Annotated in this window: 38 protein-coding genes (1 of these 38 running past the window's edge); 25 read left to right on the top strand and 13 right to left on the bottom strand. The window is 68.5% G+C overall.

Annotation, left to right across the window (positions count from 1 at the left end; genetic code table 11):
* The 3 genes from ACGFZW_RS34245 to aceA form a co-directional block, all read right to left on the bottom strand.
* Nucleotides 1–382, bottom strand: partial view of a 3-hydroxybutyryl-CoA dehydrogenase gene (locus ACGFZW_RS34245; RefSeq protein WP_393897212.1) — the beginning only. Its footprint begins 488 nt before the window's first position; the window shows 382 of its 870 coding nt (coding positions 1–382); its start codon is at nucleotides 380–382; its stop codon lies beyond the left edge, outside the window.
* On the bottom strand, nucleotides 379–1,971 hold the full coding sequence (gene aceB, locus ACGFZW_RS34240; protein WP_393897211.1) for a malate synthase A: 1,593 nt from the start codon (nucleotides 1,969–1,971) through the stop codon (nucleotides 379–381). The genes ACGFZW_RS34245 and aceB overlap by 4 nt, the downstream gene beginning before the upstream one ends.
* Before the next feature lie 141 nt (nucleotides 1,972–2,112).
* Nucleotides 2,113–3,396 (bottom strand): isocitrate lyase, encoded by a 1,284-nt coding sequence (gene aceA / locus ACGFZW_RS34235; protein ID WP_393897210.1) that lies wholly within the window; start codon nucleotides 3,394–3,396, stop codon nucleotides 2,113–2,115.
* 421 nt (nucleotides 3,397–3,817) lie between these two features.
* Here aceA and ACGFZW_RS34230 point away from each other — a divergent pair, with 421 nt between their 5' ends.
* Complete coding sequence (locus ACGFZW_RS34230) at nucleotides 3,818–5,224, top strand: short-chain fatty acyl-CoA regulator family protein (protein ID WP_393897209.1); 1,407 nt, start codon at nucleotides 3,818–3,820, stop codon at nucleotides 5,222–5,224.
* 85 nt (nucleotides 5,225–5,309) lie between these two features.
* Here ACGFZW_RS34230 and ACGFZW_RS34225 read toward each other — a convergent pair whose 3' ends face one another.
* Nucleotides 5,310–5,939 carry an alpha-ketoglutarate-dependent dioxygenase AlkB gene (locus ACGFZW_RS34225; protein ID WP_393897208.1) on the bottom strand — a complete coding sequence of 210 codons (630 nt, stop codon included), beginning with the start codon at nucleotides 5,937–5,939 and terminating at the stop codon, nucleotides 5,310–5,312.
* Between the two features lie 191 nt (nucleotides 5,940–6,130).
* On the opposite strand from ACGFZW_RS34225, the gene ACGFZW_RS34220 reads away from it, so the two are divergent.
* From ACGFZW_RS34220 to katG, 5 genes are all read left to right on the top strand, one after another.
* Entirely contained in the window at nucleotides 6,131–7,477 is a 1,347-nt protein-coding gene (locus ACGFZW_RS34220; protein ID WP_393897207.1) for a cytochrome P450, read from the top strand.
* 484 nt (nucleotides 7,478–7,961) lie between these two features.
* On the top strand, nucleotides 7,962–8,441 hold the full coding sequence (locus ACGFZW_RS34215) for a DedA family protein (protein WP_393897206.1): 480 nt from the start codon (nucleotides 7,962–7,964) through the stop codon (nucleotides 8,439–8,441).
* Nucleotides 8,442–8,949: 508 nt separating this feature from the next.
* Nucleotides 8,950–9,141 carry a putative ATP-grasp-modified RiPP gene (tgmA, locus tag ACGFZW_RS34210; protein WP_393897205.1) on the top strand — a complete coding sequence of 64 codons (192 nt, stop codon included), beginning with the start codon at nucleotides 8,950–8,952 and terminating at the stop codon, nucleotides 9,139–9,141.
* 6 nt (nucleotides 9,142–9,147) lie between these two features.
* A complete protein-coding gene (gene tgmB / locus ACGFZW_RS34205) occupies nucleotides 9,148–10,080 on the top strand; it encodes an ATP-grasp ribosomal peptide maturase (RefSeq protein WP_393897204.1) in 933 nt (310 codons plus the stop codon).
* A gap of 543 nt (nucleotides 10,081–10,623) precedes the next feature.
* On the top strand, nucleotides 10,624–12,813 hold the full coding sequence (gene katG / locus ACGFZW_RS34200) for a catalase/peroxidase HPI (RefSeq protein ID WP_393897203.1): 2,190 nt from the start codon (nucleotides 10,624–10,626) through the stop codon (nucleotides 12,811–12,813).
* Nucleotides 12,814–12,942: 129 nt separating this feature from the next.
* On the opposite strand, the gene ACGFZW_RS34195 is transcribed toward katG, so the two are convergent.
* Together ACGFZW_RS34195 and ACGFZW_RS34190 are read right to left on the bottom strand one after the other, a co-directional pair.
* Nucleotides 12,943–13,698 carry an IclR family transcriptional regulator gene (locus ACGFZW_RS34195; protein ID WP_393897202.1) on the bottom strand — a complete coding sequence of 252 codons (756 nt, stop codon included), beginning with the start codon at nucleotides 13,696–13,698 and terminating at the stop codon, nucleotides 12,943–12,945.
* Nucleotides 13,699–13,832: 134 nt separating this feature from the next.
* Nucleotides 13,833–14,729: an alpha/beta hydrolase gene (locus tag ACGFZW_RS34190; protein ID WP_393897201.1), complete on the bottom strand. Its 897-nt coding sequence runs from the start codon at nucleotides 14,727–14,729 to the stop codon at nucleotides 13,833–13,835.
* A 365-nt stretch (nucleotides 14,730–15,094) separates the two neighbouring features.
* Here ACGFZW_RS34190 and ACGFZW_RS34185 point away from each other — a divergent pair, with 365 nt between their 5' ends.
* The 12 genes from ACGFZW_RS34185 (at nucleotide 15,095) to ACGFZW_RS34130 (ending at nucleotide 39,268) form a co-directional block, all read left to right on the top strand.
* Nucleotides 15,095–16,633 carry an integrin alpha gene (locus tag ACGFZW_RS34185; RefSeq protein WP_393897200.1) on the top strand — a complete coding sequence of 513 codons (1,539 nt, stop codon included), beginning with the start codon at nucleotides 15,095–15,097 and terminating at the stop codon, nucleotides 16,631–16,633.
* A gap of 32 nt (nucleotides 16,634–16,665) precedes the next feature.
* Complete coding sequence (locus ACGFZW_RS34180; protein ID WP_393897199.1) at nucleotides 16,666–20,379, top strand: LamG-like jellyroll fold domain-containing protein; 3,714 nt, start codon at nucleotides 16,666–16,668, stop codon at nucleotides 20,377–20,379.
* A gap of 99 nt (nucleotides 20,380–20,478) precedes the next feature.
* The gene (locus tag ACGFZW_RS34175) at nucleotides 20,479–27,369 is read left to right on the top strand and encodes a polymorphic toxin-type HINT domain-containing protein (protein WP_393897198.1); all 6,891 of its coding nucleotides are present in this window, start codon (nucleotides 20,479–20,481) and stop codon (nucleotides 27,367–27,369) included.
* Nucleotides 27,344–27,883: a DUF4265 domain-containing protein gene (locus ACGFZW_RS34170; RefSeq protein WP_393897197.1), complete on the top strand. Its 540-nt coding sequence runs from the start codon at nucleotides 27,344–27,346 to the stop codon at nucleotides 27,881–27,883. The genes ACGFZW_RS34175 and ACGFZW_RS34170 overlap by 26 nt, the downstream gene beginning before the upstream one ends.
* A 1,095-nt stretch (nucleotides 27,884–28,978) precedes the next feature.
* Nucleotides 28,979–29,788 carry a chitinase gene (locus ACGFZW_RS34165; RefSeq protein ID WP_393897196.1) on the top strand — a complete coding sequence of 270 codons (810 nt, stop codon included), beginning with the start codon at nucleotides 28,979–28,981 and terminating at the stop codon, nucleotides 29,786–29,788.
* A gap of 531 nt (nucleotides 29,789–30,319) precedes the next feature.
* On the top strand, nucleotides 30,320–31,036 hold the full coding sequence (locus tag ACGFZW_RS34160) for a GntR family transcriptional regulator (RefSeq protein ID WP_393897195.1): 717 nt from the start codon (nucleotides 30,320–30,322) through the stop codon (nucleotides 31,034–31,036).
* A 228-nt stretch (nucleotides 31,037–31,264) separates the two neighbouring features.
* On the top strand, nucleotides 31,265–32,548 hold the full coding sequence (locus ACGFZW_RS34155; protein ID WP_393897194.1) for an amidohydrolase family protein: 1,284 nt from the start codon (nucleotides 31,265–31,267) through the stop codon (nucleotides 32,546–32,548).
* A 66-nt stretch (nucleotides 32,549–32,614) separates the two neighbouring features.
* A complete protein-coding gene (locus ACGFZW_RS34150) occupies nucleotides 32,615–33,976 on the top strand; it encodes an amidohydrolase family protein (RefSeq protein WP_393897193.1) in 1,362 nt (453 codons plus the stop codon).
* Between the two features lie 421 nt (nucleotides 33,977–34,397).
* Nucleotides 34,398–35,978, top strand: a complete 1,581-nt coding sequence (locus tag ACGFZW_RS34145) for an MFS transporter (protein WP_393897192.1) — start codon at nucleotides 34,398–34,400, stop codon at nucleotides 35,976–35,978.
* A 219-nt stretch (nucleotides 35,979–36,197) separates the two neighbouring features.
* The gene (locus tag ACGFZW_RS34140; RefSeq protein WP_393897191.1) at nucleotides 36,198–37,841 is read left to right on the top strand and encodes a purine-cytosine permease family protein; all 1,644 of its coding nucleotides are present in this window, start codon (nucleotides 36,198–36,200) and stop codon (nucleotides 37,839–37,841) included.
* A 94-nt stretch (nucleotides 37,842–37,935) separates the two neighbouring features.
* On the top strand, nucleotides 37,936–38,466 hold the full coding sequence (locus ACGFZW_RS34135; RefSeq protein WP_393897190.1) for a VOC family protein: 531 nt from the start codon (nucleotides 37,936–37,938) through the stop codon (nucleotides 38,464–38,466).
* Nucleotides 38,459–39,268 carry a MerR family transcriptional regulator gene (locus tag ACGFZW_RS34130; RefSeq protein WP_393897189.1) on the top strand — a complete coding sequence of 270 codons (810 nt, stop codon included), beginning with the start codon at nucleotides 38,459–38,461 and terminating at the stop codon, nucleotides 39,266–39,268. Before ACGFZW_RS34135 ends, ACGFZW_RS34130 begins: the two co-directional genes overlap by 8 nt.
* Nucleotides 39,269–39,359: 91 nt before the next feature.
* Here ACGFZW_RS34130 and ACGFZW_RS34125 read toward each other — a convergent pair whose 3' ends face one another.
* Both ACGFZW_RS34125 and ACGFZW_RS34120 read right to left on the bottom strand, forming a co-directional pair.
* Nucleotides 39,360–40,844: an MFS transporter gene (locus ACGFZW_RS34125; protein WP_393897188.1), complete on the bottom strand. Its 1,485-nt coding sequence runs from the start codon at nucleotides 40,842–40,844 to the stop codon at nucleotides 39,360–39,362.
* Between the two features lie 437 nt (nucleotides 40,845–41,281).
* A complete protein-coding gene (locus ACGFZW_RS34120) occupies nucleotides 41,282–42,457 on the bottom strand; it encodes an agmatine deiminase family protein (protein WP_393897187.1) in 1,176 nt (391 codons plus the stop codon).
* A gap of 226 nt (nucleotides 42,458–42,683) precedes the next feature.
* Here ACGFZW_RS34120 and ACGFZW_RS34115 point away from each other — a divergent pair, with 226 nt between their 5' ends.
* The gene (locus ACGFZW_RS34115) at nucleotides 42,684–43,265 is read left to right on the top strand and encodes a TetR/AcrR family transcriptional regulator (protein WP_393897186.1); all 582 of its coding nucleotides are present in this window, start codon (nucleotides 42,684–42,686) and stop codon (nucleotides 43,263–43,265) included.
* A gap of 221 nt (nucleotides 43,266–43,486) precedes the next feature.
* Here ACGFZW_RS34115 and ACGFZW_RS34110 read toward each other — a convergent pair whose 3' ends face one another.
* The 3 genes from ACGFZW_RS34110 to ACGFZW_RS34100 all read right to left on the bottom strand — a co-directional run bounded on the left by ACGFZW_RS34110 (nucleotide 43,487) and on the right by ACGFZW_RS34100 (nucleotide 46,860).
* On the bottom strand, nucleotides 43,487–44,380 hold the full coding sequence (locus ACGFZW_RS34110; protein WP_393897185.1) for a methyltransferase domain-containing protein: 894 nt from the start codon (nucleotides 44,378–44,380) through the stop codon (nucleotides 43,487–43,489).
* Nucleotides 44,381–44,717: 337 nt separating this feature from the next.
* Nucleotides 44,718–45,551 carry an SDR family oxidoreductase gene (locus ACGFZW_RS34105; protein WP_393897231.1) on the bottom strand — a complete coding sequence of 278 codons (834 nt, stop codon included), beginning with the start codon at nucleotides 45,549–45,551 and terminating at the stop codon, nucleotides 44,718–44,720.
* A gap of 256 nt (nucleotides 45,552–45,807) precedes the next feature.
* Nucleotides 45,808–46,860, bottom strand: coding sequence for an Lrp/AsnC family transcriptional regulator (locus tag ACGFZW_RS34100; RefSeq protein ID WP_393897184.1), 1,053 nt, complete (start codon nucleotides 46,858–46,860; stop codon nucleotides 45,808–45,810).
* Nucleotides 46,861–46,988: 128 nt separating this feature from the next.
* On the opposite strand from ACGFZW_RS34100, the gene ACGFZW_RS34095 reads away from it, so the two are divergent.
* The 5 genes from ACGFZW_RS34095 to ACGFZW_RS34075 all read left to right on the top strand — a co-directional run bounded on the left by ACGFZW_RS34095 (nucleotide 46,989) and on the right by ACGFZW_RS34075 (nucleotide 53,241).
* Complete coding sequence (locus ACGFZW_RS34095) at nucleotides 46,989–47,378, top strand: VOC family protein (protein ID WP_393897183.1); 390 nt, start codon at nucleotides 46,989–46,991, stop codon at nucleotides 47,376–47,378.
* A gap of 15 nt (nucleotides 47,379–47,393) precedes the next feature.
* Complete coding sequence (locus ACGFZW_RS34090) at nucleotides 47,394–47,855, top strand: hypothetical protein (protein ID WP_393897182.1); 462 nt, start codon at nucleotides 47,394–47,396, stop codon at nucleotides 47,853–47,855.
* Nucleotides 47,856–48,288: 433 nt separating this feature from the next.
* Complete coding sequence (locus ACGFZW_RS34085) at nucleotides 48,289–49,926, top strand: flavin-containing monooxygenase (RefSeq protein WP_393897181.1); 1,638 nt, start codon at nucleotides 48,289–48,291, stop codon at nucleotides 49,924–49,926.
* Nucleotides 49,927–50,396: 470 nt separating this feature from the next.
* A complete protein-coding gene (locus ACGFZW_RS34080) occupies nucleotides 50,397–51,056 on the top strand; it encodes a YceI family protein (protein WP_393897180.1) in 660 nt (219 codons plus the stop codon).
* 307 nt (nucleotides 51,057–51,363) lie between these two features.
* A complete protein-coding gene (locus ACGFZW_RS34075) occupies nucleotides 51,364–53,241 on the top strand; it encodes a BRCT domain-containing protein (protein WP_393897179.1) in 1,878 nt (625 codons plus the stop codon).
* Between the two features lie 417 nt (nucleotides 53,242–53,658).
* Here the strand turns inward: ACGFZW_RS34075 and ACGFZW_RS34070 are convergent, their stop codons facing one another.
* Nucleotides 53,659–54,723, bottom strand: a complete 1,065-nt coding sequence (locus ACGFZW_RS34070) for a PP2C family protein-serine/threonine phosphatase (RefSeq protein ID WP_393897178.1) — start codon at nucleotides 54,721–54,723, stop codon at nucleotides 53,659–53,661.
* Between the two features lie 409 nt (nucleotides 54,724–55,132).
* Nucleotides 55,133–56,338, bottom strand: coding sequence for a cytochrome P450 (locus ACGFZW_RS34065; RefSeq protein ID WP_393897177.1), 1,206 nt, complete (start codon nucleotides 56,336–56,338; stop codon nucleotides 55,133–55,135).
* A 199-nt stretch (nucleotides 56,339–56,537) separates the two neighbouring features.
* Here ACGFZW_RS34065 and ACGFZW_RS34060 point away from each other — a divergent pair, with 199 nt between their 5' ends.
* Complete coding sequence (locus ACGFZW_RS34060) at nucleotides 56,538–57,197, top strand: helix-turn-helix domain-containing protein (protein WP_393897176.1); 660 nt, start codon at nucleotides 56,538–56,540, stop codon at nucleotides 57,195–57,197.
* Nucleotides 57,198–57,671 lie beyond the last annotated feature (474 nt).

Below are 57,671 nucleotides of genomic sequence, written 5' to 3'. Positions count from 1 at the left end.
GCATGACCGGAATGGCGGAGGTGTTGGTGGCGAGGATCGCCTGCGGATCTTCGACGATCTTGTCGAGGGCGGTGAACACCTCGGTCTTGGCCTCGGCGTTCTCGACGACCGCCTCGACGACGAGCTGGCGGTCGGCGAGGTCGTCGAGGCTGCCGGTGAAGACCATCCGTGTCAGCGCGTCCTCCGCCGAGAGCCGGTCCAACTTTCCCCGCTGCACCGCGCGCTCCAGGGAGACGGCCACCCGCTCGCGGGCGGCACGGGCGGCTACCGCGTCCGCCTCGCAGACGACGGTGTCCAGCCCGGCGCGGGCACACACCTCGGCGATGCCGGCGCCCATCTGGCCGCCACCCACCACACCGACCCTGCGGATGTGCCCGCTCATGAGCGTGCCTCCGGCTGCCGGACGAGGTGCCGGGAGTAGGCATCCGGGGTGAAGAAGGGCGGCAATTCCTTTGCCATCGCCGTCCGTTCGAAGAGACCCCGGACCTCCTCGACCCGGGCCCAGGGGAACTCGGCCCCCAGGGCGGCGGTCTCCTCGTCGAGCACTCGCAGGACCGTCTCCCGGTCGATGACGCGATGCCGCAGCCATTGCCAGATCTGCACACGGGCGATCTCGGCGGTGGCCGCGTCCTCCATCAGGCCGTACAGCGCGACGGCGCCGCTGCCGCGCAACCAGGCGTCGAAGTAGCGCAGTGCGACCGCGATATTGGTCCGCACGCCCTCCCGGGTCGGTGGAGCGCTGATACGGCGCACGGACAGCAGGTTCGCCGCGGTCACCTCGACATCGTCGCGGGTGCGCTCGATCTGGTGCGGCCGTTCGCCCAGTACGTCGTCGAACGCCGCGCGGCAGACGGGGACGAGGCCGGGATGGGCGACCCAGGAACCGTCGAAGCCGTCCTCCGCCTCGCGTTCCTTGTCCAGCCGGACCTTGGCCAGTGCGGCCTCGTTGGCCTCCGCGTCCTTGGCAGGCACCTGCGCGGCCATGCCCCCGATCGCATGGGCGCCCCGTTTGTGACAGGTGCGCACCAGCAACTCGGTGTACGCCCGCATGAAGGGAGCGGTCATCGTGACCTTCGCCCGGTCGGGCAGCAGGAAGTCGGTGCGGTGCCCGAATGTCTTGATCAAGCTGAACAGGTAGTCCCACCGGCCCGCGTTGAGCCCGGAGCTGTGCTCGCGCAGCGCGTGGAGGATCTCCTCCATCTCGAAGGCAGCAGTGATCGTCTCGATGAGGACGGTGGCGCGCACGGTGCCGCGGGGGATACCCAGGAACTCCTGGGCGAAGACGAAGACGTCGTTCCACAGCCGCGCCTCGTAGTGGTTCTCCAGCTTCGGCAGGTAGAAGTACGGGCCCTTCCCGGCATCTATCTGCCGCTGCGCGCAGTGGAAGAAGTACAGCCCGAAATCGACGAGCGCGGCGGGCACCGGCCGGCCGTCCACCTCCAGGTGCTCTTCGAGGAGATGCCAGCCACGGGGACGGACAACGATCGTGGCGACCTGGTCGCCGAGGCGGTAGGTCTTGCCCTCGGGTGTGGTGAAGTCGATGCGGCGCTCGATCGCGTCGAGCAGGGTGAGCTGGCCTTCGACGAGGTTGTCCCAGGTGGGGGAGGTGGCGTCCTCGAAGTCCGCCATCCAGACCTCGGCTCCCGAGTTGAGGGCGTTGACGGCCATGCGGGGTTCGGGAGGGCCGGTGATCTCCACCCGCCGGTCACTCAGGCCGGGCGCCGGTGGTGCGACGCGCCAGGAGGGATCGGCGCGGACCGCGGCCGTGGCGATGGAGAAATCCAGGCCGTGCCCGGAGGCGAGGCGTGATGCCCGTCGCGACCGCTCCTTCAGGAGCCCGGTGCGACGCTCTCCGAAGGCGGCGGCGAGGTGGCCGACGAAGTCCAGAGCCTCCGGCGTGAGGACTTCCTCATGGCGGTGCCCTGCTTCCGCGAGGACCTGGACGCGGTGCGTCAGTGCGCTGGTGGACATGCGGGTCTCCTGACGAGGGGAGGAGCGGGGCCGGACGGAGACGGTCGTCCGGCCCCGCTTGATCATGAGCCGACGGGATACGCGGGCGCGGAGGCGCGGCCGGGGCCTGTCCGCAAAGCCCCGCCCGGCCACGGACACGGCCTAGTGGAACTGCTCTTCCTCGGTGGAGCCGGCCAGCGCGGTGGTGGAGGAGGCCGGGTTGAGGGCGGTGGAGACCTGGTCGAAGTAGCCGGTGCCCACCTCGCGCTGGTGCTTGACGGCGGTGAACCCTTGCGCCTGGGCGGCGAACTCCTTCTCCTGCAGGTCGACGTAGGCCGTCATACCGGACTCGGCGTAGCCGCGCGCGAGGTCGAACATCCCGTGGTTGAGGGAGTGGAAGCCGGCCAGGGTGATGAACTGGAACCGGTAGCCCATCGCCCCCAGTTCGCGCTGGAACTTGGCGATCTGGTCGTCGTCGAGCGCAGCCTTCCAGTTGAAGGACGGCGAGCAGTTGTAGGCCAGCATCTGGTCGGGGTGCTCGGCGTGGATCGCCTCGGCGAACTCGCGGGCCTGGGCCAGATCCGGCGTACCGGTCTCCACCCAGATCAGGTCGGCGTACGGGGCGTAGGCAAGACCGCGGGCGATGACCGGGGCCATGCCGTTCTGCACCCGGTAGAAGCCCTCCGCGGTGCGCTCTCCGGTGACGAACTCGGCGTCGCGCTCGTCGATGTCGCTGGTCAGCAGGTTCGCCGCGAGGGCGTCGGTGCGGGCGACGATGAGCGTGGGCACGTCGGCGATGTCCGCGGCGAGGCGGGCCGCGTTGAGGGTGCGGATGTGCTGCCCGGTCGGGACGAGGACCTTGCCGCCGAGGTGGCCGCACTTCTTCTCCGAGGCGAGCTGGTCCTCGTAGTGGATGCCGGCGGCACCGGCCGCGATCATCGCCTTGGTCAGCTCGAAGGCGTTGAGCGGGCCGCCGAAGCCGGCCTCGGCGTCGGCGACGATCGGCGCGAGCCAGTCGATGGTGTCGCTGCCGCCCTCTGCGGTGGCGATCTGGTCGGCCCGCAGCAGCGCGTTGTTGATCCGGCGCACGACCTGGGGGACGGAGTTGGCCGGGTAGAGGCTCTGGTCGGGGTAGGTGTGACCGGCCTGGTTGGCGTCGGCGGCGACCTGCCAGCCGGACAGGTAGATGGCCTGCAGACCGGCCTTCACCTGCTGCACCGCCTGGCCGCCGGTCAGCGCGCCCAGCGCGTGGATGTAATCGCGCTCGTGCAGCTGCCGCCACAGCCGCTCGGCGCCGCGCCGGGCCAGCGTGTGCTCCTCACGGACACTGCCCGACAGCCGGACCACATCCTCCGCGCTGTAGGCGCGCTCGATCCCCTTCCAACGCGGATCGGAGGCCCACCGCTGCTCGAGCTGCTCGGCCGCTGTCGTCTTCGCCTCTGCCATGACCTTCACCGTCTCCATGAGTCGCGTGGTCTGCCAATGCCTCCCTCAGCCGTGCACCGGATCCGAGGGAGAGTGGCACTGTGTGTCGTTTCTGGGTGCGGCCCGCCGGCCCCTTCGAGGACGTCGCTGAGCAATGCTGCCTGGCTGCCGGACAGAAGCTGCCGGGATCTCCGACGTCAGGGCATGAATCGCGCCCGGATTTCTGCCTCGGCTACCAGGATTCGGCGGGCCGCACTGGAACTCTGACACTGGCACCGAGTGCCATCAATCGTGGACGCATGCCAAGTTCTGCGAATCTTCTCCCATCGATTTGCCAAGGTTGCGAAGGGCCGCGGGGGACGAGATCCGCGTACGCTGAAGGCCACGTCGACGGCTGCTCGCACAGCCCGCGAGACAGCTGGCCCGACCGGAGAGGAACGCGGTGAGCAAGACATACGCGGGAGCGCGGCTGCGGCGCCTGCGCGAGGAACGGCGGATGAGTCAGGCGGAACTGGCCCGGGTCCTGGGCATCTCGCCCAGCTACCTCAACCAGATGGAGCACGACTCCCGTCCGCTCACCGTCCCCGTGCTGCTCAGGCTCACCGAAGCCTTCGGCGTCGACCCCGGCTTCTTCTCGGAGCGCGACACCAGCCGACTCGTCGCCGACCTGCGCGAGGCGCTGGCGGGTGAGGTTGCCGAGGCCCGGGTCTCACCGTCCGACCTGGCGGAACTCGCCTCCCGGATGCCGGCGGTCGCGAAGGTGCTGCTGGATCTGGGCCGGCGCGGTCAGCTCCTCGCCGAGCGGATCGCCGGGGCCGCCGACGACCGGGACGGCGCGCCCGTCGCTCCCCGCTCACCGCACGAGGAGATCCGGGAGTTCTTCTACCGCCGCCAGAACTACCTGCACGACGCCGATCTCGCCGCCGAGGAACTGGCTCACCGCATCGGCATCCGGCCGGGCGATGTCGTCCGGGTGCTTTCCGACAGGCTCACCGAGACGCACGGGGTCCGCGTGACGATGGAGGCCACAGAGCGCCTGCACCACTACGACGAGACCTCCCGCACCCTGCACCTCTCCAGCCGGCTCCGGCCGGGCCAGCAGGCGTTCCACATGGCCACCCAACTCGCCCTGTTCGAATACGGCGACGACCTGGACCGGCTGGCGGAGGAGGACTTCCCGACCGGTTCGGCAACGCACGCACTGACGCGCATCGGCATCGCGAACTACTACGCGGCCGCGCTGATCCTTCCGTACCGCGCCTTCCACACGGCCGCCGAGAACGTGCGGTACGACATCGAGCGCCTCACCGACCACTTCGGACTCGGCTACGAAACCGTCTGCCATCGCCTGAGCACCCTCCAGCGCCCCCGCCTGCGCGGAGTGCCGTTCTCCTTCGTCCGCGTCGACCGGGCCGGCAACATGTCCAAGCGCCAGTCCGCCAGCGGATTTCACTTCTCCCGCGCCGGTGGCACCTGCCCGCTGTGGAACGTCTACGAGGCATTCGCCGCGCCCGGCCGCATCCACGTCCAGATCGCCTCGATGCCCGACGGGCAGCGCTACTTGTGGACCGCCCGCGCGATCACCCGGCACCGCGGCGGCTGGGGCGAGCCCGGCAAGACATTCGCCATCGGCCTCGGCTGCGAAATCCGCCACGCCTCCCGCCTGGTCTACTCCGACGGTCTCGACCTCGACAACGCCTCCGCCGCGACCCCGATCGGCATGGGCTGCCGCATCTGCGAACGCCTCGACTGCCCGCAGCGCGCGGTCCCGCCTCTCGGCCGCCCGCTGGCGATCGACGAGAACAGCAGCACGTTCGTTCCGTATCCGGTGGCCGACCGCACGCGGTGACCCCCGCACTCGTGTCACCGGTGCCGGCGGGTCGTTCAGCTCTGCGGTGCGGTGCGGTGCGGCGCCCGCGCAGCGGAGCGAACGGTCACTGCACTCCGTGCGGCCGGAACTGGATGCTGATTCGTCCGCCGGAGGCCCGGGCCGATTTGGGGATGGCGTGTTCCCAGGTGCGCTGGCAGGAGCCGCCCATCACGATCAGGTCGCCGTGTCCGAGCGGGCGGCGGACGGTTGGGCCACCGCGGCGCGGGCGGAGCAGCAGGTCGCGTGGTGCCCCGACGGAGAGGATGGCGACCATGGTGTCCTCGCGGGCACCCCGGCCGATGCGGTCGCCGTGCCAGGCGACGCTGTCGCGCCCGTCGCGGTAGTGGCACAGTCCGGCCGTGGTGAACGGCTCGCCGAGCTCGGCGGCGTAGTGCGCGGAGAGGGCTTGCCGCGCTTCGTCGAGAACGGCGTGCGGCAGCGGTTCGCCGGCGCGGTAGAACGCGAGCAGCCGTGGCACGTCCACGACCCTCTCGTACATCTGTCGACGCTCGGCCTTCCACGGGACGTCCGCGGCCAGCCGCTCGAACAGCACGTCGGCACCGCTGAGCCAGCCCGGCAGGAGGTCGATCCAGGCTCCGTCGCCGAGAACCGTCCTGCTGATCCCGTCCAGCGGGCCCAGGCGCACGTCGTCGCTCTGATCGAAGAGCGATCCCTGGAGCTGGTGCGTTGCCATGCGGCAAGTGTAGACCCCGATTCGAACGTGTGCACTAATCGTGCCCGTGGTGACCCTCGCGTACGGTGCGACCGATCGTCGGCCGGTGCGTCCCGTGGAGACGGTCTGTCACCGGGTGCTTCCACTCCCGTACAGTCCGTGGTGCCGGCTCCACCAGGGACTCGGCACAGTCGGCCGACAGGAGAAGCGCGTTGCCCGCCGATGCCACCGAAGCCGGTCTCTCTCCGGCAGCCTCCCGGCCCGGGTCGCCGGTCCCCGAAGTCGAGTCCGCGCTCGTGGAGCGGTGGCGTTCCGAGGGAGGTGAACTGGTCGATCTGCTGTCCCAGGTGCGCGAGCGGTGCGGCGGTGTCGCGGCCTTCCGCCTCGGGCCGGATCCCACCGTCCTCGTCACCGACCCGGAGGCGGTCCAACACGTACTCGCCCATCACGCGGACCGCTACGTCAAGCGGTCCCACCGCGCCCGCCTGCTGATCGGCGACGGCGTCCTCGCCGCCACCGGCTCGGCGTGGAAGCAGCAACGCCGCCTACTGCAAAGCCAGTTCACCGGTACGGGGATGCGCCGCTACGAACTGCGGATCACCGGCGCGGCCCGGACGACCGCAGCGCGCTGGGCCGATCACGCCCGCACCGGGCAGACCCTCGATGTCGGGCGGGAGATGCACCGCTTCGCCCTCGACACCATCTGGCGCTCTCTCACCGGACACCCCCTCGATGAGGGGACCGAAGGCGAACTGGCTGCCGTCGCTGCCGTGGTGGCCGCCCTTCCGACGCTGCCCGCCGACGCCACCGACGCACGGAGTGCCGTGGCCGCCGATCTCGCCCGGATCGACGCGGTCGCCCGGCACGCCATCGAGGCCGCCCGCGGCGGCGCGGCCGGCCCCGACGGTCCGGGGCTGCTGCACGTCCTGCTCGACGCTGCCACTGAGCGCCCCGCATACACCGACCGGCTGATCCGCGACGAACTCGTCACGCTGCTGGTGGCCGGGCACGAGACCACTGCCACCACCCTGACCTGGCTCTATCTGCTCCTCGACCGGTATCCGGGCGCTCGCGCAGAGGCTCTCGCGGCCGGCGGCGGCGACCCCGCAGAACGACGCCGGGCCATCCAGGCCCTGGTCAATGAGGCCCTCCGGCTCTACCCGTCCGCCTGGATCCTGCCCCGCCACGCCACCGAGGACGACACCCTCGGCGGCTACACCGTCGCGGCGGGTACCGACATCCTGGTCTGCCCCTACCTCACGCACCGGGATCGCGAGCTTTGGCCGGATCCGGAGCGCTTCGACCCCCGGCGCTTCACGACCCCCGACGGCCGGACCACCCACCCGGGCGCCTACCTCCCCTTCGGCATCGGCCCCCGCGCCTGCCTCGGTCTGCAATTCGCACTCCGCGAAGCGACGATCCTGCTCGAACACCTGCTGCCGGCCTACACCCTGTCCTTCCGCTCCGCCCCGAAGACGGCGTCGTTCGGCATCACCGTCCGCCCCGGCGGCCCCACACCCGCGACCCTGGAGCCGGCGCACTCCGGGGCGATCGCATAACCGCGACCGGGGCGGCAGCCTGAAGCAGGGATTCCGGTCACGCCCACGCGCCCCGACGAGGCCGGATCGGCCAGGGCCCATCGCGTGCGCAAGTTGGCTCAAAGGTCATGAAGCAGATCGAATCGGTTCGTTGCCCACCGTGACGACCAAGGCATGCAGCGCGGCACGTCGATGCCGTCGAAGTGCCGCAGCGCACTCGACGCCCGGGACTGGTCACCGCGTGACACAGGCGTTCGCATACCCTGGCTGCGACGGGTGGACCCGGCAACGGGCCGCACTCGTGTGGACACGGACGTGGCACTGCGCCACGGACTCGGAACTCGGTTCCGCCCCGGCAGGCGTGCAGGGACGGAACGGAAGCAGATGCAGGTGACCATGGAGACCGGGCTCGGGCCCGTCGCGACTCCGCGACGGCGAGAATCGCGAAACCGGGTGACGGGCGTGGCGGCCCGTGACGGCGGCCCGGCCCTGGAGGAGGGGCGCCGTGGATAAGGTCGCGCTCACGGCCGCGGGCCTCTACGCCATCGTCCTGGTACGGGCCGGAGGGACGTTCGCCGTCGGCTGGCTCGCCGGCGCCGGCGTCCGGCGCAGCAGACTCGCGGAGCGGGTCTCCTCAACCAAGTTCCGACGCCTCGAACGGGCCATCCAGCGGTGGGGCGCGCCGGTCGTGGCCGTCTCCTTCCTGACCGTCGGTTTCCAGACCGCTGCCAATTTCCTCGCCGGGAGCATGCGCATGCCCCTCCCGCGGTACCTCCCCGCCCTGTTCGTCGGGGGTGCGGCCTGGGCTCTCGTCTACGCCACGGTCGGGATCGGCGCGCTGGACCTGTTGGCAAAGCTGTTTGCCGAGCGGACGGGACTGGGCGTGGCCGCTGTCGCCGCCCTCCTGGCTGTGTGCGGCGCGGTCGTGTACTGGCGCAGGAGCGCCGCGTCGGCCACGCGCGACGTCGAGGCCGACGAGTCCTGAACGGCTGCGCCGTTGTGCTCCGCCCAAGGCGGGCCGGGCACTACTGGCACGACTGACGCTACTGGCCGAGCCCCGGCGCCTCTCGGGGGCCGAACACCAAGTCCGTACGAGGCACCAGCAGTTGTCGATCCAGGGGCGCCGGGCTGAGGCTCCGGTGCGGGGCGCGGGCATGCGGGCGGACACTCTGGAGATCCGACAGTCGCAGGCCAATCGCGAAGCCTCGCCGACGCGTTGAGCTGGGGGGGGGAGTCAGCCGCGGGCGTCGTTGTCCCTGGCCGGGGACGACGCCCCCGGGCGGCCGGATGGAACCTCGGCCGGGGCTCAGTCGTCTCTCTTCTCGTCGAATACACCCAAGCCGGTTTCGTCAAGAACATCGGCAGAAGCAATCAAAAAAGAGCCACCACTCGATCAATTTTGCAGTGTTTCTCGTAGAGATAAGTCAGAAGGCGCTACTTGTCCCCGGCCCAGACCACCGGATGCTGCAGCGCCCCGAGCTCGAAGGAGAGGTATGCGACCCTTCGCTCTGAGCTTTGCTCGTCCGCTGGCTCAGTCGTCGTCTGCCGTGCCGTACACCTATGACGCCGCACGGCAGTTGAACGTCCTCCCTGACGGCCGGCCGGCGGCGCACAGCAGGTCGGTGCTGTTGGCCACCGGCACCACCGCCTCCACTGCCGGCTCCAAGACCCACTTCGACGACTGATCCGCGATGACCGTCCTGATACTCACCTGCGAGGAGGATGTGACGGCGGACATGGTGGTGGCGAGGCTGCACGAACTCGGCATCCCACTCGTCCGCCTCGATCCGGCCGACCTTCCCGGAGAGGTCGCCGTGTCGGCGGAGTACGTCAAGGGCGACTTCGAGGGCTACCTCAAGTCGGGTGAACGCGTGGTGAGTCTGAGCAGCCTGCGATCCGTATGGGTCCGTCGCCCCGGCACGCCCGGCGCTCACGCCCCGGAGCCGTCCGCATGGCTCACGGCCGAGTCCGAGCACGCTCTGGACGGCGTGCTCGACTGCACCCGCGCACGCTGGATGAACCATCCCGTTGCCTCCGTCCGGGCGCGTCGTAAGGCCTGGCAACTGCGCGCCGCCCATCACAGCGGATTTCCCGTGCCCCCCACGGTGATCACCTCATTTCCCGCGGTCGCCCGGCAGTTCGCCAGGACGCACCAGGACGTCGTGGTGAAATCGGTGTCCGGCGGCCACCCCACCGATCCGCCGATGGTGCTGCCGACCACGCGCATCAGCCCGGACATGGACTTCTCCGGAGTGTCGGCCGGTCCGACCCTGTTCCAGCTGCACATTCCCAAGCGGGCAGATGTCCGGCTCACCTGCGTCGGCGGGCAGCTCTTCGCCGCCCGCAGGAAGGCCGATCCCGAAGAGGTGGACAGCCGCTACGGCGAGGGCGGTCTGTGGGAGCCGACCGATGTGCCGGACCGCGTTCGCGACGCGGTGGACGCCTACATGTGCTACGCCCAACTCTCCTACGGAGCCTTCGACTTCGCCGAGGACGCCGACCGGACGTGGTGGTTCCTGGAGTGCAACCAGGGTGGCCAGTTCGGCTTCGTCCAGCTCGACACCGACCAGCCCATCGCCCAGGCCGTGGCTGCCTGGCTGGCAGCGGAACCGTCTCCCCGCTAGGCGGCCGAGGGCCCGGAGCGCCGCCGACCGGGGCAGCCCCATCGCCGGGAGACCGGCCGGCGGATCTCCGGACGTCACACCGCGACCTGGTCCCCTCCCCGTAAGGGCGGCAGGGGCCGGACGGCGACCGGAGGCCCGCCCGAGCGCAGGCCACGGGGAGCCCGGCCCCGCTCGGGGCAGGGCTCCGGCGATGAGCTCGCGCGCTGTGCGAAGCCCGCGAACAGAAATCGTGCAGAAATAGGGCCCATGTTCACCGCGCCATTTCGTACCGGACGACATATAATTATCTGTTTACGTTTCTCTCATCGGTGATCACGATGATCGTAAAGAATTCTCTCTTTCGGGTACGCCTCAGAGGCCGGGAGAGGGGCCGAGTATTGAGCAAACCCTCAAACGCCTTTGGGGTTTGAGTGCTCGTTACGAGGGTGCGCTCTGCGTGTTCTCGTAGCGTTGCGGTCTGCGGTGCGCGACCATACGGACGCAATCAACCTCAAGAGCAGGCAGCCAGCAGAGGGAAACACCGAGACAGGAAGAAGGACGGACGTGTCCGGCAGCGAAAGCGAGAACCCAGCAATCCCTTCCCCGGCCCCCACGGCGACTCGACCCAGGTCGAACCGGGACTGGTGGCCGAATCAGCTGGACCTTCAGGTTCTCCACCAGCACTCGTCCCGCTCCAATCCGATGGGCGAGGACTACAACTACGCGGAAGAGTTCGCGACCCTCGACGTCGAGGCGCTGAAGCGGGACGTCTTCGAGGTGATGACGGCTTCGCAGGACTGGTGGCCTGCCGACTACGGCCACTACGGACCGCTCTTCATCCGGATGAGTTGGCATTCCGCGGGGACCTACCGCATCGAAGACGGCCGGGGTGGTGGCGGCGCAGGCGCTCAGCGCTTCGCCCCCCTCAACAGCTGGCCGGACAACGCGAGCCTCGACAAGGCGCGCCGTTTGCTCTGGCCGGTCAAGCAGAAGTACGGCCGGAAAATCTCCTGGGCCGACCTTCTGGTCTTCGCCGGCAATTGCGCCATGGAATCGATGGGGTTCAAGACGTTCGGCTTCGGCTTCGGGCGGGAGGACATCTGGGAACCCGAGGAAGTCTTCTGGGGGCCCGAGGACACCTGGCTGGGAGATGAGCGCTACAGCGGCGACCGGGACCTCGCCGCTCCTTTCGGCGCTGTCCAGATGGGGTTGATCTACGTCAATCCGGAGGGGCCCAACGGCAACCCGGACCCCATTGCCGCCGCCCGGGACATTCGCGAGACATTCGGGCGCATGGCGATGAACGACGAGGAGACGCTGGCGCTCATCGTCGGCGGCCACACATTCGGCAAGTGCCATGGCGCGGTCGATCCCGAGTACATCGGTCCGGAACCCGAGGCCTGCCCCCTCGAGCAGCAGGGCATCGGCTGGCGGAACACCTACGGCAGCGGCAAGGGCGCCGACGCGCTCACCAGTGGGCTCGAGGGCGCTTGGACCGCCGAACCGACGAAGTGGGACAACGGCTACCTGGACAACCTCTTCGGATACGACTGGGAGCTGACGAGGAGTCCTGCCGGCGCGAATCAGTGGACGCCCACGGATCCGTCGGCCAAGGGGACCGTGCCCGATGCTCATGATCCCTCGAAGAAGCACGCTCCCATGATGCTCACGACGGACCTCGCGTTGAAGATGGATCCGGTCTACGCGCCGATCGCGAAGCGCTTCCACGAGAACCCCGACCAGCTCGCCGAGGCGTTCGCCAAGGCGTGGTACAAGCTGCTGCACCGCGACATGGGACCCATCTCGCGCTACCTCGGGCCGTGGATCGCCGAGCCGCAGCTGTGGCAGGACCCCGTCCCGGCGGTTGATCACCAGCTGGTCGCGGGTAAGGACATCGCTGCCCTGAAGGACCGGATCCTCGCCTCGGGACTGTCCATCCCCCAGCTGGTCACCACCGCATGGGCGTCGGCGGCGAGCTTCCGCGGCACCGACAAGCGCGGCGGGGCCAACGGTGCGCGTATCCGACTCGCGCCGCAGAAGGACTGGGAGGTCAATGACCTGCCCGAGGTCGCCGAGGTGGTGCGGACCCTGGAGCAGATCCAGGAGGACTTCAACCGCTCACAGGACGGCGGCACGAAGGTTTCGCTCGCCGACCTGATCATCCTGGGCGGGTGCGCGGCGGTCGAGCGTGCAGCCAAGAACGCCGGGCACGACATCACCGTCCCGTTCGCACCGGGGCGCACGGACGCCGCGCAGGAGCAGACCGACGTGGAGTCCTTCGCCGTGCTCGAACCCAAGGCAGACGGGTTCCGCAATTATCTCCGCCCGGGCGAAAAGCTGTCGCCGGAGACTCTCCTGCTCGACCGCGCGAACCTGTTGACGCTGACCGCTCCCGAGATGACGGTCCTGGTCGGCGGCATGCGGGCGCTGAACACCGGCTTCAAGGGGGTTCCACACGGCGCCCTCACTCACCGGCCGGAGACCTTGACCAACGATTTCTTCATCAACCTGCTCGACATGGGCACGGAGTGGAAGGTGTCGACCTCGTCCGAGAACGTATTCGAAGGTCGGGATCGCGCCACGGGCGAGGTCAAGTGGACCGCCACCGCCGTCGACCTCATCTTCGGTTCGCACTCCCAGCTCCGAGCCGTCGCGGAGGTCTACGCGTCCAAGGACGCGGGGGAGAAGTTCGTGGGTGACTTCGTGGCGGCGTGGGACAAGGTGATGAACCTCGATCGGTTCGAACTCGCCTGAGCCCGACGTCCCGGTCGGCCACCCGTCGGCCGACCGGGACGTCCTCGGGGTCGGGGCAGTGCGGGGAGAGGTCGACCCGTTCGGTGGGCGCCCGGCGAGACGGTGGGCGAACTCGGCAAGTGAGCGACCTCAGACGGTGAGCGAGAGCCCCCTGGTCACACGCTTCGCCGCCGGTATCAGCCGGTCGCGGACCTGGTTGAGTTGCGAGAGCCGGTCCACCCGCAGGGACACCCCGAGTGAACCGGGCGTCTGCCCGCGGAACACCGGGACCGCGACGCAGTACGTCCCGAGCGAGTACTCCTCCATGTCCGTGACAACCGGTGGACGGGGTGAGGTGTCGAGCCGCTGCATGAGTTCGGAGCGTCCGGTGATCGTGCGCGGTGTGAGGTCGGCGAGCGGGTGCCGGGAGAGGTACTCGTCGCGTGCCTCGTCGCCGATTTCGCGCAGCAGACACTTGCCCAGTGCCGTGGCGTGTCCCGCGTCCTCGAAGCCCACCCAGGTGTCGACCCGCGGTGCCTGGGGACCGTCGACGATCTCGGCCACCTGAATCTCGCCGTCCTCGTAGAAGGTCAGATAGGCGGCGGCCGAAAGATCGTCCCGCAGCGATGCCAGAGCCGGGCGTACGTAGCTGAGCTGCTGCTGTTCACGGCCGCCGGATTGCAGGGTGTCCAGCCGTCCCCCGAGGACATAGCCACCGTCCTCCAGCTCGCGGAGGTACCCGTCGTGAACGAGCGTGCGCAGAAGGTTATGCGCCGTGGTCAGCGGTAGATCCGCCTCCCGCGCGAGCTGTTGTGCCGGGGCGCCGCCCTCGTGCGCGCTCACGACCTCCATCAGGCGGAAGGCCCGCTGCACGGAAGCGACCAGAATGGGGTCCTCTGCCGTCATATGCCCAGCTTGCTCCCCCTTCACGGCGCAGGCAAGGCCGAAGTCCCGGCGGGCTGGGCCACGGTTTCGAAAAGCGGCAGGTCGCGAGGCCCGGACGCGCGACCATCACGACATCTGTGTGTTCCGGACAGCGCTCAGGGAGTGCCCACACGCGAGGCGATCCAGGCCATGACCTTCTTGTTCAGCCCTAGGTCGTCGAGGAGGGCGCCGCCATGTGCGCTGCCGGGGATCGTCTCGACGGTGACGCCGTTGTCCGGCATGTCATGGTCGGCTTCCTCAGCCTGTTCCAGGTCGGTCGAGTGGGCGACCGGGACGAAGTCGTTCTCGGAGTGGATGAGGTACATGGCGGCGTCGTTGGCGCCGGAGGCGCGGTTCTTGACGACCATGTCCTTCCAGGTGTCCCAGCAACTGGCGTGCATCGCGGTGTCGGTGTCGGCCGGGTCGGGGTAACAGCGGGCGAGGATCGCGGCGTTGTCACGGACCTTGCGCTGTTTGGGGTCGGTGCTGGTGTTGCCGTCGCTCCAGGCGCGGTACGGGGAGGCGACGGGCGAGAGGCCGACGACGCCCTTGATCCGGCTGCCGCCCGATCCGTAGGTGGCGACGGAGGTGGCGATCTGCCCGCCCGCCGAGGAGCCGAGCAGCGCGATGCGGTTCGGGTCCAGGTTGAACTTCGCCGCGTTGGTCTTGATCCAGCCGAGTGCGGCCAGTGCGTCATCGCGCTGAGCCGGCCACGGCGCGTCGAAGTCGAGCCGGTAGTCGACCGAGAAGACGGCGTAGCCCTTGTCGGCGGCGCCCCGCGACCAGGTGGCCCATCCGGAGTCGTCGTACCAGTAGCCCCCGTGCAGAACGACGATTCCGGGGCGGGGCGCTGTGGCCGTGTCCCAGTAGGCGTCGAGCTTCTGCCGGGAATGCGATCCGTACGAGTAGGTGACCTCGCTGCGACCCGCTGCCTGGCTGGTGGGAATGTCGACGGTCAAGAGCGCCGCGACCAGCGCGGCGCAGAATGCGAAAAGCGTGAGAGCCCGCCCCACAAGTGTTGCCTTCCCCCTGTTGGCAGGCCTGAGTTGAGGCACCGTGCAGCCCTCGTCCAAGCGGCGTGAATGGGTGCAAGTGGGGGGATCTCGAACGCCTGCATGTTCGAGTGAACGCACTATAGCCGTACTTTTCAACAAGACGTCAAGTCCCGTAGGGGGATCTGGGAGGCGTGTCTGGATTTAGGTGAGTGATCACGAATTAGAGCTCTTGAAGCGTTATCCAGCCATGTCAACTGCCCTTTGGGTAAACAGGGGTTGACATGAGAGTCGATCTTCCCTCTTACTTAGCCGCTGTTTAGGCAGTGTCTAATCGCCGTTTAGCCGTACCTCCGGGGACGAAGGCGGCATATGGGGGGTGGGGAGTGCGTATCCGCACGGGCTTGACGGGGCTGGTGCTCTTGTCCGCGGCGACGCTGTCGGGGCTCGCGCTGCCGTACGGGGCGCCGACGGCAGCCGCCGCCGGCTGCACGGCGGGGACGGAGTCCGACTTCAACGGTGACGGCATTCGGGACACGGCGATCGGCGATCCGCTTGCCACGGTGAACGGCGCGGAGCGGGCCGGATTGGTCCGAGTTGTGCTCGGTGGAGGCAAGGGCGTCAGCGAGATATCGCAGGCCACCGCGGGCATGAACGCGACACCGGAGGCCGGCGATCACTTCGGACTCTCCATGGCCACCTACGATGCCGACGCCGACGGCTGCACCGACCTGGTCGTGGGAGCGCCGTACGAGGACATACCCCTCAGCGGGGCCGACCTTGTCGACGCGGGCGCGGTCTACGTCATCCATGGCTCGGTGAGCGGAATCGGCACCGGATCGCCCATTGACGACTACTCACAGCAGGGCTTCGACCCGACCACAGCCACCGAGGCGAACGACTGGTTCGGCTTCGCGTTGGCAGCCGGAAAGACGTCCTCCGGCCAGCCCTTTCTCGCCATCGGTGTGCCGGGCGAAAACGTCGGTGACGTGGCCGACGCGGGTGGCATCCACTACGCGTTGGCCGCCACGAAGACCACCGTCACCGAGGACGACGCCGGGGTACCCGGTGAGGCCGAGGCGCACGACAGGTTCGGTTACGCGCTCACCGCGACCTCCAGGTACCTGGCCGTCGCAGCCCCGGGGGAGTCGATCGGCGACAAGACGTTCGCCGGGGGAGTGGCCGTCTTCAGCCACACGCTGACCAATGGCGTGCCCACCGCGCTCGCGGGCCTGGACCAGGAGCAGCCGGGCATCAGCGGCTCGGCCGAGCCCGGTGACGGCTTCGGCACCGCGATCTCCCTGGCCCCCTACCGTCCGTCGGGCGCCGCATCGGAAACCGACGCGCTGCTGGCGATCGGCGTTCCGAACGAGGACGTCGGCACGGCCGCCGACGCGGGTCTGATCCAGGTGGTACAGATCCCGTCGTCGGGCGCGTACAAGGAGGTGAACGCGGCGGACCGGGGGACGACGGACGTCGAGGGCGATCCGACGGCCGGGGACTTCTTCGGTCAACGCGTCGCGATCGCGAACACCGGCCCCGGTTCCGTCGGCACCGCCGCCACCATGAAACTCGCGGTCGGCGTCCCGGGCCACGACGTCACCGGAGCGTCCGACGCCGGAGCCGTGCAGGTGCTCCCTGCGCTAGGGGCTGCCGGAGCGAGCGACAAGATCCTCTCGCGCGGGGGCGGCATCCTCCCCGGAGCAGCCGCGCAGCGCGACTTCGCAGGGATGGGACTCGCGGCCTCTGCCACCGACCTGTACGTCGGCGTGCCGTACGGCAAGTCAGCCGGCGAGTCGAGCGGAGTCGTATACGTGCTGCCGTGGGCGGTCGTCGGCGGTGGCACAGGCACGGTCAGGACGCTGAAGCCGGGAGCCGACGGAATTCCGGACGCGGGCCGGTCATTCGGCGCGGTGATTCGGTGACCAGGGCCGGCGCGCATCTCGAAGGTGAGGAAATGAGCAGCAGAGCACGGGGACGGATACCCCGGGCAGCAGCGGTGGCCAGCGGGCTGATGGCCGTACTGGCCGCCGGAGTCACCGGGCTTCCGGCCGGAACGCCGGACATCACTCCCGAGGCGGTGGCCGCCGACAGCAGCGCTGCCGCGACGGCCGTCGGCGAACGAGCTGCCCAACTTGCGGCGGCGAAGTCCGGCGACCGCGTGGAGGTGCTGTCCCTGCGGGACGAACGCTCCGAGACGTACGCCAACCCGGACGGCACGTTCACCAGCAGGGAGTACGTACAGCCCGTTCGCACCCGCAAGGACGGCAAGTGGGCCGACCTCGACTCCACGCTGGTCAAGACACCGCGCGGGGGGTACGCGCCGAGGGCGGCAACTACCGGTATGACGTTCTCGGGCGGGGGAAGCAAGGCTTTCGCCACCATCGAGCGGTCGGGCAGGACGATGTCCCTGTCGTGGCCGGAGAAGCTGCCCGCGCCGACGGTCGACGGCAGCGCCGCCACTTATGCCAACGTCCTGCCGGATGTGGACCTCGTGGTGCGTGCCGCGGATGAAGGCTTCTCGCATCTGCTCGTGGTGAAGTCGGCCAAGGGCGCGGCCAACCCGGAGCTGGCGACCATCGAGTTCCCCGTCGAAACGCACGGTGTGGAGCTGAAGGCGCAGGAGGACGGCGGTCTGGTCGCCGAGGACGAGGGCTCAGGTGGGGAGGTGTTCGAAGCTCCTCGGCCGATGATGTGGGATTCGGGACACGTGGCGTCGGCGCCGCCGTCGGCGACTCCGGAGACCGTGGTGAAGCGGGCGCCGCACACAGAGTCGCGGACGAGCGGGCGCACCGCCGCGCTGACCGCGTCCGACGAAGAGTCGGACGCGGCCGGTGGTGGCGGCGAGCCGCAGGACGGTCCGAAGGACGGCGCCAAGGTCGCCGATGTCGGTGTGAAGATGCAGGCCGACGCCATGGTGCTCACCCCGGACACCGGGCTGCTCAAGGGCGACGACACCGTCTACCCGGTCTACATCGACCCGGTGACCAAGACGTCCACCCGCACCGGCTGGACCATGGTCTCCTCCCACTACCCCTCCGCGGAGTTCTGGAAGTTCTCCGACCACGAGGGCCTGGGCCGCTGCCCGGCGGACGTGTCGTACCGCTGCGCGAGCCTCGACGACCGCAAGCGGCAGTTCTTCGCCATTCCGACCGCGGGCTACGAGAACAAGACCATTCTGGAGGCCGAGTTCGCGGTCACCATGGTGCACACCTACAACTCCACCGGGAAGTCCGTGGAGTTGGGCCGGGTCAACAGCACCGGCGGCAGCGCGATCAGTTCCTCCACCAACTGGAGCAACCAGCCGTCGCTCAAGCAGACCATCACCTCGCAGTCACCGACGAACCCCGCCGGCTCCTGCACCTCCACGAACCAGAACGTGCGATTCAACGTCAAGGGCACGGTGCAGAAGGCCGCGGACAGCGGTTGGGACACCACCACGTTCCGGCTCAAGGCGGGATCCGAGGACGATTACGCGTACTGGAAGCGCTTCTGCGGCAACGCGCACCTCGAAGTGAAATACAACCGCCCGCCGTACCAGCCGAAGATGTCCGAGCTGTCGATGAACCACGGCGGCACCTGCGAATACGGCGCAGCGGACGAACACTACGCCGACGAGGTCCCGACGCTCAGGGCCGTCATCCGCGACCCGGACCACAATGACGTCGGCGGCAACACGGAGAAGCTGCGGGCCAAGTTCAAGATCTACTGGACCTCCGGCGGCGTCACGAAGACCTACTACCCGTTCACCGCGGCGAAGCAGACCCACAGCGTCAAGAACAACCCCGACGTCGGCTACGCCACCTTCTCGTACAAGGTCGGCTCCGATATTCCCGGTGACGGCGTGGCCGCGTTCAGCATTCCGGAGAACGCGGTCATCGGCTGGGAGGTCCAGGGCGCGGACGACGCCTCGTCCGGCCCGTGGAGCAGTGCAGGCGACGCCGCCACCCGCTGCGAATTCATCTACGACGCCACCCGGCCCAAGCCGCCCGTGGTCACCTCGACGGCCTACCCGGATGACGACGTCTGGCACGACGGAGTCGGCGACCACGGCAGCTTCACCATGGACTCGCCGTCCTCGGATGTGACCAAGTACAAGTACCGCTTCACCGGTCAGCCCGGCTGGAGCACCGTGGACGCCACCTCCCCGGGCGCGGCAGCGACGATCCGCTTCATGCCGGATCGCGAGGGCCCGTTCAACCTGGAGGCCAAGGCCGTCGACGGCGCCGGCCACACCCAGGAGACGGCAGTGGCGCACACCTTCCTGGTGAACGACGGGCGCGCGCCCAGGGCCGCCTGGTCGCTGGGGGACGCGGCCGGTTCCACCGAGGCCGCGGGATCGCCGGGCACGCCGGCGGCAGAGGCCGGACCCGGGGTGAAGTTCGCAGAGTCCGTCCCCGGACGTCCCAACGAGAGGTCCGTCGCACTGGACGGCACCGAAAACGCGTACCTCGACGCCGGCAGTCCCGCCGTCGACACCGGCAAGACCTTCTCGGTCTCGGCCTGGGTGACGCTGTCGGAGCTGCCGGACCACTCGATGGCGGTGGTCAGTCAGGACGGCGTCGCGGAGGCGGGCTTCACGCTCGGCTATGACGGCGAATCGGGGATGTGGTCGTTCCGCGCGCCCGTGAGCGAGATCGAATCGCTGGGCTCCTGGAAGGTGCTGGGCGTCAAGGCACAGAAGAACGTGCCCACTCACCTGATCGGTGTCTACGACGCCGAACGGGGCGAGATGAAGATGTACGTGAACGGCTACCTGATCAAGGACGATATTCAGCCGCGCCGTACCAGTTGGAACGCCCGAGGCGGTGTCCAGATCGGCCGCGCGCTGTCCCTCGACGGCTACCGCTACCACTTCAAGGGCAACGTCGCGGATGTCGAGGTGTACGACCGGGTCATCACCGAGGCCGAAGGCCGGTTCGTCGGTGGGATCCCGCCGCACCAGCTCGCCTACTGGCCGCTGGACGAAGCCGCCGCCGGCATTTCCCCGGAGATCGCGGGTGGTACGGGTCTCGCACTGTCCGGCAACAGTTCCGTCTACCAGCCGGACGACTCCTGTGACCCGGCGACCCAGCCGGAGTGCCCTCCGGTCGCGGAGCCGCTGTGGGGCGACGGCCACTTGTCACTGAACGGCAGCACGGACTACGCATCGCGCGGCAGCGGACTGTTCCCCGCCGAGGGCAGCTTCACGATCAGCGCCCGGGCACGGTTGTCCTCACCCACCGCGACACGCGATCAGACGGTCCTCTCGCTGCCAGGTGCCAGCTCCACCGCGGTCGTGGTGCGGTATTCGAAGGCCGCGAACCGCTGGCAGCTCGCAGTGACCGACAAGGACGCCGCAGGAGCGGTCACGACCACGGCCGTCGACACCGCGGCGCTGCCCAGCGCCGACGGCGACGGTGATCACCTCGCACTTGTTCACGACGCGCTGTTCGGCGAGGTCCGGCTCTACGTCAACGGCCAGTTGGCCGGGGCACAGACCACCTGGCGCCACACCTGGGACTTCTCCAAGGCGGGGGTGCAGGTCGGACGAAACGTCACCGGCACCGCCGGTGGTGAGTACTTCTCCGGTGCGCTGGATGACGTACGTGCCTATCAGGGCGCCCTCGACGGGAGCACCGTCGTGACGGTGGCCGGGCTCGCCTCCGGTTCGAGCCTGAGCGAAGCGTAGTCGTCCTCCGTGGGTGGGCGTGGCCTCCGGCCAGGCCCACCCACTCTTTCTCCCGCCCCCACGCTTTGCTCCGCGCTGAACCCATATCAACGGAGAGTCATGTCCATGCCATCATGGTGGAGAGGCCGGAATCCCTTCCGGCGTCGCTCCGCCCAGTGCCGCGTCGCCCTGGCTGTCGGCGTCGTGCTCACGGTTGGTCTGCTGCCGCAGTACGCGCCGTCGGCCGAAGCCGAGGGGCTCGGACGTCCCGGTCTCCAGGGCACCGGAGACCCGGTACGCGGCAAGAATGCCAAGTCCAAGCCACATCAGGCCAATCCGGCCGAAAAAGCCGAGGTGAAGCGCCCGGCCAAGACCGTATGGCCGACGCCCGGCACGGACGAGCTGCACATCGGCACCGCGCCGGCCAAGGCCGACGGGCTGCCCCTGCGGGTCGAGAAGCCGAAGGCGGACGCCCACGCCGGCAAGAGAGCCGGCGCCACCCGGGCAGAGCCCGCACCCGAGTCCGTCAAGGTCGAGGTCGTCAGCCGCAAAAGAGCCACGGCCGCGGGCATCGACGGCGTGCTGCTCAAGGTCGCCCGGACTGACGACGGCACGAAGAACGGCGCGGCTCGCCTGCAGCTGGACTACTCCGGCTTCGCCGGCGCCTACGGCGGCAACTACGGCTCCCGGCTCCGCTTCGTGGAGTACCCCGCGTGCCTGCTCACCACGCCCGAAGAGGCGAAGTGCCACACTCCGCGTGAGCTGCCGAGCAGCAACAACGCAGCCGCACGCACGTTGGCCGCGGACGTTCCCGTAGCACCCGCTGCCCGTGGGCCCCGCACCCAACTCAAGACCGCGGCCACCACCGCCCCCGGCACCCACACGCTGCTCGCGGCCACCGCGGGACCGAGCTCGGGCCAGGGTTCTTACGGGGCGAGTCCGCTCTCGCCGTCCGCCGAGTGGAGCGTGTCCAACTCCTCCGGCGCGTTCAACTGGAGCTACCCGCTGCGCACCCCGCCGGTCCCCGGTGGTCTCGCTCCGTCCGTCTCCTTCGGCTACAACTCCCAGTCCGTCGACGGCGAAACCGCGGCCACCAACAACCAGGGGTCCTGGATCGGTCAGGGTTTCGGCTATGAGCCCGGCTTCATCGAGCGCCGCTACAAGAGCTGCGCCGACGACGGCCACGCCGATACCAACGGCGACCAGTGCTGGGCATATGACAACGCCACGATCCAAATCGCCGGCGGCCCCTCGGGCCGGCTGGTCAAGGACGACAAGACCGGCGAGTGGCGCGTCGAGTCCGATGACAACTCCAAGGTCGAGCACCTCACCGGCGGCGCCAACGAGGACGACAACGGCGAGCACTGGCGGATCACCACCTCGGACGGCACCGAGTACTCCTTCGGGCTGGACCGCCTGCCCGGCTGGTCCGCAGGCAAAGAGGAAACCGACTCCACCTGGACGGTTCCGGTCTACGGCGACGACGAGGGAGAGCCCTGCTACAAGGCGGCCTTCGCCGACGCCTACTGCAATCAGGGATGGCGCTGGAACCTCGACTACGTCAAGGACACCCACGGCAACGTGATGTCGTTCTTCTACGGCCGGGAGACCAACTACTACACCCAGGGCCTGAAGACCACCGAGAACGGCAAGGCATACACCCGCGGCGGCTACCTCAAGCGCATCGACTACGGCCAGCGTGACGGCAAGGTCTACACCGCCCCTGCCGCCGGCCGCGTCAAGTTCACCACCGACGAACGCTGCATCGGCCCGGCCGCCGACTGCGAGCCGGGCGACCTCACCGACACCACCGCCACACACTGGCCGGACGTGCCGTGGGACCAGAACTGCAAGGCCGACACCAAGTGCGAGGGCCAGAACTCCCCGACGTTCTGGACCCGTAAGAAGCTGAGCGAGGTCACCACACAGATCCGCTCCGGCGCCGGCTACAGCGATGTCGAGTCCTGGAAGTTCACCCATCTCTTCACCGACAACGGCGACGGTTCCAAGTCGCTGTGGCTGAACAACATCGACCACACCGGGCACGTCGGCTCCTCCACAGCCTCCATGCCCTCCGTGGAACTCCTTGGTCAGCAGCTGCCCAACCGCATGGACAAGGCCGGCGACAACATCCAGGCGATGAACCGCTTCCGGCTCTCCGCCGTCGACAACGACACCGGCGGTCAGCTGGACATCGTCTACGCCCCGGCAGACTGCTCGGCGGACAGCCTCCCGGGTGCCGACTCCTCCACCAAGCGCTGCTACCCGGTCAAATGGAACCCCCCGGGGGTCACCGACCCCATCACTGACTGGTTCCACAAGTACGTCGTCGACCGCGTCGTCCAAACCGACCTCACCGGCGGCGCGCCGGACATGGTCAACACGTACGACTATCGCGGCGACGCGGGCTGGAAGACCCCGAAGCCCGACGGCATATCGGACGAAAAGTACCGTACGCGCAGTGACTGGCGTGGCTACGAGAAGGTCCAGGTCACCAACTCCGAGGGCACGGTCAACGCGTCCAATACACGTAGTGAGCATGTCTTCCTACGCGGTATGGGCGGCACCGTCACCGACTCCGAAGGCGTCGCTCACATCGACTCCGACGAGCTGTCCGGCTTCGAACTGGAGACGACCACCTACAACGGCGGTTACAGCGCCGACAAGGTGGTCAGCAAGAGCATCAGCACCCCGTGGACGCGCACGACGGCCACCCAGGTCAAGAGTTGGGGTACCACCAAGGCGTGGTACGTCCGCCCCGAAACGACGGTGACCTACACCGCCCTGTCCAGCGGCGGCTGGCAGAAGCTCAAGAGCACCACGCGCTACGACCAGGCCAACGGCCGGGTCGCCGAGGTCGACGACTACGGCTCGGCCGACGACGCCTCCGACAACCAGTGCACCCGTACCAGCTACGCCGACAACACAGCGCAGCACATGCTCGAACTCGTCGCCCGGGTCGAGAAGGTCGCTGCCTCCTGCGACGCCCCCGTTGACCGGAAGACCCAGGTCATCTCCGACGACCGCACCTTCTACGACGGCAAGGGCGTGGGAGAGGCACCCACCAAGGGGGATACGACCAAGGTCCAGAAGCTCGCCTCCCACGACGGTGCCACGGCCGCGTACCGGACCGTCACCGAGACCCTGCCGACGGACTTCGACATCTACGGCCGCTTCACCAAGGTGACCGACGCGGCCGGAAACGTCACCACCACCGCCTACGCCGAGACCGACGGCCTGACGACGAAGAAGTCCGAGACCAACGCGTTGGGGTGGGTCACCACCACCGAGTACAGCCCGGCGTGGGGTGCGCCGTCCGCGCAGGTCGACATGAACGGCAAGCGCACCGACCTCGGGTACGACGCGCTCGGACGCCTCACCTCGGTGTGGATGCCGGACCGCCCGAAAGCGTCGTTCACACCATCGATCAAATACAGCTACCTGGTCCGCAAGACCGCCCCGGTGGCCGTGAGGACGCAGAAGGTCCAGAACGACGGCGGCTACGGCACCGAGTACGCGCTGTACGACGGCTTCCTGCGGCCACGACAGGAGCAGACCCAGGGCCCTGGAGGCGGCCGCATGGTCGCCGACACCTTCTACAACGGTTTCGGCGGCATCGCCAGGACCTACACCGACTACTACACCAGTGGCACGCCCAGTGATCAGCTGTTCAACGCCGTCAACGGTGACGTCGACGCCCAGAACCTCACCGAGTACGACGGCGCGGGCCGCAAGACCGCCGATGTCTTCCGGGTGGCCGGCGAGGAGAAGTGGCGCACCACGTACGCGTACGGCGGCGACCGGGTACACGTCGACCCGCCGGCCGGCCAGGCCCCGACGACCACCATCACCGATGCGCGTGGACGCACCACCGACATCCGGCGCTACAGGGGAGACAAGCCGCTTCCCGGCGGCACATCGGCCGACTACGAAGCCATTCGGTACACCTACGACCCGGCCGGCCGCCTCAAAACGGTCAAGGACCAGGCGGACAACACCTGGTCCTACACCTACGACCAACTCGGCCGTAAGAAGCAGGCCGACGACCCGGACACCGGCAGGACCACCTACACCTACGACAGTCTTGACCGACTGACGTCCACCACGGACGCGCGAGGCAGGACGACCTCGACGAAGTACGACGCCATCGGCCGCACCCTGTCCACCTGGGAGGGCGAGCCGGACACCGGCACCAAACTGACGGTCACCACCTACGACAAACTCGCCAAGGGCGAGCTCTACGGGAGCTACCGCTACGCCGGGGGCGCCGTCCAGTCCAGCACGGTCGTCGCCGAGCTGGACGAGATGTACCAGCCGACCAAAACGCGCTACACGCTGGCAGGCACAGCCGCTCCGGAACTCAACGGAACGTACGAATACACCACGCAGTACAACCGTGACGGCACAGTGCAGTCCCTCGGCATGCCCGCCGCGGGCGGACTGCCGGCCGAAACGGTCTCCTACGTCTACGACGAGCTCCAACGGCCGACCCAACTGAAGACCTCGCTGGGCAGCACCTACGTCAACGCGGCCCGCTACTCCCCGATCAGTCAGCTCCAGCAGCTGGAGCTGACCATGGGTGGTGCGACCGACAAGAAGACCTGGCTGACATACGAGTACGAGCGTGGCACCGACCTGCTCACCCGCTCTCGCGTCGACCGGGAGGGGGCCTCGGCCGTCGCCTACGACGCCCGCTACGCCTACGACACGTCGGGCAACGTCACCGCCATCGCCGACGCCCCGACGGGGGGCCAGGCCGACGTCCAGTGCTTCACCCACGACTGGCAGCGGCGGTTGACGAACGCGTGGTCCACGACGAACGCGTCCGATGGCGCGGTGGGTTCGGGCAACGGCAACGCGGCGTGCGCGAACGCCCCTTCGCCGAGCACCATCGGCGGCCCGGCCCCGTACTGGCACGAGTTCGCCTACGACGCGTCCGGCAACCGCAAGAAGCAGGTCATCCACGGCGTCGGAGGGGAGGGCGACACCACCCGCTCCTACTCCTACGGCGACGAGGATCAGGACGGCACCCCGGGCGAAGCCGGCGACGGCGGACCCCACAACCTCACCAAGGTCGTCCAGGACGTCGCGGCCGGCGGCTCGGACCCCGCGGTCCACTCCCAGGACACGTTCACCTACGACGCAGCAGGCAACACCGACAAACGCGTCCTCAACGGCGACACCCAGAACCTGGACTGGAACGCCGAAGGAAAGCTGACCAAGTCCACCGAGGGAACGAAGGAATCCAGCTTCGGCTACGACGCCGGGGGTGAGCGGGTCCTGCGCAAGGAACCAGACGCCACCACGTTCTACCTGCCCGGCATGGAGCTGCGCCTGGACACGGCCGGCAAGGCCGTCACCGGGGCTCGTTACTACGTCTTCGGCGACAGCACGGTGGCACTGCGCACCAAGAACGGCGTCGAGTTCCTCTCGGCCGACCACCACGGCACCGCCGAGATCTCGGTCAACGCGACGACGGGCGAGACGACCCGCCGCCGGATGGATCCCTTCGGCGCGGAGCGAGGCGACGAGTCCAAACCATGGGTCGATGACAAGGGCTTCCTCGGCAAGCCGGTCGACAGGTCGACGGGCCTCACCCACATCGGCGCCCGTGAATACGAGCCGGAGAACGGCCGCTTCGTATCGGCGGACCCGGTCATCGACTTCACCGACCCCCAGCAGATAAACGGCTACGCCTACGCCAACAACAGCCCAGTCTCCTTCACCGACCCGAGCGGTGAGTTCCTGTTCGGCTGGCTCTTGGGCATGGCCATGGTCGTCAGTGGTGCGCCCCTTCTCCTCATGAGCGCCATCACCTCTGCGGGGCGTAAATACACACCCGAGCAGTCCCACGCCGCCGCAGCGCAGCGTCGGGCGGAGCGGGAACGGACCAAGGCCAACGCAGCCAAGAAGCGCGCGATCTCGGCGGCGAAGGAAATGGCGAAGATTGCGGCGGACGAACTGGGCATCACCGACGCCCTGGACTGCTTCACCACCGGCAGCCTCGGTGCCTGTGGCTCGACGGTTCTCAACATCGCCACGAGCTTCGTCGGCGGCCTCGTGGGCAAGTTCGCCACGAAGTACGCGCTGCCATGGAAGTGGGCAAAGGCAGTTGCGCTGGGAAAGCGGGTATGGGGCCTGCTCAAGAAGATCAAGAACGGTTTCACCTCGTGGCTGGAGACCGGCAAGCGGGCCGACAAGCTGGAGGCAGCGGCGGAAAAGGCCGCCGACGCGGCGGCGCCATGCTCGACCTCCAACAGCTTCGCCCCGAAAACCAAGGTGTTGATGGCCGACGGATCCAGAAAGGACATCGAGGACGTCAAGATCGGCGACAAGGTCGTCGCCACGGACCCCGAGACCGGTAAGGCCAAGTCCGAGACGGTCACAGCCGAAATCACGGGCAAGGGGACCAAGCACCTCGTCACGGTCACCGTCGACACCGACGGCAAGAAGGGCGACAAGAAGGCGTCGGTCACCGCGACGGACGGACACCCCTTCTGGATCCCGGAGATCGGAAAGTGGCTGGATGCCACCGACCTTCACCCCGGTCAGTGGCTGCGCACCAATGCCGGCACGCACGTCCAGATCACCGCGGTCAAACGCTGGACGAAGCAGGCCACGGTCCGAAACCTGACCGTCGCCGACTTGCACACGTACTATGTGCTGGCGGGGGCTGCGCCGGTTCTGGTTCATAACTGCAACAGAGCCGGCTTGGATTTCACTGATGCGGAGAGACAGAAGGTTTACGACGCCAACGCCGCCAGGAATGGTGGCGAGTACAGGTGCGACTACTGTGGGCAAAAGGTGGAACGGCGCGCTTCGCGAGACGCCAACGGAAATCCCGTCAAGGGAAGGTCCGACGATGCTCAGATCGACCACATAGAGCCGAAGGCCAGTGGCGGGCATGGTGGTGACCACAACGGAGCTGTGGCCTGCCGTCGATGTAACAGGGATAAGTCCACGAAGCCTCTGGAGGATTGGGACGATGAGCTCAGAGATTTCCTCAACTAGCGACGGGTGTTCGGTGCCGCAAAGCAAGCCTGAGAGGCTTTACAAGGTGGCCTTCGACCTCCCTGCCGAGACTGCCGATTGGGCCCATGCATCTGCGGAGCGGCTCTGGACCGGGAAAACCTCCGTGCAGATGGAGGTTGAAGTTCGCAACACTCCCTTCTATGTGAAGGGGATCGCCTTCAGGGACATTGTGCGGGTCAGGGTTGATCACGAGCGCAGAGAGTTCGTTTTCGATGAATTCGTGTCAGAGTCGGGGCATTCGACCGTCCGCATCATCATCAAAGACGACGAGGTAAGGGGCATGGTTGACGCGACGCTCCGCAGCTTTGGGTGTTCCTGGGAGATTGATGCCACGGAGGCTCTGTGGGCAATCGATGTGCCGTCGCATGTTGATTACGCATCAATGAGGCGTGCTCTTATCGGTGTTGCCGATGAAGGGAAAGTCGGAGTCGAAGAGGGTGCCCTTTCGAAGGGCCATCGCGAACAGCTCGGGTTGTCGGAGTCCGATCGTTGATCGCGTTCGCCGGAGGTCCCGCCGGATTTCGTTGCGGCGGGACCTCTGGGGTGACTTTGCGGCAACTTCAGCAGGAGGCTGCTGCGGTGGGTGGGTCATCGGACCCGACGTTCGGCCCGGCCGGCGGTGACGCCGATCACCCTATGCGGCTGCAACGAGGCTCTTGGTGCGAATATCGATCCAGTCCTCGTTGACATGGCGGAGCGCTGAACGCAGACGTCCGGAGGCACGACCATGGCGGCCAGCAACCGGTGGAAGTCATTGCAGGTTCTCCAGGGAAGCTGAGTCAGTAGGTCTGGTCTTCCGTATCCGGCTCCACGCCGATGGCCGCGAGCCCTCAGGCCACCTGTGCACCTCTTCCGTCCACCTCGGCCTGCAAGCAGGCGCAGGCTGTCTCAGTCGAATGGGGGTGCATACGCGGAACGAACCCCCTAAGCGGTCGACTGCCTCCCGTCGCCTACGCTCGGTCGAACAGGTGCATCTTCAGGGAGGACAGTCATGGCCCAACTCGCAAGAGAAGAATGACCCCCTGTGGACGTGTCCTATCCGGGTGCCCATTTCTGGTAATCACCCGATTCGTCGCACCTCTCGCTTTCGGTGGCTTCGCTCGGTGCCGTTTCGGGATGTGGAGACGACGGAAAATGAGCCCCACCGTGGCACCGCGCCGCTACCGTTTCCCCCTCGCGGCCGAGCGTCTTCCGAGCTCGGCCCGCCACACTGATTCTCATACCTGGACGCTTTCCGGCGCCCTATCCGCCACCAACTGCCCACCCCGTCCCAAGGAACAGGCCGACGATGACGAACGACGCAGACATGCGGGCTTCCCGGAGCAGGGGACTGAAGCCGATCGGCGCTGCCGTGACGGCGGCGGCGGTTGCGGGTTCGTTGCTGGCCGGCTGTTCGTCCGGAGCCGACGAGGAGCCGCCGGATCGTACACCGTCGGCGCCCTCTCGCACCGAGAGCCGGCCCCCCTCCAGCGCGCCTCCCACCAAGGGGACCGAACCCCCCGCGCCGGAGCCCAACGCATTCGCGCCGTACGTGGATACCTTGCTCAAGCCCTCTTTTGACCTCCTCCGGAGCGCGCAGGAGACCGGGGTGAAGGAGTACAACCTGGCCTTCGTCTCACCCGGAGGCGGTTGCACGCCCAAGTGGGGCGGCAGGCAGGAGCTGCGCGACAACCCGGTGGCGCGCCAGGCGGATGCGCTGCGCGCCAAGGGTGGCGATGTGCGGATCTCCTTCGGCGGCCAGAGCGGTCACGAACTGGCCCGGGTCTGCGGCTCGGTGGACAAGCTGGTGCGCGCGTACACGAAGGTCATCCACGCCTACGACCTGAAGAAGGTCGACTTCGACATCGAGGGCCCCGCCCTGACGGACAAGAAGGCCAACACCCTCCGCGCCCAGGCGATCGCACGGCTGCAGAAGCAGCACCCGGGCCTGGACGTGTCCTTCACTCTCCCGGTGCTGCCGTCCGGTCTCAACCGGCATGCCGTCGCGGTCCTGGACAACGCGAAGAAGGGCGGGGCCCGGGTCTCCTCCGTGAACATCATGGCCATGGACTACGGCAGCTATTACGACGGCGACATGGGCGAATACGCCATCTCAGCCGCTACGGCCACCCAGAAACAAATCAAGAAGGCGCTCGGCATCCGGCGTGATGCCGCGGCCTGGAAGGCCGTCGCGGTCACACCGATGATCGGCGTGAACGACGTCGAGGTGGAGGTTTTCACTCCCGCCGACGCGGTCGAGCTCAAGAGGTTCGCCGACAAGACGGGACTCGGCCGGCTGTCGATGTGGTCGGCCACCCGGGACAAGCCCTGCCCGGGAGGCGCCAACTCCAAGGCGATGGCGACCTGTTCGAGCACCGAAGGAAAGACGAACGAGTTCGTGCGGGCATTCACCGGTTGAGGGACGCGTCTCTCTGTCGGTGGCCACGGGCTGTACGCGGCTGTGGTGAGCGCGGCGTCAGAGGGCGTGAGAGGACGATGCCCCCGCCGTAGCATTCCGGCGGGGCATCGTCCTCTCACTGCGAGGCCTGCGCAGGGGTCGGCGGGGGATCCATTGTCCTCAGACCCTCCGCTGTCGAGCGCCCGCCGAGCCAGGACGCAGCCACCTGGCTCAGGGAAGCTCCTCTGTCCCGGCTGCGGCTGCGGGGATTGCGGGGGACTGGGGGAGGGGCGCCTCGCTGCCGGACACGTCCGACGAGTGGCCAATCCGGCCAACCTGGAAGCCGTGCTGCTGCTCATCGACGAGTGCGAGAAGATCGCCGGCATCCGGTTCGGCCGGGCCGTCGTCCCCGAGCGAGCCAAGGGAGTCAGGCCGGCGCACCGCACCGCACCGCACCGCACCGCTCCGAGCCCCGCCCCGCCCCGAGCCCCGCGTCGTCCGTGTGCTGCCGCGTATCCTCACACTGAGCAAGCTGAGCGAAGGACGGTGCACGTGGCGGGCAGCAGCAAGCAGCATGGCGGTGCGGCCGGCGGCGGGAGCGCCACCCCCGGGGCCGCCGGGCGTACCTCGCTCAGTGCCTGCGCGCGCGACGCCGTACGGCAGCGGATCGTCGACCGGCGCTACCCCCAGGGCGCCCGCCTCGTGGAGCGGGAGGTCGCGGAGGAGCTGCGGATGTCTCGCGTACCGGTACGCGAGGCGCTGCGCGCGCTGGTGGCCGAGGGCCTGCTGGAACTGCTGCCGCACAGCGGCGTCCGCGTGCGTCGGCTTGAGCGCATCGATGTGCAGCACCTGTACGAGGTGTGGGAGCCCCTTGCCGTACAGGCCTCGCGACTCGCTGCCCGCCGTGTGGCGGGGGCGGGAGCGGACGAGTCGTCTCTGCTCTCCGCTCTGCGGGCCTCCCTCGAAAGGGCGGAGCAGGCGGCCGCCGACGGGGAGGGTGCGAGCGAGGTGGCGGCCCATACCGCGTTTCACGAGGACATCGTGACACTGAGCGGCAATCCCCTGCTCGCCCGCACGATGGAGCAACTGAGCTGGCAGCTCCAACTGTTGTTCGGCCTGCGTGAGGAGCCGGAGCACATGCGTGCCCAGCACGCGTTGATGTTCCGGCACATCGCCGCGGGCGACGAGGATTCGGCGGCCGCGAGCACCCTGCTGCACGTACGCGACAGCCGTGCGGTGGCTCAGCGCTCCCTCTTCGGCGCCGGTTGAGCCGGGTCCACCCACAGGCCCCCTACTTTGTATACCAAGACCCCGCTTCCTGGCTCTCCGCTTGCGTGACGCGGACGTGGTCTCCCTCAGCGGCTGCTGCGCTTACCGCAATAACAAGGGTAAAGGGTGCGTACTACGCGGGAACGGAATCGCATCTTCCCAGCCACCAGTGTCCGCTGGTATACAAAGTGCTCCCCATATTCGCCACAGCGATCAAGGAGCCCACCGATGTGCGTAGAGCCCGCCCCGCCGCCCCCGAGCCGCCTGACCCGGCGCGGTGTTCTCGCGGGCGCCGCCGCCCTGGCCGGCACGTCGGCACTGCTGACCGCGTCCGCTCCCGGGGCCGCGGCCACCGGCCGCCGCTTTGCGGGCGGTCGCGGCGGTGACCTGGTCGTCGAGGGCGGAACGCTGCTCGACCCGGACACCGGCGAGGTCACCGAGGACGCGCTCGTCATCATCACCGGCGGCCGCGTCCGCGTCGCCGGTTCCAGGGCCCGTACCGCCGCCCAGGTCCCCGGCGGCGCACCCGTGCTGCGGGCGGACGGTAAGTGGATTCTGCCGGGACTCGTCGACGCACATATTCACCTCAACACGGCGGCCGAGGCGCGCGACGCGGTCCGCAAGGGCGCGACGAGTGCCCGCAGCGGATCGACCAACTTCTACCAGGACGTCGCCGTACGGGAGTTGGCCCACCAGGCGCCGCAGCAGGCGCCGCGGCTCCGGGCCGCGGGCATCTTCGTCACGCCGGACCTGGGCGACACGATCCTCGCCGATCCGGATCTGGCCCCGCTCGCCCGGCTGCGGAACGGTGTCCGCTCGGAGGAAGCCCTGCGCCGCGTGGTCGACGTCAACCTCGCGCGCGGCGCCGACGTCATCAAGACCCGGGTGAACGAGCGCGCCGGGCTGCCCGAGCAGGATCCGCTCACCCAGGTGTACGACCACGACCAGCTGTCCGCGATCGTCGCGGCCGCACAGCGCGGCGGCAAGGGCGTGCTATGCCACAGCTACAGCGAGAAGGGCTGCCACGACGCGGTCACGGCGGGGATTCGCTCCTTGGAACACGGGGTGTTCGTCGGCGAGCGCACGCTGCACGAAATGCGGCGCAGGGGAACGTACTTCACCCCCACGCTCACGGCGATCGCCGGACTCGTCGATTCCCCGGATCCGATTCTGGCGGAACGCGGCCGCAGCTACCTGCCGGTCCTCAAGCGGGCGGTGCTCGCAGCGCACGAGCGTGGCGTCCCGCTCGTCGCGGGCACCGACTCCTCCGGCGGAACGGTTCAACCCATCGGCGGCGAGGTCGAGTTGATGCATTCCGCCGGGCTCTCCGCACTGGAGGCGATCCGGGCCGCGACGACCGGAGCGGCGAAGCTGCTGGGGCTGGAAGGGGCGGTGGGTCGTCTGGAGCGGGGCTTCGCGGGCGACGTACTCATCGTGGACCGCGATCCGCTCGCCGACCTCAGCGTCCTCAAGAAGCCTTCGCACGTGGTCCGTTCCGGTCTCGTGGTGTAGCCGCCGGGCGGCCAATCGTCTCCTCAGCCTCACTCTTCCTCCCCGCCACATCGAAGGAGCCAACCGATGCGAGCCGAGTCGTCCCACCCTCTCACCGGCAGCCTCTCCCGTCGGGGCGTGCTGGCCGGAGCCGCCGCCCTCGCAGGAACCATGGCCGCGGCCACTCCTGAGACCGCTGCGGCTCAGAGCTCCGGATCGGCACCTGTCGCCGCCGCGAGAATCACCGAGCACGCCGGCCACCACCCGAACGCCACGGTCTTCAGGAACGTCCGTCCTTACGGCGCCGACACCCCGGTCGATCTCACCGTCGTCGACGGCCTCGTCACGGACGGCCCGGCGCCGAAGGGCGCCGAGGTCGTCGACTGCAAGGGCAGGATAGCCCTCCCCACGCTGGTGAACGCACACGTGCACCCGGACAAAACGGCATGGGGTGAGCCGTGGGTGACGCGCAACCCCGCGCACACCATCGCCGAGTACGCGGCCGAGGACGTGAAGCTGTACCACGCACTGCGCACACCGTTGAAGGACCGCGCCCAACGCCTCATGACGCACGCCGTCACCCAGGGCACGCGGGCGATGCGCGCACATGCCGATGTGGCGCCCGCCTTCGACCTGGAGGGCGTCGAGGGGATCGCGGCCGCTGCCAAGGAGCTGCGGCACGCCCTGGACGTGCAGATCGTGGCGTTCCCTCAGCACGGCGTCATCCGCACGCCCGGCACCAAGGAACTCCTGGAGGAGGCGGCACGCACGGGGATCATCGACCAGGTCGGCGGTATCGACCCGATCGAATTCGATGAGGCGCTCGACGAACAGCTCGACGTGGTCTTCGGTATCGCCGACCGGCACGGTGTGGGCGTAGACATCCACCTCCACGAGCGGGCCGGGACCGGCGTGAAGTCCCTCCGAGCGATCATCGATCGCACCCGCGCGCTGTCGCTCCAGGGCAAGGTCACCGTCAGTCACGTCTTCTGCATTCCGGGCCTGAAGGGCCGCGAACTCGACGACATGGCCGTGCAGTTGGCGGACGCCGGCATTTCCCTCACCACGGTGGCGCCGTCCTCCGACCTTGTCCTGCCGATCGACCGATTGCGTGAGCACGGGGTCCACGTCAGCCTCGGCACCGACGGCGTACGCGACTCATGGAGCCCCTTCGGCAACGCCGACATGCTGCACCGCTCCCACCTGCTGGCCTGGGTCCAGGACGTCCGCCTGGACGAGGATCTGGAGGCTGCCTTCCGCGCGGGCGCCGACGGCGGTGCTCAGCTCCTCGGCCTGCCGCGCGCCGACCTGAAGCCCGGCTCGCCCGCCGACTTCCTTCTCGTACGCGGTGAGTGCCTGCCCCAGATCGTGGTGGACCTCCCCCGGCGGGAGATGGTGGTGCGCGGTGGACGCGTGGTCGCAAGGGACGGCGAACTCGTCGAAGGATGAGGCCGCTGTCCGTGGACGGTGGTTGTCCGCCGGTCGAGGAGGTCGCCGGTGACCGCCGCGGCTCCCGGGCGGCCCACCACCGTCAGGCTGGTCGCATACCGACCGTGGTCGGCTGGCTGCGGGCGGCCGCCCACAGCGGCGTCCCACCGGCCCACCGCCTCGACGGCTGCTTCCGCCGGACCGGCCCGGTCTGCCTCTACCGGGGGCCGCGAGCCAGGCCGAAAGCCTCCTGGTGAGGACACGGCTGCGCCCCTCCTCACCAGGACAGGGCTTCGCCCCACGACTGCTGTGCCGCACCCCTCCGGGTAACCGCTGCCGGCGCCTTCCGAGACGCCCGATTGATCGACTGGTGGGGCCTGGCGCCCAGGCATAACGTGGGTGAAATGACCGGTCCGGTTCCCCGGAGCGGAAAGGCAACTCCATGACGAGTCACACGCCGACCCCCGAACCGACAGCCGGCTCCGGGCAACGGCGGGGTGGAGGCAGTGGGATTGCCCTCCTCGTCATTTGCTCGTGCCAGCTGATGGTGGTCCTCGACATCACCATCGTGAATATCGCGCTACCGAACATCCAAGAGGCGCTCGGCTTCTCGACCGAGAGTCTCTCCTGGGTGATTAATGCGTACACCCTCACCTTCGGCGGACTGTTGTTGCTCGGCGGCAGGCTGGGTGACATCCTCGGCCGCCGCAGAGTGTTCATCGCGGGAATCCTGCTGTTCGTCCTCGCCTCGCTGCTCGGCGGCCTGGCGCAGGAATCCTGGCAGTTGCTCGCCGCACGTTCACTGCAAGGCATCGGTGGTGCCGTCGCCTCCCCGACCGCACTCGCCCTCATCACCACCACCTTCCGCGAAGGCCCGGAACGCAACCGGGCCTTCGGGGTTTTCGCCGCCGTCTCGGCCGGCGGTGGCGCGATCGGTCTGCTCGTCGGCGGCATGCTCGTCGAGTGGCTGGACTGGCGGTGGGTGCTGTTCGTCAATGTGCCGATCGGCCTGGCCATCGCCGTCGCAGCACCGCGCTTCATCCGTGAGTCCGAGCGTCATCCCGGTCATTTCGACGTCCTCGGCGCACTCACCTCCACGGCGGGCATGGTCGCGCTCGTCTACGGCTTCATCCGGGCCTCGGAGGACGGCTGGAGCGATCCGCTGACCATCGGAGCCTTCGGCGTTGCGGTCGTGCTGCTCGCTGTGTTCCTCACCATCGAGCGCCGTTCGCGACAGCCGATCACACCACTGCCGATGTTCCGAGACCGCAACCGCGCGGGTGCCTTCGGGATGATGCTCAGCCTGGCCGCGGCGCTCTTCGGCATGTTCTTCTTCCTGACCCTGTTCGTCCAGAACGTGCTCCGCTTCAGCCCGTTGCAGGCCGGTCTGGCCTTCCTTCCGGTCAGCGCCGTCATCGCGGTGGGGGCGGGGATCGCCTCCCAGCTGCTGCCGAAGTACGGTCCCAAGCCGTTCATGGTGGCCGGGGCGCTGCTCGCGGCGGGCGGGCTGTCCTGGCTGACGCTGACGGATGTGCACAGTACGTATCTCGGGAGCCTGATCGGGCCGATGCTGGTGTTCGGCTTCGGTATGGGCTTCCAGTTCGTGTCCCTGACGCTGATGGCGGTCTCGGGTGTGGCAGCGCACGAGTCGGGGGCGGCCTCCGGGATTTTGAACGCCACCCAACAGGTGGGCGGCTCCCTGGGGTTGTCCATCCTGGTCACGACCTTCGGCACGGCGAGCCGCAACGAGGCCACCGACCAGATTCCGGCGTTTCTGTCGCAGGCGTCGCCCGCCGAACAACTGCAGTTCCGGCAGACCGGACAGTTGCCGCCTCCCTGGGGCGACGAGGTCCTGGCCTCCGGGGTCTCAAGTGCCTTCCTCGTCGCGGCCGCCTTCGCGATCGTCGCGGCGCTGATCGCCCTGCTGGTCATCCAGGTTCGCGCGTCCGACCTGCAACGTCTCCAGGGCGACGGGCCCGACCCTGCACCGTCGCCGGCCGCGTCGGGCGACGACACGCCCTGACCTCGCCGGCACGGGCCGGTAGCCCGTACCGGTCAGGCCACGGCGGTCGCCTCCGCCGTCTCGACCGCTCGCGCGGCGGCCGGCGGCGGCCGGCGGCGGCCGGGCATTCGAAACAGCCGGTTCACCCGGGAAGTACGCCGCGGAAACACGCGCTTCCTAACGTCCGGCCGTGAGCGACGCAGCACGTCGCAGTTCCCACGGCACCGCAGGAGGCGCGGCATGACCCAGGCTGATGCGAAACCGGCTGTCGCGGCAGAGCCCGCCCATGGGCAGGCGGTATCGGAGACCCTTGAGGACTACACCCTCCGCTTCGCGCCGCGCAGTTACCGCCGTTGGACGCCGATGGTGGTGGCGACCACCGCGCTGGGCGGCATCGCCTACATGGCCGACTTCTCCATCGGCGCGGGCATCGGCCTCACCCACGGCACCGGGAACGCGCTTGCCGCGATCCTCGTCGCGGCCGTCGTCATCTTCGTCACCGGCTTCCCGCTCGCCTACTACGCGGCGCGGTACAACATCGACCTGGACCTGATCACCCGCGGCTCCGGATTCGGGTACTACGGCTCGGTGCTCACCAGCGTCATCTTCGCCAGCTTCACCTTCATCTTCTTCGCACTCGAAGGCTCGATCATGGCGCAGGGGCTGAAGCTGGGCCTCGGGCTGCCACTGTGGCTGGGCTATCTGGTCTCCACGGTGATGGTGATCCCGCTGGTCATCTACGGGATGAAGGCGCTCAGCAAGCTCCAGGTCTGGACGACCCCGGTCTGGCTGCTGCTGATGGCGGGCCCGCTGCTCTATCTGGTCGCCACCGACCCGGGAACGGTGCACCGCTTCGTGTCGTACGCGGGCTCCGACGGCCGCGGTGGCGTCAACACCGCATCGGTGCTGCTGGGCGCGGGCGTCTGCTTGTCGCTGATCGCGCAGATCGGTGAGCAGATCGACTACCTGCGCTTCATGCCGCCCAAGACCGAGGCGAACAAGCGCAGTTGGTGGACGGCGGTGGTGATGGCCGGCCCCGGGTGGGTGGTGCTGGGCGCGCTGAAGCAGGCCATCGGGGTCTTCCTGGCCGTCCATGTCCTCGCCGAGGTGGGCCCGGCCGCGGCCACCGAGCCCATCCAGCAGTTCACCGGCGCCTTCGCCGCGATGCTGCCCTCCTGGCTGGTGGTGCCACTGGCCGTGCTCCTCGTCGTGATCAGCCAGATCAAGATCAACGTGACGAACGCCTACTCCGGTTCGCTGGCGTGGACCAACTCCTTCACCCGGGTCACCAAGCGCTATCCCGGCCGGATGGTCTTCGTCCTGGCCAATCTGGCGTTCGCCCTGGTCCTGATGGAGGCGGACATGTTCAGCTTCCTCAACGCCATCCTGGGCTTCTACTCCAACTGCGCCATCGCCTGGGTCGTCACCGTCGCCACCGACATCATCGTCAACAAGTACCTGCTGAAGCTGTCCCCGCACGCTCCCGAGTTCCGCCGGGGCATGCTCCATCCGGTCAATCCCGTGGGCGTGGTCGCCTTCGTCGCCGCCTCAGGGCTGTCGATCGCGATGTACTTCCATGCGCTGGGCGACGCCCTCCAGCCGTTCTCACCGGTCGCGGCGGCCGTGATCGCGTTCGTCCTCACGCCGCTGATGGCGCTGGCCACCAAGGGCCGTTACTACCTGCGGCGCCCCGATGACGGAATCGACGAACCGCTGCTGGACGCGGACGGCAACCCCAGCGCGACCACCTCCACCTGCCATGTCTGCCGGCAGGACTTCGAGCGCCCGGACCTGGCCGCCTGCCGGACCCACGACGCGGTGGTCTGCTCGCTGTGCCTGAGCACCGACCGGACCGGCGACCATGTGCTGCCCGCCGCCCACTAGCCGCACCGGGCCGCGACGTTGGTCGCATCGATGAAGGGAAGAGTTTCGGATTCGGCTTGACCCTCACGTTGCGTGAGGCTGGAGATTGGGGTGCATGAGCGACTACTACAACGCGTTCGAGATGAGCCCCGTACCCGCCCCCGGCCCGGATGCGGTTCCGCCGGAGCCGTGCCGTGGCATCTACGGAATGCCCGCGTTCGTGACGATCCCCACGAGCGATTTGGCGGAGTCGGTGGACTTCTGGACCCGTGGGCTCGGATTCTTCGAACTGTTCAGCATCCCCGGCAAGGTCGTGCATCTGCGCCGGTGGGCGTTCCAGGACGTACTCCTCGTCCCGGCGACGAGCGTTCCGGAACAGACACCAGCGGTGAGCTTCAGTTTCGCGTGCGTGCTCAGCGAGGTCGATTCCCTCGTCGAGGCCTGCCGTGCGTTGCGCCCGAACTCGGTCGACGGTCCACGGGATACTCCCTGGACCACCCGCGATGTGGAGGTGACCACGCCCGAGAACGCACGCATCATTCTCACTGCGGCGAAGCCCTTTGATCCGGCCAGTGAGGAGGCGCGCAACCTTGCGGCAGTCGGGATCACCCCACCGGGCATCGGCGACAATGGGGAGCATGCCTGATGCCACTGACGCCGACGCCGATGGCCTGACCGTCGGTCAGGTCTCGAAGCGTCTGGGCGTGACGGTCCGCGCGCTGCACCACTGGGACGAGATCGGCCTGGCGCGACCGTCGCTGCGCACGGCTGCCGGATACCGGCTCTACACCGCTGGTGATCTGGAACGTCTGCACCGCATCGTCATCTACCGTGAGATCGGCCTCGGCCTGGACAGGATTCAGTCCGTCTTGGACGACTCGACCGCAGACGTGCCCGGTGCATTGCGGGCGCAGCGCACCCAGGTTGCTGAACGGATCGACCGCCTCCAGCGGCTCAGTGCCGGACTGGACCGGATGATCGACGCCCACGAGCGTGGCCTGCTGCTGACCGTCGAGCAACAGGCCACGATCTTCGGCCCTCAGTGGAACCCGGACTGGCCCGCCCGAGCACGTCAGCGCTACGGAGACACGACGCAATGGCGGCAGTACGCCGAACGCTCAGCCTCGCGCGGTCCGGAGGATTGGCAGGACATCGCCGACGCCGTTGCCGGTCTCGACCGTGCCCTCGGGGATGCGATGGACGCCGGCGTCACACCTGGTAGCCCGGAAGCGAACGACCTCGTCGAGCGGCACCGCGAAGTTTTTGCTTCGTACTTTCCCCTCACCAGGCAGATGCAGGTCTGTCTCGGCCGCATGTTCGAGGGCGATCCGGCATACTCTGCCCACTACGACGGCATCCGCGCCGGCCTTGCCACGTGGTTCCGTCGAATCATCGACGCCAGCGCGCGCGCCCACGACATCGACCCCGACACCGCGACCTGGCAGTAGAGCGCGGTCGGCAGCGGCGGGGGAGTCTCGCCGCGGCGTGAAGCGGGAGATCGACGCGTAGGCCGTCACGCCCTGGGCGGCGGCCCCGGAGTCAGCCGCAGGAAGCCTCGGCATCGAGGCGTGCCCGCTCCTCCGCGTCCGCGTCGAAGCCGACGGGTTCCCAGCGCTTCACGAGCAGAGCGATCAAACCGAGGACGGGTGCAATGAGGATGACCCAGTACAGATCCGTGCCGAGGGTGCTGCTGAGGACAGGGAAAAAGAAGAGCGTCAGCGTCGAACCGAGCCTCAGCACGGCCTGGTTGAAGCCGATGCTGACCCCGCGCATCGACGTCGGGAAGCCCAGCGAGGCGTAGCTCATGATGTGTGCGCCGGGGCCGAAACCCTGGGCGAACATAAAGGCGCCGAGCATCAGGATCCCCGCCGTCACGACAGCCGTCCCCGAAGGCTCGCCGAGGAGGCCGAGCACCGCGATGGCGACGAACTGGATCGCGAAACCCAGCGTCATCATCGGCCAGGCACCCCGCGTCGCCGCCCAGCGGATGCCGAGCAGCCCGCCGGTCAGGGCGAAGACGAGATTCAGGGTGAAGGAGGACGCGATGGTGGTCAGCGGGCCCTGGGTCATCAGCGTGGCGATGATGATCGGCAGCCCGAAAGCGACCGCGTTGTAGCCGAAGGTCTCGGCCACGCCGACCGTCACCGACTGGATGGTGCGCGCACGGTACGGCGACCTGAAGAGCCGCGCGTACGAGGCCAGGCCGGGCCGGGGCGGGCGGGGCGCCTTCGGGGGCACGCCGTCGGCGACGCGCGCGTCCACGCCGTACGACTCCCGCAGGATCCTCGCCGCGCTCTCCAGGTCACCCTGGTCGGCGGCCCAGGTCGGGGATTCGTTCATGTAGCGCCTGCGCAGCAGCAGCACGATCAGTGCGGGCACAGCGCCGAAACCGACGGTGAACCGCCACAGCCAGCCCAACTGGGCGTCCGGCAGGAGGAAGTACAGCAGCATGATCACCAGGTAGCAGCCGCTGGTCGCGGCGTACCAGGCGGGCGACCAAGCGGCCGTCCGCGAGCCCTTGCTTCCTTTGCCCTTCAGACGGGAGAACTCGGCGAGGAATGCGATGGCGACCGGAATGTCCATGCCGACGCCGATGCCCATCACGAAGCGGGCGATGGTCAGTGTCCACGCATCTTGCGCCACCGCGCACACCAGCGCGGTGACGACGAAGAAGAACATGTTGGCCATGAAGACCCGGTAACGGCCGATGCGGTCCACAAGCCAGCCGCCGAGGAGGGCGCCCACCAGCGAACCGACGCTGATCGAGGCGGTGACCAGCCCGGCCGCGGCAGAGCTGAGGCCGAACTGCTTCGTGATGTCGGGCAGCCCGTACGCGAGGGAGCTCAGGTCGTACGCGTCGAGGAAGATGCCGCCGAGCGCGATGATCACGATCATCTTGGCGTGCCGGCCGCGTGCCGCGCCCGAATTCACCAGATCGGAGACGTCGGCCGCCGTACGGATCAGCACCGTGCCGGACACCGTCTCCTGCGGCGTGCTGACTGGCAGGGGGGAGGTGGAGCTCACAGGGGCCTTCCGGTGTCGTGCAGGCGGTGCAGGGACGTACCGCGGAATCGTATGCACCGTCCGGTTCCCGTCCGCGCGGGTGTCCGCATTCCGGTCACCTGTACGCAGGCGGCTCGGCGTCTGCCTGAGGCTGTGGGGGCGTGCGCGGGGCCGTCGAAGACTTCCCAGGCGGTCACGGCTGGCGTCGCGGTGTCGGGTCCTGGTGCTCGGCGGCTCTGTAATCCGGGCGACCGCCACGAACTCACGTTGCGCGGAACCGCCCCTGCTCCACCTCCGCGACCAGCCGCGCGCTCCGCAACCGGTCCAGGTGCCGCGCATCGATCCCTCCCGAGGCGAGGCCCCCGCCGCCACGGCGCAGGACCGGCCCGCGATCAGCAGTCTGCGGCGGTACGGGGGCGTCGCATCGGGACCGCTGGGTTCCGTGAGCGGGCCGGAAATCAGTCGACGGGTTTGCCGGGCTCGTCGTGGGTGGAGCAGTGGATACCGCCGCCACCGGAGGCGATGGTGTCGATCCGGACCGGCACGATGTCGCGCTTGGGGAAGTGCTCCTGCAGGATGCTCCGGGCGCGATTGTCGGCCTTCCGGTCGCCGAACTCGGGCATGAAGACGGAGTCGTTGGCGACGTAGAAGTTGGCGTAGGTCGACACGAAGTCATCGCCCTCGCCGGTGATTTTGTCCAGGTCGGGCTGGGGCAGATCGATGATCTCGAAGGGCCGGCCCCTGGCATCGGTGGCCTTGCTGAGTACGGCCTTCGCCTGGTCCGCCGCGCGTGACCAGGAGTCGGCGGGCGTTCCGGGGAAGGCCCTGTCCAGGAGCACCACGCCGGGCTCGGTGAAGCGAACGAGGCTGTCCACGTGCGCGTCGGTGATGTCCTCGCCGCGTACGCCGGCCAGCCAGATCACCTTCTTGATGCCCAGCGTCTGCTTGAGCTCGGCCTCGATCTGATCCCGGCTCTTTCCGCGGTTGCGGTTGTTGTTGACGATCGAGCTCTCGGTGATGAGGAGGGTGCCTTCGCCGTCGGTCTCAATGGCCCCTCCCTCGGCGACGAGGGGCGCCTTCTCGCGGGGGATGCCGTACTTGGACAGGAGAGCGCGGCCCACCCGGGCGTCGTTCGTGTGCTGTTGCTTGTTGCCCCACCCGTTGAAGTTGAAGTCGATGCCGATGACGTCGCCGTCCCGTTCGACGAAGACCGGCACGATGTCGCGGGCCCAGAGGTCGTCGACGGCCAGCGGAATGACCTCGACGTCGCGCCCGCAGGCCTTCTGCGCGGCCGCCTGCTGGTGGGGCCTGGCCATCATCACGACGTACTCGTACTCCGCGATGGCGCGGGCGACGCGCGCGATGTCCTCGCGCACGTAGCGGAGGTCCGCCTCCCACACCGAATCGAGCGCGGGCCACGACATGAAGGTACGCGCGTGACTCTCCCATTCGGCACCCATGCGCAACTCCTTGGCTGTCGTGTCCTCGTCAGCGGCAGCGCTTGCGGCCCCCGCCGTTCCGCCGCCCGGGTCGCACGCCGAGGCGCCCAGGGCGACAGCGCTGACCCCGGCGAGTGTGCGAAGCGCTGATCGGCGGGAAGTGAGCGGAACGGACACGGTGAAAACTCCAACCATCGTGACGGGGTCAAGTTATCCGTCGGCATGGCGTGACGCTCGACGAGCGCGGTGCGGACGGGCGTGGCACGTGAAGGGCGCGATGCGGACAGAGCCGCTCCCCGTCTCGACTCTTACACAAACTGAAAATTCAGTCAAAGAGTGGGTACCGGCCGCGCTGCTGCACACTTCGGTTGCCGGTCCCGGAGATCACCGGGCCGTTCCCTGCCCGGTAGGGTTCGGATCCATGGCGCCTCGCACTACTCAGATCCTCGAAGCGGCCGCACGGCTGATCGCCCGTCGCGGGGTCCGCGGCCTGCGCGTCGAAGAGCTCGCCGCCGAGGCCGGTGTCTCGACGGGGCTGATCTACTACCACTTCAAGGACCGCACCGGGATCCTGCGCCACACGCTTGAGTTCATCAACGACCGCGCCGAGCGCTACACGACGGGTCGCGACTCCGGCGCCGAACCGCTCACCCCCCGCGCGGAACTGGAAGAGACCCTCCTCCTGGAACTGCAGGACACCTCGGAGGTCAGGGAAAACAGCTCAGCCTGGGGGGAGTTGAGGGCGAGTGCCGTCTTCGACGAGGTGCTGCGCGAGGATCTCGCCCGGGCGACTCTGGTGTGGGTGCAGGAGGTGGCTGCCCTACTCGGTCAGGTGCGGCCCATGGCACCGGCACCGGCCCTGGCCGCCGCCGGCGAGCGCCTCACGGCCCTGCTGGAAGGTCTCAGCATGCGCTGGCTCAGCGGCGGAGTGCAGCTCGACCATGCGCGTGACCTGGTGCGCGGCGCCATCGACGCTGAACTGGCACTGCTGCGGGAAAAGTAGCCTCGGGCGCCTTCGGGCATCCTCCGCCGTACCAACGGATCGCACCTTCTCGCCGGATGGGCGTTCGATCCGACCCTTCGACTGAAAAATCAGTCAGGTAGGTGCAGATGGCGAGGTCCCGCCCCAGCTCCGGTGACGCGCAGCGCGCACCTGCGCGAGCTGCCTGGCCTCCCTCCACGAACATCGCTCGTGGGCAGGTCGGACAACGCCTGGATCCGCTCCTACCCGAGTGCCGGAGGGTGCTCGGCCGGACGGCGTCCCCAGGCCGAGATCAGCGGCGCGAGTGTCAGGTCGAGTTCGCCCGCGTGGATGGCGGCCAGGTGCGCGTCGATCTCGGCGTCGTCGGCCAGGCCGGCCGCGAGCAGCTCGCCGCGCACGTGCCGGATGGTCGCCGCCTCCAGCTGGTCGCAGGCCGGCCCGCCGACCGGGAAGGAGCCCGTCGCGGCGACATCCACCAAGCCGGCCTCACGCAATGCACGCGGCAGTGTCCGGCCGTAGCGCAGGTCCGCGCCGCGGCGCGTCAGCAGCTCCCGGACCGCGTCGCGCAGCCGGTTGGCCCGCCGCTGCGCAGGGCCGCTGTCGTCCAGGCACGCCAGTGGCTGCAGAGCGGTATCGGCGTCCTCGACCAGCAGCCAGCCGCCGGGCCTTAGCGCTGCCGCCATCGTGGCCAACGCGCGAGCTCGGTCGGGTACATGGACCAGCACGAGCCGGGCGTGCACCAGATCGAACGTCCCCGGCTCCGGGGGCGGATCAGCGGCGACGTCGTGCCGGCGCACCTCGTACCCGTCGCCCGCCTTCAGCCACGACGGGTCGATGTCCGTGGTCAGCACGTGCCCGGTCGGGCCGACGGCCGCCGCGAGCGCCTCGGGGATACTGCGGCCGCCGGCCCCCACTTCCCAGCAGCGCGAGCCGGCGCCGACTCCCAGTCGATCGAAGTGCCCGCGCGTCACACCGTCGAACAGCTCGGCCAGCCAAACGAATCGCTCGCCCGCCTCGGCGCGCGCGTTGTCCAGCAGGTACCCGCGGGCGGGAGTGGACTCTCCACCGAGCGGGGTAGTCCCGCCCGTCGGATCCGGTCGGCCACCGACGTGCGGGGGGCGGGGCGAGGAGGTCATGACTACATGGTCACCCTCCCAGGCCATCAACGCCACGACGACGGGAGAGGGATGCCTCACACAGCCGGCGAACCCCGCACGTCCTACAGCCCGGTTCCGCACCGTGACGCGCCGGAAGGGGTCCCGATAGACCGTCATGAACCGGACACCATCCGGCTACGCCGAAACCCTGCCACTGGCGGACGTCGAGTCCCTGCCGAACACCGTCGCCGACTGCGAGCCTTTCAGTACGCACATTCAATACGCACGTTTCCGGCCTACTGCAGCGAGGGCCGGAGCTCTGTCCACCGGCCGGGGAATGGTCATGGTCCTGAAACGCCTGCCCCGGAACAGCGGCTCAGTGGAAAGCGGCGGCATTCTCCGAGACCCATTGCCGAAACGTCCTGCCCGGGGCGCCGATGATCCGGGAAGCGGTGTCGCGCACCCTGAGCATCTCGTCGTTGACGTCGCCGCCCGTCAAGTCGATCACTGCGTCCGCCGCTTCGTCGCCAAGGAAGACGGCCATCTGGCGATGCGCTTCGGGTCGGCTGATCACGGCGAAGGGCACTTCACGCCCCAGTACGGCCGCGATCGTCCCGACCTGCTGCCGGGCGGTGATCCGTTCCGGACCGGTCAGTGCGTATGTCCGGCCCTGGTGGCCGGATTCGATCAGTGCCGCCCGAGCCACCGATGCGATGTCTGCGGGGTGGATCGTCGGGAGGCCGACATCCGCATACGGCACGCGGACCGTCTCGTACTCGCGGATCACTCCCGCCCACCACAGGGCATTCGAGGCGAACTGCGTCGGCCGCAGGATCGTCCACGACATACCGCTGTCCTTGAGCATCTCCTCGACAGCCAGGTTCTCGCGGGCAGGCCCCAGGTGCCGATGGGTCTGGACGGCGATGGACGACACCAGCACCACGTGTTCCACGCCTGCCCGCCGGGCCGACTCGATGATCTCTGCGTCCGAACCCATGCGAGACACAAGAAACAGCGATCGCACCCCCTTCAACGCGGGCTTCAGCGAAGCCGTTTGAGCGAAGTCACCCGCAATTGCCTCGACCCCTTCCGGGAACGCTGCCCGTGCAGTGTCACGGGTGAGTCCCCTCAGCGGTCCGGCGCCGAACGTATGGAGCTCTCGCAAGAGGGCGCTTCCTATATTTCCGGTGGCTCCGGTCACGAGGATCATGAACTGTTCTCCCGTCATCAGGCGGTGATCCAATGACCGATGACGTTAGGACCTCAACAATGCTTTAGGTCAAGGTGCTTGGGTGGGGCCCTCGCAGCCGGCACGTGCATCCGTGTGGTGGCCTGGTCCGCAGCCTTGCGGTTCGCCGCCGCTGCGGGCCGTATGCCTTGCTCCGCACAACAGTTGAGAGTTCGAACGTCGCACGTCAGCTGAAGCACGCCACGATGGCGCCGCCCACATCAGGCTCCGCAGGGCTTCAGGCTCTTCGTCCGCGCCCTGCCGGCGGGATCGGTACGAGCAGGGGGCCCGCCCGCTTGGTGCGGCGCTGTACGAGGGCGGTCTCCGTGCGGCCGATGCCTGGCAGATCGCTCAGCTCGCGGGCGAGGTAGTCGTACAGGGCGCCGGTGTCGCGGCACTGAACCATGGCGAAGACGGACGCGGGACCTGTGGTGACGGCGGCGAAGGCGACCGGCGCGTGGTGGGACAACGCGTCCGCCACCGCGCCGAGCGCCGCAGGCGTCACCTCCAGCCACAGCAGCGCCTCGATGGGGGAGCCGAAGTGGGCGGGGTCCACGTCCACCTCGAAGTGCACTACCCCGGATGCCCGCAGCCGTGCGATGCGGCGGCGCACGGTCGAAGCCGACCACCCGGTGGTGGCTGCCAGCCGTCGCACGTCCGCCCGGCCGTCCCTGGCCAGCTCGCCCACCAGCCGGAAGTCAGCCTCGTCCCGGTCGACCGGCCCGCCGCCTTCGACCGACCTGCCCCCGTCCTCCGGCTCGCCGACAACCTCCTGCCGTACCTCCCGGTCGTCCAATGCCGCCAGCCGACGCAGCGTGGCTTCCTCGTCCTCGCTCAGGGCGCTCGTCCGGCCCGCCCATCCTCCGACCCCGGCAACCGGCCGCAGGACGCAGCTCGCCTCCATATCCCGCACCCCTGGGGTACGGCCGATGTGCTCGAAGAACGGACGCCCACCGTCCGCGCCTGTACCTGGAGTGCGGACCATGCAGGCCAGATGGTTTCCACCGGCGAGCGCGGCGACCCATGAGGTGTCATCCCGCTGGGCCAGGGCGGCGATCAGCGCGTCCACCGCGTCGGGTGCGCAGTCGACGCGGACGAACCAGTCGAGCATGCCGATGCGCGAGCTGTCGACAAGTCCCACGACCCGGACGACCAGGGCGGACCGCAGCCGGTGGTAGCGGCGCGCCACGGTGCGCTCCGGCACCCCGAGCACGGCGGCGATCCTGCTGAACGGCGCCCGTCCGTCCAGCTGAAGCGCGTGGACCAGGCGACGGTCCAATGCGTCGAGCATGACGGATTGCGTCACCTTGCCCCCTCCGGACTGCGGATCGCGTCGTTCCCGGCGAATCTACAGCGCCCGCCAGGGCGTCCGGCGCGACGCTGTCCGCACCACTCGGAGACATCAGAGCGAGGTACACCATGTTGACCGTTCTTCCCATCAGGTATGTGGCCGACGTCGAGGCGTCGCGGAACTTCTACGCCGGGCTGGGGCTCGGCGTGCGGCAGGAGCCGGGCGCGGCCGTCTGGGTCCGGCTGACCGCCGCCGCCGGCGCCGTAGGCATCCACGACGCGGCAGTGTCGAAGGGCCGCCCGCCCGGCACCGCCGAACTCGGCTTCACGACGGACGAGCCGTTGGAGGAGGTCGCGGAGCGGCTCGAACGCACCGGCTACGCCTACGAAATCGTCGACGAGGACTTCGGCCGCAGCCTCCGTGTCACCGACCCGGACGGCGTCGTCGTCCAGATCCAGCAGATCGACCCGGAGACCGTCGGCAGGTCGGCCGCCGCGGTGACCGGCGAGTCCGGCTGAGACGGAAGGACACCAGTGGAACCCCTCCTCACCCTCGCCGCCGTCACCGGCCTGCTGCTGCTCGCCGGGGCGCTCGGAGCAACACGGCTCCGGCGTCCGGACGTCGCCCTGCGCGGCGGACTGGCCGCAATGTTCGCCCTCACCGGCGGCGCACACTTCATCGGCATGCGCGAGCAGCTCATCGCGATGGTGCCGCCGGCCCTGCCCTTCCCCGGGCTGCTCGTCACCTTGACCGGCGCCGCTGAACTCGGCTGTGCGATCGGCCTGTTGTGGTCGAGGACGGCCCGGGTCTCGGCCGCCGTGCTCGGCCTGCTGCTGGTCGTGATGTTCCCTGCCAATGTGTACGCGGCCGGCGCCGACGTCCCCTGGTGGGACCAGCTCGGGCCACGAACAGCCACCCAGCTCCTCTTCCTGGCGGCGATCGTCACCGTCCTGGTCCGGCACGGCCGGTCGGCACGGCGGCACGGCCGGTCGTGAGCCGGCTGGGCGGCGGCCCCGAGAGTTTCTCGTCGGATTGCGTCGGGTCGCCTTGGGCGGCATCACTGGTCGGGTGCCGACCGCCAACATAACTACGGCGGTCGGCAAGTGGGCGCGTCGCTAAGGGACCTGAGCCTGAGCGCACTCGCGAGTGTGGGGCGTCGGGGACGAGAAGGCGAGCGGGCCGGGGGAGGGCGGGCCATCAGCGCGGACGCGGACTCTTGCGGTGAACGGGGGAACCGGCTCGGAACCGCGGCCGTTGGACACGGTACGGGCTTTCGTAACACCGGAAGTTCAGAGCAGGATGCCGACGCCGCCCCTACGCCCTACCCGCCCACGCCTTCGCCCCGCCCTCCGCACGACGACCGCACGCGCCCCGCACACCGCACACCGCGCGGTCACGCGACCTCGTGCGAGGAGACAGGAGAACTCGATGGACAACACCCCCGTCCCGCCTTCCGCCACCCACCCGGTCGACGCCGTCGTGGTCGGGGCGGGGCTCTCCGGCCTCTACCAACTCCACCGGCTGCGTGAACTGGGCCTGACGACAGTGGTCTTCGAGGCCGGTGAGGACCTCGGCGGCACGTGGTACTGGAACCGGTACCCGGGGGCCCGTTGTGACGTCGAGAGCATGTCCTACTCCTACTCCTTCTCCCCGGAACTGGACCAGGAATGGGAGTGGAGCGAGCGCTACGCGTCTCAGCCGGAGATCCTGCGCTACATCCACCACGTCGCCGACCGGTTCGACTTACGCAAGGACGTCACCTTGCGCACCCGGGTCACCCGAGCCGTTTACGACGAGGCGGCCCACGTCTGGCACGTCTCCACGGACACCGGACGGACCGTCACCGCCCGGTTCGTCGTGCTGGCGTCGGGCTGCATGTCGGTGCCCAAGGACCCAGGGGTCCCCGGGGCCGACAGCTTCACGGGCGCCACCTTCCACACCGCCCGCTGGCCGCGCGAGGACGTCTCCTTCGCCGGCAAGCGGGTCGCCGTGATCGGCACCGGATGCTCAGGCGTCCAGGCCATCCCCATCATCGCCGAGGAGGCGGCCTCCCTCACCGTCTTCCAACGCACCCCGGCCTACGCCCTGCCGGCCCACAACCGCCCCCTTTTCGGAACCGAGATAGCGGAGCTCAAGGCCCGATACCCGGAGTTCCGGCGGGCCCAGCGGCTGTCCCGGGGCGGGACCGTCTTCGAGCCGCCGACCGGTTCGGCCCTGGAAGCGGACGAGGCGGAGCGCACAGCCGCCTACGAGGCGGCCTGGGATTCGGGCCTGCTGAGCGGATTGCTGCGCACCTACACCGACATCCTGACCGACGAGACGGCCAACGAGACGGTGGCCGAGTTCGTCCGGTCCAAGATCCGGTCGATCGTCACCGACCCGGCGACAGCGGAACTGCTCTCCCCACGCACGTTCCCCTTCGCGACCAAGCGACCCTGCCTGGACACCGGCTACTACGCCACCTACAACAGGCCGCACGTCACGCTGGTGGACCTGCGCGCGACCCCCATCGAGACGATCACGCCCCGGGGCATCCGGACCACGGACCGGGAGCACGACTTCGACGCGATTGTCTTCGCCACCGGATTCGACGCCCTGACCGGCTCTCAGCTAGCCATCGACATCGTGGGCAAGGACGGCGCAACACTCCGGGACAAATGGGCGGACGGCCCGCAGAACTACCTGGGGCTCGTCTCGGCCGGTTTCCCCAACCTCTTCACTGTCCTGGGTCCCCTCAGCCCGTCCGTGCTCACCAACATCGCGGTTTCCCTGGAGCAGCAGGTGGAGTGGATCACTGACTGCATCGCCCATCTTCGGAGGAACGGCCTCACGGAGATCGACGCCATTGCGGGTGCCGAGGCGGACTGGGGGGTCCGTGTGGCGGACGTCGCTGCCCGGACGCTCTACCCGGCCGCGGAATCCTGGTACAGGGGAGCGAACGTACCGGGCAAAGCCCATGTGTTCCTGGCCTACGCGGGCGGGCTGGACCGCTACCGGGAGGAGTGCGACGCCGTGGCCCGAGGTGGCTACACGGGGTTCGCCCTCTCCGCTGCCGCCTCTTCGTAGGACGACAGCAGTGTCCACTCAGGCGACCTCGCCCGCGTGGGGGCCCTCCGCCGATGACCACGAGAACACCCGCCGCACTGTTCGCAGATGGGCTTCGCGAAACGCCTACCAAGTGCAGTCGGCTCGTAAGTCGTGCAGTTTGTCGGCGAGTACGGCGATTCGGCGAGTTCGGCGGGTGGGGCGGCCGGCCGTCGGCTCATTCCAGAGCATCACCTCAGGCTCCGGGCCACCCGTGGCCCGGTTTCGCCGCTACGGGTGGTGCCCCTCCGGGATTTTGGCGAGCCAGGCGAGCGCCAAGGTGACAATACGTGACACAGAGCTGCCGGACAGTGCATCAATATTCGTGTTGATCCTGTGCATCTTTGCAGTCGGCGGCATGAAATCCGGACGAGACGGTCCATCCCGCTATGTAGAGCCTGCCTATGCCGTGATAGCACGGAGAAATTCGTTTCGAGGAGGGTTACGACCGCATGGGTATCTTCAGCCGTCGCCAGAGCGCGACTATCGAGCCGACCCCGGCTGTTGGCCCCCGTACGCCTTTTCCGGAGGGCGATGCCACCGGAGTCGCGCTCGACCCCGCACTTCGTGCGCTGACCGGGCAATGGACGATCGACCGTCCGCACAGTCGCATCGGATTCTCTGTGCGGCATGCCATGGTGACGACGGTGCGGGGTGCTTTCACCGATTACGACAGCACGCTCTATTTCGACGGAGCCCGGCCCTCCCGCTCCCGGGCCGAACTCGTCATTCGGGTCGCCAGTGTCGACACGGGCGTGGACCAGCGGGACGCACACCTCATCGGCACCGACTTCTTCGACGCACACCGCTACCCGGAGATGGTCTTTCGCAGCACCTCCACGATCCATGAGGGCGGGGAGAGCTTCCGCATGACAGGGGATCTGACAATTCGCGGCATCACCGGGCCCGTCGAGCTGCAACTCGACTACCTCGGCTCGGTCCTGGACCCGTTCGGCATCGAGCGGGCCGGCTTTGACGCCACGACCACCATCGACCGCACCGATTGGGGCTTGGTCTACAACCAGCGCCTGGAAGCGGGCGGCGCCATGGTCAGCGAGAAAGTCCGGCTGCAGTTCGATATCTCCGCGATCCGTTCCGTGCCCCCGGCGTAGTTACCCCAAAAGGCCCCCTGAAGCAGCACCCTGTTCCGGGTTGTCGACCGTGCGGCCGCCGACCAAGTGACCGCCGCCGTCGGGGGTGCGGGTCGCGCAGCCATGTACACCGTCGGCAGCCCGTCGAGCCCGCCCTCGTCGATGAGAGGCCGAACAGCAGGCCGCGGTAGTGCAGAGTGCCGCAGAGCGCAGTGGCAGCGAATCCAGTCCCCGGCGCATTCCCCGCACACTTCAACCTCCGCCCCTGAACCGGCTGTTGAATGTCATGGCAAGGCCGTTGTCAGCGGCTACGGCTACGGTCTGCAGCATGGATGTACGAGGGATGACGGTCGTGCTCATCGGTCGCTTCGACGGCTTGCGTCAGGACGAGGCGCAGCGACGGCTGGAGGAACTGGGAGCCAGGGTGACGGGCTCGGTGACCAGCCGGACGGATCTGGTGTTCGTGGACAGCCTCCACTACAACGTGGGGCGGAAGCTCCGGGAGGCACGGAATCGCAACCTCCCGATATTCGACGACAAGGCGCTACGTGCCCTGCTCGCTGATGAGGACGCGTCCGACCGTGGCGGCCCTCAGGTCGGAGCGGTTTCAAATCTGGTGGCCCTACGTGCGCGGCTGCTGAAACTGGAGCGCGAGCAGGGCATCACCGAGGAGCACCGCGCCGCCACGCGAGAGCTCCGAGAGAGGGAGGGCACACTCCTTCGCCATCCATACGGCCACCAGGTGGAAATCAACGATTACGCCCTCAGCCCCTGCGGCCACTACCTGGCCACCGGCACCTTGAGCGGCAACGACTACGGCGGCACCTTGCAGATCTGGGAAATGGTCACAGGACGCTGTGTCAATGCCATCGGTATTGAGGGCGGCATCGGCCGGCCCGGCTACGAGCGCAGCATCCAATGGTCGGCCGACAGTCGCCGGATCGGCCTCGCGTACAACACCAACCGCGTCGGCGTCTTCGATCCGTTCAGCCCCTACCTCGGTTCCGTCACCCTCGCGCAGTGCCTGATCACGGACGACGCGAGCGGGCCGGAGACCTGGGCGCTGGCGCCTGACGGGAGACGTCTCTTCGCGAATTCCAGGACTCGGTGCGAGGTGGGTGGCTGCATCGTCCCCATGGACAGCGGCGAGCTGAACTGGACCTCCGGTGACGCCACGCCCGCGCACCCGTTCCTGCTGGCCGAGAAGCTCCGGGAGGATCTGCGGACCGAGGAGATGGATGCCCACGACGACGTCACGCTCCAGGCAGACGGTTGGGCCCGCTGGTCGCGGGACGGCACCCGGTTGCAGGCGCAGGGCGGGAGCAGGGGCCACACGGAGGCATTCGCCATCGATGTCTCGTCCGGTCAGGTGAGCTGGCTGGCCGAGATCGGCGAGCTCGTCGCGTGGAGCCCGGACGACCGGCTGCTGGTGCACTACGACAAGGGGCTGATCTTCCTCGACGCGGAAACCGGCAAGCCGAGAGGGAAGGAGGTCGGGACCCAAGGCGTTTCGGCACTGCAATGGGGCATGCAGGGCGAAGTGCCGCGGCTGGCGGCCCTGGTGGGGGAGGGCAATGCCGCCAGGGCCCAGCCAGGGGTCCTCATCTATGACGAGGACCGATTCCGCTACCGCCTCGATATCACGCCGGTGGAAGAGGACATGGTCTACGCCGACTCGTGGGCCTGGGCCCCGTCCGGCGACGCGGGAGCCTGGCTCACGGCCGACGGGCGGGTAGAGGTGTGGTCACTGGACGGGGACGAGCCGAAGCGGCTGCGCACCTTGGACGTCCCGTCCGAGACCGGTGTGCTGCTGTGGGGCGCCGACGGTGTGCTGGTCGCGATGAGTCCCACCACGCTGCGGTTCCTCCGGGCCGGGTCCGGCGAGGTCCTCGGCGACTTCACCTTTCCCCACAAACCGCGGGCCCCGAAGCCGCTGGGTGACAACTACTGGTTTTTCGAGAGGCATCACTTCGCGCCGGACGACGAGACATGGTGCGCGCTGTTCGAGGAGGGGGTGGTGATCGCTCCGGACGGCCGAGAAATGGAGTCATGGGACGAGGTTCTCGCCTGGACAGTGAACGAGCGTCTGGCCTGGCCGGTGCGTTGGGGCGAGCTCACAGTGGTGCCGGACGCCCGGAGCGCGGGAATTGCTCTCGGGGACGCGCCGGACGGCCAGTGGTTGCGTGAATACTGGAGAACTCTCTGAGCAGTTCCTTCCGCCATCTCGTGGTTGGCCTGGAGGTGTCGTTGACTGACGTGCGGTGAAGGAGGATCGAGCCGTTACTTCCGGATCGGACGCCTGGCGTTGGTGGGCTCGACCCGCATATGCGCAGAGCTTCCGCGCCTTCGGAACTCACCGAACCATTCCTCACGGCGAGGCAGGTGGCAGGTGAACGGGCGCCGACGGCAGGACGCGTACGCACACGTTTGTGTGCGGCGAAAGGCCCGGGCTGACCAGCTGATCGGCATCGGCAGACCGCTGCACGGTTTCCACCGTCGTCCCGGCGAGCCGCTGAACAGCAGATTCTCCGTCTGCCGGTGGCGCAGTTCGTACTGCTGCCGACTTGTTCAAGCGGAGGTCGGCGAGCGCTGCGTCCGTTGTACGGGCGGGCGTGGATCCAGGCTAAGCGGGGTGAGCCCTCGCCCTCCGGACCTCGATCGGTTCCGGGGAGGTGCCCAAGCTCACGGCGAGGGCAGCGATGTCGTCGTCGAGGGGGCCTGTGCTGTAGCGGAGGAGGTCATGGTGAAGGGCGTTGAGCAGTTCGCCGGGACGCCCCTGGGGCTGTCGACGCAACCAGGCCGGCACCGAGAAGAACTCGCCGGCGCGGTCGCGGGCCTCGGCGACACCGTCGGTATAGAGGAACAGCAGGTCGCCAGGGGCGAAGTCGAAGGAATCGATGCTGTAGTGATCACCGATCAGCTCCGCGAGGTTGAGCAGCGGTGAGGGAGCGGTGGGCTCCAGGGCGCGGACTTCTCCGCGGTTCAGGAGCAGCGGCGGGGGATGTCCGCAGTTGAGGATTCCGATACTGCCGCCACCGTGCGGGATCTCGGCGAGAAGAGCGGTGGCGAAGCGCTCCATCATGGCCTCGGGGGGAAAGGCAGCGCTGTAACGGGTACTGCTGGCCTCCAGGCGACGGGCGATCTTGACCAGGTCGGCCTCGTCGTAGGCCGCCTCCCGAAAGGCATTGACCATCGCCGCGGCCGTGCCCACAGCCGGCAGACCCTTGCCCCGCACATCGCCGATAAGCAGGCGGACCCCGTACTCCGTGTCGACCGCCTCGTAGAAGTCGCCGCCGATACTGGCCTCCGCCGCGGCCGCGAGATACAGCGCCTCGATCTCGACGTCCCTGAAACGGCGCGGCATCGGGCTCAGGACCACCTGCTGCGCCGCGTCTGCGACGAGCCGGACCTGGAGCAGGGTCTGCTCCCGCTGGAGCCGGATATGACTCCCGTACGCGGCCGCCACGGTGACGGCGACGATCCCCGCTGCGGTCCACCACGTCCCCAGGCCGGGGAACACGAGGCTGAGGCCGATCATGAGAAGGAGGCAGACCGTCCCCAGCAGGACGGTGGGGAGCACGGGCCACATGGCGGCGGCGAGGGCTGGTGCTGCGGGCAGGAGCCTGCTGAAGGCCACTTCCGGGGGAGTCACGTAGGCCAGGCTGGCGATGACAACGGTCAGGATCACCGGAGACAGCAGAATGAGTGGCCTCCGGCCGAGGCGACGACGGAGGCGTAGCCGTCCAGGCTTGATCACACTTCGCAGGATATCCACGCACAGCAGACATGTCGCCCTGGTGAGGCGGAGTCGGCCGCCTGTGCCCGGACGGAGCATCCCGCTGGGCGTCAGATCCGTTGGCGGACCTCCCTCATACAGCTCAGAGAGACATCCGTGCCGTGGAATCAGGTGCTGAGCGACCTGCGCGTCCCGTCCGCACCGCGTGACCCACATGGCCTTGGGGCGTGAAGCGATGTATCGACAGACCGAGGCTTTGGAACGCTCCCGGTACGCGGCGTCGTGGCACGTCCAGCGCGGTTCGAATCTCACTCCGCGCCGTGCGTGGGGAAGTGCACCAGCCGCCGTCCCTGGCTCGCGGTCACACGTCCCAGGTGACCGGGAGGCTCTTCACTCCGTAGATGTCCGCGATCTCCGGGCGCAGGGCGACCTCTTCAGCCGGTACGGCAAGGCGCAGCGTGGGGAAGCGGTTGACCAGAGCAGGGAACGCGACCCGCATCTCGACGCGGGCCAGCTGCTGACCGAGGCATTGGTGGATGCCGTGTCCGAAGGCCAGGTGCCCGCCGCCCTGCCTCTGAAGGTCGAGCGCGTGGGGATCGGCGAAGCGCTCAGGGTCACGGTTGGCGGTGTTGTAGGACAGGATCACCGGCGACCCGGCCTTGATGGTCCGGCCCTCCAGTTCGACGTCTTCCAGCGCCGTCCTCATGAATGTCTTGGCGACGCTCAGATACCGCAGCAGCTCCTCCACTGCGCGGTCGGCGAGCGCGGGATCGGCGCGCAGTGCGGCCAGTTGCTCCGGATTCTGCAGCAGGGCGAAGGTTCCGAGAGCCAGCATGTTCGCGGTGGTGTCGAGACCGGCCGCGAGCAGGATCAGGCTGATCCCCTTCAGCTCCTCGTCGGTCAGATCGCTGCCGGTGAGGTCGCTGAGCACGTCGTCGGTGGGGTTCGCGCGCTTGGCGGCCACCAGCTGCGCGAGGTAGTCCTGGGTCGCGGTGTAGGCCGCCATCAGCTCCTCGTCGCTTGTCTCCCCGTTCATGAACGAGTCGACCTGCTCCTGGAAGGAGCCCCGGTCCTGGTACGGCACCCCCAGCAGCTCACAGATCATGATGGCGGGGATGGGCTTGGCGAACGCGGTCACCAGGTCCGCCGACGGCCCGGCCTTCTCCATGGCATCCAGGTGGTCGGAGGTGATCTGCTCGACGCGCTCGGTGAGCAGGCGCATCCGTCGCACGGTGAACTTGCCCATCAGCGGTTTCCGATAGCGGCTGTGCCGGGGCTCGTCCATGAGGAGGAATTCGCCGGGCGGCGCCGGAGGGGATTTGAGGTCGCCGTAGTCGATGGTCGGGTGGAGCATGAGCTCCTTGCGTGAGCTGAACCGTGAGTCGGCGAGGACCGAGCGGACCAGGTCGTATCCGGTGACCAGCCAGCCGGGCTTTCCGCCGGGAAAGGTGTAGCGGCTGATGGGGCCGTGCCGACGGGCGTCGATCAGCTCTGCCGGCGGGTCGAAGGGGCAGCCGGGTTGACGCGTCGTCGGCATCGTCGTGACGGTGTGCAGGGATTCCCCCATGGCCATTCCTCATCTCGCGATATTACGTGTTCGGCATTGCTCGAAAGCTACGTTGCGTTCAGAATTGCTGTCAATCCGTCAGGAATTGTTTTCCCAGGTGGACGGCGCAAAATTGATGCAATGACGCTGAGCTCGAATGCAATGCCGCGTTGCAATGGATGGAGGCGAAGGCAATACTGACGACATGCCAGGAGGACGGTTGACTCAGCAGGACCGCCAGCGCATCGCGGCCGGACTCGTCGGCGGGCTTTCCTACGCCGAGATCGCGAGGCGACTCGACCGTCCGACCTCGACGATCAGCCGGGAGGTCGGACGCAACGGTGGCCCCCGCGGCTACCAGCCCCAGCAGGCGCACCAGGCGACCATCCAGCGGGCACGACGGGGCGTGCCCGCACCCCCGCGCGCGGCCGGGCCACCGGGATATACGACGGGAGAGGAGGTCATCGAGATGACGGTCAGGTCGGGGATGCCGAGGATGACGGCGCGCGTGCACGTCGACCTGCTGCTGTCCGAGGGCGGCAGGCGTACCGCGGCCGAGCTGACACGCAGACTGAAGGTCAGCCCCGCCTCCGTCTCCGTGGCCACGAACTACCTGGTCCAGCACGGCTATGTTCGTCGCGAGCGCGATCCGCAGCGGCGTCGCGACGTCTACGTGATCGACGACGAGGCCTGGTACCACTCCATCGTGCTCAGCTCGCGGCAGACGCTAGCGGCGGTGCAGGCCTCGATGGCGATGGCGGAGGCGTTCGGGCTCGACAGCCCCGTGGGGCAGCGGCTGGCCAGGGGAGGGACGTTCCTGGAGCGGGTCGTCCTGGACATGACGGAGTCGGCCGACCGCTGGCGCGCCCTCCTGACGTGATGGGTCTCGTGGCCTCCGTCTGAGCCGGCGCGCGAATCTCCGCGATGTCCAGGGGCGCCATGGAAGCGGAGTCGGCGATCACTTGCGTGGCCGACTGGTCGCCGTTGGAGGCATGTCTCTTGATGGTCGGCAAGAATGCTGCCGCCGTGCCCCATGTCTTGGGGCACGGCGGCGTAGGGATGACGGTCTCTGCCGAACGCGGCCTTGGAGAGCGGCTCGACCGTATCCGGCACACCCACAGCGGCTCCAGCTGTGGGGCTGCTGCGCTGGGGCTCAGCGGTGGGTGGGCCGGCCTGGAGTTGCTGCTGGCAGCGCCACCAACGGGACGGTGCTTGCCGTGAGTTGCCCCAGGAACACGCTCACCTTCGGCCTTGTGCGGTCAGCCCTTGCGGGTCTTGACCTCTTCGGTGAGGGCGGGGACGACCTCGAAGAGGTCGCCGACGATGCCGTAGTCGACGAGGTCGAAGATCGGGG

This window comes from Streptomyces sp. NPDC048248 (genome assembly GCF_043201875.1).
Classification (GTDB): domain Bacteria; phylum Actinomycetota; class Actinomycetes; order Streptomycetales; family Streptomycetaceae; genus Streptomyces.
Note: the sequence above shows the minus strand (reverse complement) of the source record. Positions and strands in the feature narration are given on the sequence as shown.

Bases quoted from the DNA above. Each gene is read 5' to 3' on its own strand.
- aceB (WP_393897211.1), bottom strand. From the start codon at position 1,971: ATGTCCACCAGCGCACTGACGCACCGCGTCCAGGTCCTCGCGGAAGCA.
- aceA (WP_393897210.1), bottom strand. From the start codon at position 3,396: ATGGCAGAGGCGAAGACGACAGCGGCCGAGCAGCTCGAGCAGCGGTGG.
- ACGFZW_RS34225 (WP_393897208.1), bottom strand. From the start codon at position 5,939: ATGGCAACGCACCAGCTCCAGGGATCGCTCTTCGATCAGAGCGACGAC.
- tgmA (WP_393897205.1), top strand. From the start codon at position 8,950: ATGCGACCCTTCGCTCTGAGCTTTGCTCGTCCGCTGGCTCAGTCGTCG.
- tgmB (WP_393897204.1), top strand. From the start codon at position 9,148: ATGACCGTCCTGATACTCACCTGCGAGGAGGATGTGACGGCGGACATG.
- ACGFZW_RS34195 (WP_393897202.1), bottom strand. From the start codon at position 13,698: ATGACGGCAGAGGACCCCATTCTGGTCGCTTCCGTGCAGCGGGCCTTC.
- ACGFZW_RS34180 (WP_393897199.1), top strand. From the start codon at position 16,666: ATGAGCAGCAGAGCACGGGGACGGATACCCCGGGCAGCAGCGGTGGCC.
- ACGFZW_RS34175 (WP_393897198.1), top strand. From the start codon at position 20,479: ATGTCCATGCCATCATGGTGGAGAGGCCGGAATCCCTTCCGGCGTCGC.
- ACGFZW_RS34170 (WP_393897197.1), top strand. From the start codon at position 27,344: ATGAGCTCAGAGATTTCCTCAACTAGCGACGGGTGTTCGGTGCCGCAA.
- ACGFZW_RS34155 (WP_393897194.1), top strand. From the start codon at position 31,265: ATGTGCGTAGAGCCCGCCCCGCCGCCCCCGAGCCGCCTGACCCGGCGC.
- ACGFZW_RS34150 (WP_393897193.1), top strand. From the start codon at position 32,615: ATGCGAGCCGAGTCGTCCCACCCTCTCACCGGCAGCCTCTCCCGTCGG.
- ACGFZW_RS34145 (WP_393897192.1), top strand. From the start codon at position 34,398: ATGACGAGTCACACGCCGACCCCCGAACCGACAGCCGGCTCCGGGCAA.
- ACGFZW_RS34140 (WP_393897191.1), top strand. From the start codon at position 36,198: ATGACCCAGGCTGATGCGAAACCGGCTGTCGCGGCAGAGCCCGCCCAT.
- ACGFZW_RS34135 (WP_393897190.1), top strand. From the start codon at position 37,936: ATGAGCGACTACTACAACGCGTTCGAGATGAGCCCCGTACCCGCCCCC.
- ACGFZW_RS34130 (WP_393897189.1), top strand. From the start codon at position 38,459: ATGCCTGATGCCACTGACGCCGACGCCGATGGCCTGACCGTCGGTCAG.
- ACGFZW_RS34120 (WP_393897187.1), bottom strand. From the start codon at position 42,457: ATGGTTGGAGTTTTCACCGTGTCCGTTCCGCTCACTTCCCGCCGATCA.
- ACGFZW_RS34115 (WP_393897186.1), top strand. From the start codon at position 42,684: ATGGCGCCTCGCACTACTCAGATCCTCGAAGCGGCCGCACGGCTGATC.
- ACGFZW_RS34110 (WP_393897185.1), bottom strand. From the start codon at position 44,380: ATGACCTCCTCGCCCCGCCCCCCGCACGTCGGTGGCCGACCGGATCCG.
- ACGFZW_RS34105 (WP_393897231.1), bottom strand. From the start codon at position 45,551: ATGATCCTCGTGACCGGAGCCACCGGAAATATAGGAAGCGCCCTCTTG.
- ACGFZW_RS34100 (WP_393897184.1), bottom strand. From the start codon at position 46,860: ATGCTCGACGCATTGGACCGTCGCCTGGTCCACGCGCTTCAGCTGGAC.
- ACGFZW_RS34095 (WP_393897183.1), top strand. From the start codon at position 46,989: ATGTTGACCGTTCTTCCCATCAGGTATGTGGCCGACGTCGAGGCGTCG.
- ACGFZW_RS34085 (WP_393897181.1), top strand. From the start codon at position 48,289: ATGGACAACACCCCCGTCCCGCCTTCCGCCACCCACCCGGTCGACGCC.
- ACGFZW_RS34080 (WP_393897180.1), top strand. From the start codon at position 50,397: ATGGGTATCTTCAGCCGTCGCCAGAGCGCGACTATCGAGCCGACCCCG.
- ACGFZW_RS34075 (WP_393897179.1), top strand. From the start codon at position 51,364: ATGGATGTACGAGGGATGACGGTCGTGCTCATCGGTCGCTTCGACGGC.
- ACGFZW_RS34065 (WP_393897177.1), bottom strand. From the start codon at position 56,338: ATGGGGGAATCCCTGCACACCGTCACGACGATGCCGACGACGCGTCAA.